This window comes from Sphingomonas ginsengisoli An et al. 2013 (assembly GCF_009363895.1).
GTDB classification, from domain to species: Bacteria; Pseudomonadota; Alphaproteobacteria; order Sphingomonadales; family Sphingomonadaceae; genus Sphingomicrobium; species Sphingomicrobium ginsengisoli.
The window spans coordinates 2,814,822-2,871,934 of the sequence record NZ_CP045434.1 but is presented as its reverse complement, the minus strand read 5'-3'; the positions used below and the strand labels follow the sequence as shown (position 1 = coordinate 2,871,934).

General features: G+C 68.2%; 51 protein-coding genes (2 of these 51 cut by a window edge). 36 read left to right on the top strand and 15 right to left on the bottom strand.

The window, feature by feature from the left end; genetic code table 11:
* From purL to GCU42_RS14005, 3 genes are all read left to right on the top strand, one after another.
* A protein-coding gene (purL, locus tag GCU42_RS14015; protein ID WP_114228446.1) for a phosphoribosylformylglycinamidine synthase subunit PurL crosses the window boundary here: on the top strand, positions 1-691 show its final stretch. Its footprint begins 1,580 nt before the window's first position; 691 of the gene's 2,271 nt are visible here — the last part of the coding sequence; its start codon lies off the left edge, out of view; its stop codon occupies positions 689-691.
* 70 nt (positions 692-761) lie between these two features.
* Positions 762-1,217: a hypothetical protein gene (locus tag GCU42_RS14010; protein WP_114228447.1), complete on the top strand. Its 456-nt coding sequence runs from the start codon at positions 762-764 to the stop codon at positions 1,215-1,217.
* Positions 1,214-2,479, top strand: coding sequence for a DUF418 domain-containing protein (locus tag GCU42_RS14005; protein ID WP_114228448.1), 1,266 nt, complete (start codon positions 1,214-1,216; stop codon positions 2,477-2,479). Before GCU42_RS14010 ends, GCU42_RS14005 begins: the two co-directional genes overlap by 4 nt.
* Here the strand turns inward: GCU42_RS14005 and GCU42_RS14000 are convergent.
* Together GCU42_RS14000 and der are read right to left on the bottom strand one after the other, a co-directional pair.
* A complete protein-coding gene (locus tag GCU42_RS14000) occupies positions 2,476-2,931 on the bottom strand; it encodes an Hpt domain-containing protein (RefSeq protein WP_420496923.1) in 456 nt (151 codons plus the stop codon). The two genes, GCU42_RS14005 and GCU42_RS14000, sit on opposite strands and share 4 nt — an antisense overlap.
* Before the next feature lie 35 nt (positions 2,932-2,966).
* Positions 2,967-4,316: a ribosome biogenesis GTPase Der gene (gene der, locus GCU42_RS13995; protein ID WP_114228449.1), complete on the bottom strand. Its 1,350-nt coding sequence runs from the start codon at positions 4,314-4,316 to the stop codon at positions 2,967-2,969.
* A gap of 116 nt (positions 4,317-4,432) precedes the next feature.
* On the opposite strand from der, the gene GCU42_RS13990 reads away from it, so the two are divergent.
* Positions 4,433-6,583 carry a prolyl oligopeptidase family serine peptidase gene (locus tag GCU42_RS13990; RefSeq protein WP_205215005.1) on the top strand — a complete coding sequence of 717 codons (2,151 nt, stop codon included), beginning with the start codon at positions 4,433-4,435 and terminating at the stop codon, positions 6,581-6,583.
* 67 nt (positions 6,584-6,650) lie between these two features.
* Complete coding sequence (gene mscL, locus GCU42_RS13985; RefSeq protein ID WP_114228647.1) at positions 6,651-7,070, top strand: large conductance mechanosensitive channel protein MscL; 420 nt, start codon at positions 6,651-6,653, stop codon at positions 7,068-7,070.
* Between the two features lies 1 nt (position 7,071).
* Here mscL and GCU42_RS13980 read toward each other — a convergent pair whose 3' ends face one another.
* Entirely contained in the window at positions 7,072-8,187 is a 1,116-nt protein-coding gene (locus GCU42_RS13980; RefSeq protein ID WP_114228450.1) for an alpha/beta fold hydrolase, read from the bottom strand.
* 209 nt (positions 8,188-8,396) lie between these two features.
* Between GCU42_RS13980 and GCU42_RS13975 the strand changes: the two genes are divergently transcribed.
* A complete protein-coding gene (locus GCU42_RS13975) occupies positions 8,397-8,960 on the top strand; it encodes a hypothetical protein (RefSeq protein WP_114228451.1) in 564 nt (187 codons plus the stop codon).
* Positions 8,961-9,040: 80 nt separating this feature from the next.
* Positions 9,041-10,600 carry a glutamine-hydrolyzing GMP synthase gene (gene guaA / locus GCU42_RS13970; RefSeq protein ID WP_114228452.1) on the top strand — a complete coding sequence of 520 codons (1,560 nt, stop codon included), beginning with the start codon at positions 9,041-9,043 and terminating at the stop codon, positions 10,598-10,600.
* A 63-nt stretch (positions 10,601-10,663) separates the two neighbouring features.
* Here the strand turns inward: guaA and arsC are convergent, their stop codons facing one another.
* The gene (gene arsC, locus GCU42_RS13965) at positions 10,664-11,074 is read right to left on the bottom strand and encodes an arsenate reductase (glutaredoxin) (protein WP_114228453.1); all 411 of its coding nucleotides are present in this window, start codon (positions 11,072-11,074) and stop codon (positions 10,664-10,666) included.
* Positions 11,071-11,787 carry an MIP/aquaporin family protein gene (locus tag GCU42_RS13960; RefSeq protein WP_114228454.1) on the bottom strand — a complete coding sequence of 239 codons (717 nt, stop codon included), beginning with the start codon at positions 11,785-11,787 and terminating at the stop codon, positions 11,071-11,073. Before GCU42_RS13960 ends, arsC begins: the two co-directional genes overlap by 4 nt.
* 104 nt (positions 11,788-11,891) lie before the next feature.
* On the opposite strand from GCU42_RS13960, the gene GCU42_RS13955 reads away from it, so the two are divergent.
* The 4 genes from GCU42_RS13955 to GCU42_RS13940 all read left to right on the top strand — a co-directional run bounded on the left by GCU42_RS13955 (position 11,892) and on the right by GCU42_RS13940 (position 16,454).
* On the top strand, positions 11,892-13,490 hold the full coding sequence (locus GCU42_RS13955; RefSeq protein ID WP_114228455.1) for an FAD-dependent oxidoreductase: 1,599 nt from the start codon (positions 11,892-11,894) through the stop codon (positions 13,488-13,490).
* A 67-nt stretch (positions 13,491-13,557) separates the two neighbouring features.
* Positions 13,558-14,133, top strand: a complete 576-nt coding sequence (locus tag GCU42_RS13950; RefSeq protein ID WP_114228456.1) for a L,D-transpeptidase family protein — start codon at positions 13,558-13,560, stop codon at positions 14,131-14,133.
* 260 nt (positions 14,134-14,393) lie between these two features.
* The gene (locus GCU42_RS13945; protein WP_114228457.1) at positions 14,394-15,074 is read left to right on the top strand and encodes a winged helix-turn-helix domain-containing protein; all 681 of its coding nucleotides are present in this window, start codon (positions 14,394-14,396) and stop codon (positions 15,072-15,074) included.
* A 9-nt stretch (positions 15,075-15,083) separates the two neighbouring features.
* Positions 15,084-16,454 carry a sensor histidine kinase gene (locus GCU42_RS13940; RefSeq protein WP_114228458.1) on the top strand — a complete coding sequence of 457 codons (1,371 nt, stop codon included), beginning with the start codon at positions 15,084-15,086 and terminating at the stop codon, positions 16,452-16,454.
* Here GCU42_RS13940 and GCU42_RS13935 read toward each other — a convergent pair.
* A complete protein-coding gene (locus GCU42_RS13935) occupies positions 16,451-16,639 on the bottom strand; it encodes a hypothetical protein (protein WP_114228459.1) in 189 nt (62 codons plus the stop codon). The two genes, GCU42_RS13940 and GCU42_RS13935, sit on opposite strands and share 4 nt — an antisense overlap.
* A gap of 93 nt (positions 16,640-16,732) precedes the next feature.
* Between GCU42_RS13935 and panB the strand changes: the two genes are divergently transcribed.
* The 17 genes from panB to rplL all read left to right on the top strand — a co-directional run bounded on the left by panB (position 16,733) and on the right by rplL (position 30,446).
* On the top strand, positions 16,733-17,602 hold the full coding sequence (gene panB, locus GCU42_RS13930; protein WP_114228460.1) for a 3-methyl-2-oxobutanoate hydroxymethyltransferase: 870 nt from the start codon (positions 16,733-16,735) through the stop codon (positions 17,600-17,602).
* Positions 17,603-17,737: 135 nt separating this feature from the next.
* On the top strand, positions 17,738-18,439 hold the full coding sequence (locus tag GCU42_RS13925) for a tetratricopeptide repeat protein (protein WP_114228461.1): 702 nt from the start codon (positions 17,738-17,740) through the stop codon (positions 18,437-18,439).
* A 23-nt stretch (positions 18,440-18,462) separates the two neighbouring features.
* On the top strand, positions 18,463-19,782 hold the full coding sequence (locus GCU42_RS13920) for an outer membrane protein assembly factor BamB family protein (protein WP_114228462.1): 1,320 nt from the start codon (positions 18,463-18,465) through the stop codon (positions 19,780-19,782).
* Between the two features lie 3 nt (positions 19,783-19,785).
* Positions 19,786-20,769: a sulfotransferase family protein gene (locus GCU42_RS13915; protein WP_114228463.1), complete on the top strand. Its 984-nt coding sequence runs from the start codon at positions 19,786-19,788 to the stop codon at positions 20,767-20,769.
* A 106-nt stretch (positions 20,770-20,875) separates the two neighbouring features.
* The gene (locus GCU42_RS13910) at positions 20,876-21,211 is read left to right on the top strand and encodes a hypothetical protein (RefSeq protein WP_114228464.1); all 336 of its coding nucleotides are present in this window, start codon (positions 20,876-20,878) and stop codon (positions 21,209-21,211) included.
* A gap of 204 nt (positions 21,212-21,415) precedes the next feature.
* Complete coding sequence (rplK, locus tag GCU42_RS13905) at positions 21,416-21,847, top strand: 50S ribosomal protein L11 (RefSeq protein WP_114228465.1); 432 nt, start codon at positions 21,416-21,418, stop codon at positions 21,845-21,847.
* Positions 21,848-21,850: 3 nt separating this feature from the next.
* Positions 21,851-22,549, top strand: a complete 699-nt coding sequence (gene rplA, locus GCU42_RS13900; RefSeq protein WP_114228466.1) for a 50S ribosomal protein L1 — start codon at positions 21,851-21,853, stop codon at positions 22,547-22,549.
* Positions 22,550-22,620: 71 nt separating this feature from the next.
* Complete coding sequence (locus GCU42_RS13895; RefSeq protein WP_205215006.1) at positions 22,621-23,802, top strand: BaiN/RdsA family NAD(P)/FAD-dependent oxidoreductase; 1,182 nt, start codon at positions 22,621-22,623, stop codon at positions 23,800-23,802.
* Positions 23,803-23,839: 37 nt separating this feature from the next.
* On the top strand, positions 23,840-24,106 hold the full coding sequence (locus GCU42_RS13890; protein WP_114228468.1) for a hypothetical protein: 267 nt from the start codon (positions 23,840-23,842) through the stop codon (positions 24,104-24,106).
* 327 nt (positions 24,107-24,433) lie between these two features.
* Positions 24,434-24,841 (top strand): UrcA family protein, encoded by a 408-nt coding sequence (locus GCU42_RS13885; protein WP_114228469.1) that lies wholly within the window; start codon positions 24,434-24,436, stop codon positions 24,839-24,841.
* Positions 24,842-25,125: 284 nt separating this feature from the next.
* Positions 25,126-26,139 carry a 3-deoxy-7-phosphoheptulonate synthase gene (aroF, locus tag GCU42_RS13880; protein WP_114228470.1) on the top strand — a complete coding sequence of 338 codons (1,014 nt, stop codon included), beginning with the start codon at positions 25,126-25,128 and terminating at the stop codon, positions 26,137-26,139.
* Positions 26,136-27,656, top strand: a complete 1,521-nt coding sequence (locus GCU42_RS13875; protein ID WP_114228471.1) for an anthranilate synthase component 1 — start codon at positions 26,136-26,138, stop codon at positions 27,654-27,656. The genes aroF and GCU42_RS13875 overlap by 4 nt, the downstream gene beginning before the upstream one ends.
* The gene (locus GCU42_RS13870; RefSeq protein ID WP_114228472.1) at positions 27,653-28,231 is read left to right on the top strand and encodes an anthranilate synthase component II; all 579 of its coding nucleotides are present in this window, start codon (positions 27,653-27,655) and stop codon (positions 28,229-28,231) included. The genes GCU42_RS13875 and GCU42_RS13870 overlap by 4 nt, the downstream gene beginning before the upstream one ends.
* A 22-nt stretch (positions 28,232-28,253) precedes the next feature.
* Positions 28,254-28,685: a hypothetical protein gene (locus tag GCU42_RS13865; protein ID WP_114228473.1), complete on the top strand. Its 432-nt coding sequence runs from the start codon at positions 28,254-28,256 to the stop codon at positions 28,683-28,685.
* 5 nt (positions 28,686-28,690) lie between these two features.
* A complete protein-coding gene (locus GCU42_RS13860) occupies positions 28,691-29,221 on the top strand; it encodes a GNAT family N-acetyltransferase (protein ID WP_114228474.1) in 531 nt (176 codons plus the stop codon).
* A 280-nt stretch (positions 29,222-29,501) separates the two neighbouring features.
* Complete coding sequence (gene rplJ, locus GCU42_RS13855; protein WP_114228475.1) at positions 29,502-30,014, top strand: 50S ribosomal protein L10; 513 nt, start codon at positions 29,502-29,504, stop codon at positions 30,012-30,014.
* Between the two features lie 54 nt (positions 30,015-30,068).
* Positions 30,069-30,446 (top strand): 50S ribosomal protein L7/L12, encoded by a 378-nt coding sequence (gene rplL, locus GCU42_RS13850; RefSeq protein WP_114228476.1) that lies wholly within the window; start codon positions 30,069-30,071, stop codon positions 30,444-30,446.
* A gap of 82 nt (positions 30,447-30,528) precedes the next feature.
* Here rplL and GCU42_RS13845 read toward each other — a convergent pair whose 3' ends face one another.
* Positions 30,529-31,947 carry a hypothetical protein gene (locus tag GCU42_RS13845; protein ID WP_114228477.1) on the bottom strand — a complete coding sequence of 473 codons (1,419 nt, stop codon included), beginning with the start codon at positions 31,945-31,947 and terminating at the stop codon, positions 30,529-30,531.
* A 298-nt stretch (positions 31,948-32,245) separates the two neighbouring features.
* Between GCU42_RS13845 and rpoB the strand changes: the two genes are divergently transcribed.
* From rpoB to GCU42_RS15580, 3 genes are all read left to right on the top strand, one after another.
* Complete coding sequence (gene rpoB / locus GCU42_RS13840; RefSeq protein ID WP_114228478.1) at positions 32,246-36,415, top strand: DNA-directed RNA polymerase subunit beta; 4,170 nt, start codon at positions 32,246-32,248, stop codon at positions 36,413-36,415.
* A gap of 74 nt (positions 36,416-36,489) precedes the next feature.
* Positions 36,490-40,761, top strand: coding sequence for a DNA-directed RNA polymerase subunit beta' (gene rpoC, locus GCU42_RS13835; RefSeq protein ID WP_114228479.1), 4,272 nt, complete (start codon positions 36,490-36,492; stop codon positions 40,759-40,761).
* Between the two features lie 151 nt (positions 40,762-40,912).
* Positions 40,913-41,224 carry a hypothetical protein gene (locus GCU42_RS15580; protein ID WP_162789296.1) on the top strand — a complete coding sequence of 104 codons (312 nt, stop codon included), beginning with the start codon at positions 40,913-40,915 and terminating at the stop codon, positions 41,222-41,224.
* Between the two features lie 89 nt (positions 41,225-41,313).
* Here GCU42_RS15580 and GCU42_RS13820 read toward each other — a convergent pair whose 3' ends face one another.
* Positions 41,314-42,108 carry a thymidylate synthase gene (locus GCU42_RS13820; protein WP_114228649.1) on the bottom strand — a complete coding sequence of 265 codons (795 nt, stop codon included), beginning with the start codon at positions 42,106-42,108 and terminating at the stop codon, positions 41,314-41,316.
* A gap of 213 nt (positions 42,109-42,321) precedes the next feature.
* Here GCU42_RS13820 and GCU42_RS15160 point away from each other — a divergent pair, with 213 nt between their 5' ends.
* Complete coding sequence (locus GCU42_RS15160) at positions 42,322-42,615, top strand: JAB domain-containing protein (protein WP_162789299.1); 294 nt, start codon at positions 42,322-42,324, stop codon at positions 42,613-42,615.
* Positions 42,616-42,654: 39 nt separating this feature from the next.
* Here the strand turns inward: GCU42_RS15160 and GCU42_RS13810 are convergent, their stop codons facing one another.
* From GCU42_RS13810 to GCU42_RS13785, 6 genes are all read right to left on the bottom strand, one after another.
* A complete protein-coding gene (locus tag GCU42_RS13810) occupies positions 42,655-43,107 on the bottom strand; it encodes a hypothetical protein (protein WP_152569595.1) in 453 nt (150 codons plus the stop codon).
* Positions 43,108-43,172: 65 nt separating this feature from the next.
* Complete coding sequence (locus GCU42_RS13805; RefSeq protein ID WP_152569594.1) at positions 43,173-43,709, bottom strand: hypothetical protein; 537 nt, start codon at positions 43,707-43,709, stop codon at positions 43,173-43,175.
* A gap of 104 nt (positions 43,710-43,813) precedes the next feature.
* The gene (locus tag GCU42_RS13800; RefSeq protein WP_114228483.1) at positions 43,814-44,509 is read right to left on the bottom strand and encodes a methyltransferase domain-containing protein; all 696 of its coding nucleotides are present in this window, start codon (positions 44,507-44,509) and stop codon (positions 43,814-43,816) included.
* The gene (gene prfB / locus GCU42_RS13795; protein ID WP_114228484.1) at positions 44,506-45,633 is read right to left on the bottom strand and encodes a peptide chain release factor 2; all 1,128 of its coding nucleotides are present in this window, start codon (positions 45,631-45,633) and stop codon (positions 44,506-44,508) included. Before prfB ends, GCU42_RS13800 begins: the two co-directional genes overlap by 4 nt.
* Before the next feature lie 63 nt (positions 45,634-45,696).
* On the bottom strand, positions 45,697-48,279 hold the full coding sequence (locus GCU42_RS13790; protein ID WP_114228485.1) for a penicillin-binding protein 1A: 2,583 nt from the start codon (positions 48,277-48,279) through the stop codon (positions 45,697-45,699).
* A gap of 45 nt (positions 48,280-48,324) precedes the next feature.
* Positions 48,325-49,167 (bottom strand): N-acetylmuramoyl-L-alanine amidase family protein, encoded by an 843-nt coding sequence (locus GCU42_RS13785; RefSeq protein WP_114228486.1) that lies wholly within the window; start codon positions 49,165-49,167, stop codon positions 48,325-48,327.
* A gap of 381 nt (positions 49,168-49,548) precedes the next feature.
* On the opposite strand from GCU42_RS13785, the gene GCU42_RS13780 reads away from it, so the two are divergent.
* The 3 genes from GCU42_RS13780 (at position 49,549) to GCU42_RS13770 (ending at position 54,366) form a co-directional block, all read left to right on the top strand.
* Positions 49,549-52,200 (top strand): ribonuclease E/G, encoded by a 2,652-nt coding sequence (locus tag GCU42_RS13780; protein WP_114228487.1) that lies wholly within the window; start codon positions 49,549-49,551, stop codon positions 52,198-52,200.
* Positions 52,201-52,285: 85 nt separating this feature from the next.
* Positions 52,286-53,650: a M48 family metalloprotease gene (locus tag GCU42_RS13775; protein WP_114228488.1), complete on the top strand. Its 1,365-nt coding sequence runs from the start codon at positions 52,286-52,288 to the stop codon at positions 53,648-53,650.
* Positions 53,647-54,366: a DsbA family protein gene (locus GCU42_RS13770; protein WP_240309524.1), complete on the top strand. Its 720-nt coding sequence runs from the start codon at positions 53,647-53,649 to the stop codon at positions 54,364-54,366. The genes GCU42_RS13775 and GCU42_RS13770 overlap by 4 nt, the downstream gene beginning before the upstream one ends.
* Here the strand turns inward: GCU42_RS13770 and GCU42_RS13765 are convergent.
* Entirely contained in the window at positions 54,363-56,114 is a 1,752-nt protein-coding gene (locus tag GCU42_RS13765; RefSeq protein ID WP_114228489.1) for an aspartyl protease family protein, read from the bottom strand. The genes GCU42_RS13770 and GCU42_RS13765 overlap by 4 nt on opposite strands.
* Positions 56,115-56,350: 236 nt before the next feature.
* Here GCU42_RS13765 and GCU42_RS13760 point away from each other — a divergent pair, with 236 nt between their 5' ends.
* Positions 56,351-57,113 carry the start of a histidine kinase dimerization/phosphoacceptor domain -containing protein gene (locus tag GCU42_RS13760; protein WP_205215007.1) on the top strand. 1,850 nt of this gene lie beyond the right edge of the window, so 763 of the gene's 2,613 nt are visible here — the first part of the coding sequence; its start codon is at positions 56,351-56,353; its stop codon lies beyond the right edge, outside the window.

Here is a 57,113-nt window from a genome sequence, read left to right as displayed (position 1 = left end):
CGTGAGCGGCAACGTCAGCCTCTACAACGAGAGCAAGGCGACCGGCGGCGGCAGCGCGATCCTGCCCACCCCGGCGATCGGCGCGGTCGGACTGATGCCCGACTGGCGCAAGTCGGCGACGATTCCCTTCAAGGCCGAGGGCGACACCATCTGCCTGATCGGCGGCCGTCGCAACGACGGCAACGGCCACTTGGGCCAATCGCTCTGGCTGCGCGAGATCGAGGGCCGCCAGGACGGCCAGCCGCCCGAGGTCGACCTCGACCACGAGCTTGCCGCCGGCACCCTCGTCCGCCAACTCATCGCCGACGACATGGTCACCGCGGTCCACGATGTCGCCGACGGCGGCCCTGCGGTGGCGATCGCCGAGATGGCGCTGGCAAGCGGGCTCGGCGCCGAGCTGCTGCTGTGGGCGCCGTTCGCCGCCGATGCGTTCGGCGAGGACCAGGGCGTCTACGTCGTCACCGTCAGCGATGACGAGGAACTGACCGCGCTGAGCGCACTCGAGCAGGCGTGCGACGCAGCGGGCATCCAGTGCGCGATCGTCGGCACGGTGACCGGCGACAAATTGAAGTTCGTCGACGTCGCCGAGTGGGAAGCCGACCGCTTCGACGGCATGGCCGAGGTCAGCCTCGCCGACCTGCGCGCCGCGCACGAGGGCTTCTTCCCCCGCCTGATGGGCGCCGAGCTCTAGGCGGCGGCGCCGCCCCCTACCCCGCCCACGGTCGTCCTGTTAGGATGGCCGCGGGCAACGGGGGACTGGGATGCTGAGGCCGATTGCACTCGCCACCGCGCTTTGCGGGACGCTCGACATCCTTCTCGCGATTTTTCTGACCTTGAGCCGCGGCAAGGAGATCGGGGCGATGCTCCGCTACGTCGCCAGCGGGCCGTTTCCCGCCGCGAGCGGGATGGAGACCGGCGGCGCGCTGCTCGGCCTCGTCGTCCACTACGCGCTGATGGCGATCATGGTCGCGGTGTTCGTCTTCCTCGCCAGCCAGTGGCCGATCCTGCTCCGCCGCCCGCTGCTGAGCGGCCTTGGCTACGGCCTCCTCACCTACATCGTCATGAATCTGGTCGTGGTGCCGCTGCGCTTCCACCCGCCCTTCCCGCCGTCGGGGCTGGCGATCAGCACACAATTGTTCGCCCACCTCATCCTCGTCGGCATTCCGACTGCGCTGATCGCCGCGCGCTTCCTGCCGGCCACGCGGCCGCTCGCATGAGCAGCGTCGCCGCTCCCGCCGACCGCATCGCCACGCTCGACCTCATCCGCGGGGTCGCGGTGATGGGGATCTTCTCGGTCAACGTGGTCGCCTTCGCGATGATCGAGGGGGCGTATTTCAACCCCGGCGCATACGGCGGCCACACCGGCGCCGACCTGTGGCTGTGGGCGGTCAACCTCGTCCTGATCGACGGCAAGATGCGCAGCCTGTTCTCCATGCTGTTCGGGGCGTCGATGCTGCTGGTGATCGACCGCGCCGAAGCGTCGGGTCAGAACGCCGCCGCGGTGCACTTCCGCCGGATGCTGGTGCTGATGGGGTTCGGCCTCGTCCATTTCTACTTCATCTGGTTCGGCGACATCTTGTTCAGCTACGGCGCGATGGGCGTGATCGCCTTCTTCTTCCGCAACCGCAGCGCGCGCCAGCTCGGCTGGATCGGCGGCGGGCTGATTATCGCCAACATGATCCTGTTCGCCGCTTTCACCCTTCATCTGCGCGAGGCCGACCTGCTCGCCCATTCGGCGCGCGCGACCGCCGACCAGATCGCCGACTGGAACCAGATCGGCCGCCTCCTCTATCCGCTGCCGACCGACTTCGTGAAAGACCTCGCCGTCTATCGCGGCGGGTTCGTGGGCCGCCTGACCCAGATGGTCAGCGAGCGCGGCGGCGAGCCGTTCGGCAGCCTGCCCTTCATCGGCCCGGAGACGCTCGGGCTCATGCTGCTCGGCATGGCCTGCTTCAAGAGCGGGCTGTTCACCGGCGTCTGGAGCGACGCGGCCTATCGCAAGATCGCCTGGGTCGGGCTGGTTGTCGGGGCAATCGTCTTCACCGCACTCGCCTGGGCCGATGTGCAGACCCGTTTCTACGTGCCGGTGGTGTTCGGCGGCTTCCTTATGCTCGCGCCGTTCCGCGTACAGATGGCGCTCGGCTACGCCGCGCTGATCATCCTGCTCGGCCGCCGGATGGGTCCGCTCGCCCAGTGGATCGCCGCCGCCGGCCGCTGCGCTTTTTCGAACTATCTGGGTACCAGCATCGTCGCGAGCTTCGTCTTCTACGGCTGGGGGCTCGGTCTCTACGGCAGCGTCTCGCGCTTCGAGGCGTGGCTGTTGGCGCCCGTCCTCTGGCTAGTCATGCTGACCTGGTCGAAGCCATGGCTCGAGCGCTTCCACTACGGCCCGCTCGAGTGGCTGTGGCGGTCCTTGAGCCGCGGGTCGCTGCAGCCGATGCGCAAAGGTAAGCGCGCGCCGGCGGTGGCGGGAGCCTAGATCCGGCCGAAGCCCTGGCCGGCCGACTTCTTGCCGAAGCCGCCGGCGGGGCGGCGGCTCTGGAGGGGGTTGGTGACCCGGTCGAAGAGTTCGACGGTCTTGGCGAAGGTGCGGCGGAGCTCGACCACATGGGGAACGAGTTCGTCGGGGAAGCGGCGGGTCTCGACGCACAGCCGGGCGGTGGTTTCGATCAGCTCGGCGACCTTCGCCAGCGGCTCGGCCCCGAACTGGCGCGCTTCGCCCTTGATGGTGTGGGCCGGACGGACCAGCGCCACCGTGTCCTGGCGGTGCATCGCGTCCTCGATCTCGCGGACCGACTTGACCCCATCCTCACGGAAATAGCCGAGGATTCGGATGAAGCCCGGGCCGAGCTCGGCCCGGCTCTTCTCGAAGTGCACCCAGTCGACGACCTTGAGGTCCTCTTCGCGCAGTTCGTTCGCTTGCTCGTCCACGTCCCCGACCTAGGCCCCAAAGGGTAAAGAGGGCGTTAGCGGTCGAACGGATTCTTGGGGCTGCGAAGGCTCATCCGGAGCGGCACCGGCCCCAGTTTAAGGTCGCGGCGCATCGAGTTGAGCAGGTAGCGGCGATAGCTTTCGGGCAGATTGTCGACCCGGCTGCCGAATACCACGAAGGTCGGCGGGCGGCTCTTGATCTGGGTGATGTAGCGAAGCTTGATCCGCTTGCCGCCCGCGGCCGGCGGCGGATTGTCCTCGACCGCGCGCTCGAACCAGCGGTTGAGCTCGCCGGTGGTGACCCGCCGGTTCCAGTTGGCGCGCAGCTCGAACGCCGCCTTGACGATCTGGTCGATGCCCTTGCCGGTCTTGGCCGAAACGGTGAGGACGGGCACGCCCTTCAGCTGGCTAAGGCCCTCCTCGAGCGCGGCCTTGACCCCGTTGAACAGCGAGGACGCATGTTCGGCGACGTCCCACTTGTTGAGCGCGATCAGCAGGCAGCGACCCTCATCGACCACTTCGTCGGCGATGCGCAGGTCCTGCGCCTCGAGGCCGCGGGTGGCGTCGAGCAGGAGGACGACGACTTCGGCCATGTCGATCGAGCGGCGGGTGTCGGCGGCCGACAGCCGCTCGAGCTTGTCGTCGACCTTGGCGCGCTTGCGCAAGCCGGCGGTGTCGACCAGCCGGATTTCGCGGCCTTCCCACTGCCAGTCCATCGCGATGCTGTCGCGGGTGATGCCGGCCTCGGGTCCGGTGATCATCCGCTCCTCGCCGAGCATCTTGTTGACCAGCGTCGACTTGCCGGCGTTGGGGCGGCCGACGATCGCCATGTGGAGCGGGCGGTCGTTGCTCTCGAGGTCTTCCTCGGGCTCGGGCTCGACGTGCTCGCGCTCGAGGAAGGGGCGCAGGCTCTCGAACAGGTCGACCACCCCTTCGCCATGCTCGGCCGAGATAGCGATCGGCTCGCCCAGGCCGAGCGCATAGGCCTCCATCCGCCCGGCCTCGCCCTGCCGCCCTTCCGCCTTGTTGGCGGCGACGATCACCGGCGCGTCTTCGGCGCGCAGCCAGTTGGCGATTTCCTCGTCGAGCGGAGTGACCCCTTCGCGCGCGTCGATCAGAAACAGGGCGACGTCGGCCTCGCGCACTGCGGCCTCGGTCTGGCGCCGCATCCGGCCGGGCAGGCTGGCGGGATCTTCGTCCTCGAAGCCGGCGGTGTCGAACACCCTAAAGTCCATCCCGAGGAGCGTCGCGTCGCCCTCGCGCCGGTCGCGGGTGACCCCCGGCCGGTCGTCGACCAGCGCGATCCGCTTGCCCACCAGCCGGTTGAACAGGGTGGATTTGCCGACATTGGGTCGGCCGACGATGGCAACGGTGGGCAGGGGCATGGCCGCGGCCCTAGCGCATGGACGGCAATTCGACCACCGCCGCCGGTCGACGGACGCTTGACCGCTCCGCCGGCGCGCCTAGCGTGCGCCGCTTCTCCTTCTCCACGCGGGGTACCATGCGTCACCATCTTTTCTTGCTGTCGTTGCCGATCGCCGCTTTCTCGAGCATCGGAATTGCCGCCCCCATGACTGCCGCCTCGACCGCCGCGCCGAGCGCGCTCGCCTATCCGCAGACCCGCCGCGAGAATGTCAGCGACACCATTTTCGGCACCGTCGTCGCCGACCCGTATCGCTGGCTCGAGACCGACGCCCGCAACTCGCCCGAGGTGCGCAATTGGGTGAATGCCGAGAACGGCGTCACCAACGCCTTCCTCGCCACCCTCCCCGGCCGCGACACGCTCAAGGCGCGGATGACCGAGCTCTACAATTACGAGCGCACCGCGACCCCGGTGAAGAAGGGCGGCCGCTACTTCTACCAGCGCAATACCGGCCTGCAGAACCAGTCGCCGCTCTACGTCCGCGACAGCCTCAACGGGCGTGAGCGGCTGCTCGCCGACCCCAACACGTGGAGCAAGGATGGCGCCACCGCGCTCGCCGAATGGACACCGAGCGAGGACGGCAAATATCTGCTCTACTCGGTCCAGGACGGCGGCACCGACTGGCGCACGGTCAAGGTGATCGACGTCGCCACCGGCCAGCCGACCAGCGACGAGATCAAGTGGGTCAAGACGAGCGCCGGCGACTGGATGAAGGACGGCTCGGGCTTCTTCTACACCCGTTTCCCCGAGCCGCCGGCGGGCGCCACCTTCCAGGCGACCAACGAGAACAGCACCATCTACTTCCACAAGCTCGGGACGCCGCAGAGCGCCGACCGCAAGGTCTATGCGACCCCCGACCTGCCCAAGCGCGGGCATTATGGGATGGTCACCGAGGACGGGCGTTACCTGTTGATCCTCACCACCGAGGGCACCGACAACCGCAACGAAGTACGGGTGGTAGACCTGAAATCACCCAACTGGACCCCGCGCACGCTGATCGGCGGGCTGACCGACGAATGGAGCCCGATCGGAAGCCGCGGCACCACCTTCTATTTCCAGACCAACAAGGGTGCGCCGCGATTGAGCGTCGTCTCGCTCGACATCGCGCAGGCCAATCCGCAGCCGCGCACGGTGATCGCCGAGCAGGCGGCGACGCTCGACGGGGTCAATCTGGTCGGCGGGCGGCTGATCGCCTCCTATCTCGAGGACGCCAAGTCGGCGGTCCACGTCCATGATCTGAACGGCAAGCTGGTCCGCACCGTCGCGCTGCCCGGGCTAGGCACCGCCTCGGGCTTCGGCGGCGAGGACAAGGACAATGAGACCTTCTTCGCTTTCTCGAGCTTCAACCGCCCGACCACCATCTATCGCTATGACGTGGCGAGTGGGCAGGCGACGCCGTGGGCGAGCCCGAAGCTGACCTTCAACCCCGACGACATCACCGTCGAGCAGCGCTTCTACAATTCCAAGGACGGCACCCGCGTGCCGCTGTTCATCGTCCGCAAGAAGGGCACCACCGGCCCGGCGCCGACGCTGCTCTACGGCTATGGCGGGTTCAACATCTCGCTGACGCCGAGCTTCTCGCCGACCCGCCTCGCCTGGGTCGAGCAGGGCGGCGTGTGGGCGCAGGCCAACATCCGCGGCGGCGGCGAGTACGGCAAGGCGTGGCACGACGCCGGCCGCCTCAGCCACAAGCAGAACGTGTTCGACGACTTCATCGCGGCGGGCGAATATCTCAAGGCGCAGGGCATCACCGGGGCCAACCAGCTCGCGGTCGAGGGCGGCTCCAACGGCGGCCTGCTGATCGGCGCGGTGGTCAACCAGCGGCCAGACCTGTTCGCCGCCGCCCACCCCGCGGTCGGCGTCATGGACATGCTGCGGTTCGACCGCTTCACCGCCGGGCGCTACTGGGTCGACGACTATGGCTATCCCAACAAGGAAGCCGACTTCCGCACACTGCTGACCTATTCGCCCTATCACAACATCAAGACGGGGGTGCGCTATCCGGCGGTGCTGGTGACCACCGCCGACACCGACGACCGCGTCGTCCCGGGGCATAGCTTCAAGTACATCTCGGCGCTCCAACACGCCGACCCCAACGGCCAGCCGCACCTCATTCGGATCGAGACCCGCGCCGGCCACGGCTCGGGCAAGCCGACCGACAAGATCATCGAGGAAAGCAGCGACGTGCAGGCGTTCCTGGCGAAATACACCGGCCTCGCCATCCGCTAAGTTCGGGGCTTCGCTCGGGGCGGTTCGCATGACATGATGCGGCCGCCCCAATCGAGGAGTGAAGCCGATGTTTCGTGAATTCCGGGCTTTTATCGCCCGTGGCAATGTCATGGACCTGGCCGTCGCCGTGATCATCGGCGCCGCCTTTGCCGCCATCGTCAGCTCGCTGACCGACGACATCATCATGCCGCTCCTCGGCAAGGTCGCCGGCGGCCTCGACTTCTCGAGCTATTTCGTGCGGCTGGGCGACATTCCCGCCAACTACACCGGCTCGCCGACCGACTATGCCGCGCTCAAGAAAGCGGGCGTCGCGCTGCTCGGCTACGGCGCCTTCATCACCGCGGTGATCAAGTTCGTCATTCTGGCCTTCCTGATCTTCCTGCTGGTCAAGGCCGCCAACCGCGCGATGGGCCGCAAGGTCGAGGACGCCGCCCCGGCGGAAGAGATCCTGCTCCTCCGCGAGATCCGCGACTCGCTCAAGCGCTAGGCTAAAAGCGCCCGCACTGATTGGGTGCGGGCCGCCCCGCGAAGCGGTCGCGGATCCAGGCGATGGTCTGGGTCGCGCTCTGCTTGGCCGACGACGCATGGTCGCCGCCGGGGAGCCCGAGGTAGCTCACCCGCACCCTGCTGGCGCACATCTTCTGGGCGAAGGCGCGGGTGACCGCCGACGAGACGATCGGATCGGTCGCGGTCTGCGCGAACATCACCGGCACCCGGCTGCTCGGCGTCGGGCTGTTCGAGCGGATGTAGTTCGACCAGGGCGACAGGGTGGCGAGGTCGGTTCGCTTCAGATCTTGCCGCATCGCCAGCATCCCGAGGATGGCACCGAGCTTGGGCTTGCTGCCGATCACCACGCAATTGCCGGCAAAGCGCTGGATGATCCCCGGCGTGCGCCGCGCCCCCACTTGCAGCGGGATTCCGTAGACCTTGGACCAGCTGTCGAGGGCCAGGGCCATCAGGAAGGTGCGCGCATTGGCGTCGCTCGCCTGGCGGAGGTTGGCGCCGAGATCGGTCGGCGGCGCCGCCGCCGCCACCCCGACCAGTTCGAGCCCGGCGCCGGCCGAACTCGCCAGCTGGCCGGTCCACAGCGCCGCATGGCCGCCCTGGCTCTCGCCCCACACCGCGAAGCGCTTGCCCGCCGCCGCGCCCGGGATGCCGCCGGCGGCGCGGACCGAATCGAGCACCGCCCGCGCCGTCGCCGGGCCGACCAGGAACGGATGCGGTCCGGGACTGCCGAGCCCGATATAGTCGGGGGCCACCACCACATAGCCCTGGCGCACCGCCACCGTCGCCGCGGTGGCATTGAAGAAATTGGGGCTGAGCGAGGGCGCGCATTTCTCGGCCGAACCCCAGGCGCCGTGGGTCCACGCGATGACGTTGCGCTTTGCCGCCGGCACCGCTTCGCGCGGGGCCATGACGATCCCGGTCGCCTCGCGCGGCCGGCCACGGGTGTCGGTGGTCAGGTAGCGGATCTTCCACGCCTGCACGCCGGCGGGGGTCTCGGCCATCGGCTCGGCGGCGATCAGTTTGCCGGCCTGCGCCAGCGCAGGGCTGGCAGCGGCAATGGTAGCCAATGCGACGGCGACGCGAAACCGGTTACCCATAATGACCTCCGTGGCTGTTACGACCTCACAACAATCGGAACCGAAACGATGTTCGCGGGCTTAGGTGGGTGACCCAGGCTGCGCTGAGCCGGATCGTCGCACGCACCTGAACGGAGGGCAACCAGCCCTTCAGTCCGGGTGCAGAACGATTCGCCGACAAGGCCGACTGTCGGCGGGAGGGCCCGCCTGAGTGCATAAGGAGTGAGGCCATGAAGGCTCTTCGTTCGATTGTAATCGGTGGCGCGGTTGCCGCTGCCGCCACCGTCGGTCTCGCGGCCCCCGCCGCGGCGCAATATTATCCCGGTGGCGGCTATAATTACGGCTACGGCGGCGGCGCGGGCGACGTGATCGTCGGCTCGATCCTCAACAACATTCTGCGCGGCACATGGAACGGCGGCGCCTACCAGTACAACGGCTTCGATTATGGGCCGGAGCGCTATGCGGTGAACCAATGCTCGCGCGCGGCCGAGCAGCGCCTCAACGGCGGCTATGGCGGTTATAACCGCTACGGCAATTGGGGCGGCGGCGGCGCCCGCGTGACGCAGATCGAATCGGTCCAGCGCACCGGCAAGGGTAACATCCGCGTTCACGGCTGGGCCGGGGTTGCCGGCTTCCGCGGCAATTACGGCGGTTATGGCGGTGGCTACGCAGGCGCCTACAACGGCGGCACCCCCGACGTGTGGTTCAACTGCAAGGTCGACGTCCGCAGCGGCGGGATCAGCGACCTCCAGTTCCAGCGTCGCCGCTTCAACGCCTACGGCTATCGCTACTAAGCGCCGCCTCAGGTGACAAAGGAGTGCGCGGGCCCTAGGGGTCCGCGCACTTTTTCGTTGCACGAAAGGCGCCCCCTCACGTGACCCTGCAGCCGGCCGAAACCCTCCTCATCGTCGATTTCGGCAGCCAGGTGACCCAGCTCATCGCCCGCCGCGTGCGCGAGGCCGGGGTCTATTGCGAGATCGCCCCCTTCAAAGCCGCCGAAGAGGCGTTCCACCGGCTCAACCCCAAGGGCATCATCTTCTCGGGCGGCCCGTCCTCGGTCACCTGGGAGGACAGCCCGCGCGCCCCGCAGGTGCTGTTTGACAGCGGGCTGCCCCTGCTCGGCATCTGCTACGGCCAGCAGACGCTCCACCAGCAATTGGGCGGCACCGTCGTCACCTCCGACCAGAAGGAATTCGGCCGCGCCTTCATCGAGGTGGTCGCCCCGTCCGCCCTGTTCGACGGCCTGTGGCAGGTCGGCGAGAAGCACCAGGTGTGGATGAGCCACGGCGACCGGGTCGAGAGCCTCGCCGAGGGCTTCTCGGTGGTCGCTTCCTCCGAAGGCGCCCCCTTCGCCATCGCCACCGACGAGGCTCGCCGCCGTTACAGCCTGATGTTCCACCCCGAGGTGGTCCACACCCCCGACGGCGGCAAGCTGCTCGCCAACTTCGCGCGCCACATCTGCGGCTGCGGCGGCGAGTGGAGCATGGAGGCTTACCGCCAGGCCAAGATCCGCGACATCCGCGAGCAGGTCGGTTCGGGCAAGGTCATCTGCGGCCTGTCGGGCGGGGTCGACAGCGCGGTCGCCGCGGTCCTCATCCACGAGGCGATCGGCGAGCAGCTTACCTGCGTCTTCGTCGACCATGGGCTGATGCGTGCGGCCGAAGCCGAACAGGTCGTCTCGCTGTTCCGCAACAGCTACAATATCCCGCTGGTCCATGTGGAGGCCGAGGAGCTGTTCCTGGGCGGCCTCGCCGGAGTCAGCGATCCCGAGGCCAAGCGCAAGTTCATCGGCAAGACCTTCATCGACGTCTTCGAGCATGAAGCGAAGAAGATCGGCGGCGCCCAGTTCCTTGCGCAGGGCACGCTCTATCCCGACGTGATCGAGAGCGTCAGCTTCACCGGCGGGCCGTCGGTGACGATCAAGAGCCACCACAATGTCGGCGGCCTGCCCGAGCGGATGAACATGCAGCTGGTCGAGCCGCTGCGCGAGCTGTTCAAGGACGAAGTGCGCGAGCTTGGCCGCGAGCTCGGCCTTCCCGAAGCCTTCGTCGGCCGCCACCCCTTCCCCGGCCCCGGCCTCGCCATCCGCATCCCGGGCGAGGTCTCGAAGGAGAAGTGCGACATCCTCCGCCGCGCCGACACCATCTACCTCGAGGAAATTCGCAACGCCGGTCTCTACGACGCCATCTGGCAGGCGTTCGCGGTGCTGCTCCCCGTCCGCACCGTCGGCGTGATGGGCGACGCGCGCACCTACGACTATGTCTGCGCGCTGCGGGCGGTGACGAGCGTCGATGGGATGACCGCCGACGTCTACCCGTTCAGCAGCGAATTCCTCAGCCGCGCCGCCACCCGCATCGTCAACGAGGTCAAGGGCATCAACCGGGTGGTCTACGACTATACGTCGAAGCCCCCCGGCACGATTGAATGGGAGTGAGCCTGGACTCAGAACCGTCCGGGGGACGGTTCTGGCCAGCTCACTCGGCCGGCAGGCCGCCCCTCAGCGCGGCTTCACCACCTCGCCGTCTTCCTTGGTGAAGCCCTCGGGCTGCCGGTCGAGCAACTCGAGCACCTTCTCCGACGGCCGCGCCAGTGCGGTGCCCTTGGGCGTCACCACGATCGGCCGGTTGACCAGGATCGGGTGCGCCACCATCGAGTCGAGGATCGCATCGTCGCTGACGCCGTCGTCGAGCAGGCCAAGCTCCTCGGCGGGCGTGCCCTTGGCGCGCAGGATGTCGCGCGGCCCCGCACCCATGGCAGCCAGGATCTCCTCGATCTGCGGGCGGGTCCAGCCCACTTTCACATAGTCGACGACGGTGGGCTCATACCCCGCCGCCTCGATCATCGCGAGCGCGTTGCGCGAGGTGCCGCACTTGGGGTTGTGATAGATGGTGATGGGAAAGTCGCTCATGGCCGCGTCTCCTGCCCGAACAGCCAGCGACCGAGCAAGCCGCCGAGAACCGCGCCCACCAGCTGCCCGCCAATGAACAACGGCACCGATGCCGGGGCGATGCCGGCGAAGGTGTCGCTGAGACTGCGCGCAAGCGTCACCGCCGGGTTGGCGAAGCTGGTCGAGGCGGTGAACCAGTAGGCGCTGGTGATGGTGAGGCCGACGATCAGCGGGGTGGCGTCGGGCCGGAAGCGCAGCGAACCGAGGATCGCCAGCACCAACGTGAAGGTCGCGACGACCTCCGACCAGCCCTGCCCGCTCGCCGCGCGCAGCTTGGTCGAGACCTGCCAGACGGGCTCACCGAACATCAGATGCGCCGCCCAGACGCCGAGCACCGCGCCGAGGAGCTGCACCGCTGCATAGGCGAGCGCATGGCCGGCACCGATCTCGCGCCGCAGCCAGAAGACCAGGGTCAGCGCCGGGTTGAAGTGCGCGCCCGACAGCGGCCCGAAGATGGTGATCAGCACGACCAGCCCGGCGCCCGTCGCGAGCGTGTTGCCGAGGAGGGCGATCGCGTCGTTGCCGCCGCTCAGCCGCTGCCCCATGATGCCCGAGCCGATCACGATCGCCAGCAACAGCGCGGTGCCGAGCGCCTCGCCGGCCAGCCGCTTGCCCAGCGGAAAGGGTTCGAGCGGCGGCTCGAGGCTGGCGCGATCGGCGGTCTCGTTCGTCATGAGGCCGCGCTAGAGCGCGCTCGTTACGCTGCCAAGACGAACTCTTGCCCTGCCCGGGCATCTCCCTCACCTAAGACCTTCACCAGCCGGCGGAGCGCGAATACATGGAATCGATCGGCGACGACCTGACGGCGATGCGGCCGGTGCCGTTCCGCGAGGAGGAGCTGGCGGCAATGCGCGCGGTCGGGGCGGAGCGCACCTATGAGGCGGGCGAAACCGTCCTCGCGGCCGGCGCCCCGCAGGATCGCTTCGTGCTGGTGCTCGACGGCGAGATCGAGGTCGTCGACCCCGACACCAATTTGCGGATGATGGAATCGGTGCTGCGCGCCGGCCAGTTCATGGGCGAGCTCAGCTTCCTGAGCGGCGCGCCGATGACGATTCCGATGCGCGCCAGCATGGCCACCCGCACGCTCGAGGTGCCGCGTCCGGCAATGCTGACCCTGATGGGGCAGGTCCCCGAAATCTCCGACCATGTGCTGACCGTGTTCGCCGCCCGCCGCCGGATGATCGTCGCCGAGGGACGCAGCAGCGTGGTGCTGTTCGGGGTCGACGAGGACGTCGGGATCAACCGGATCGCGAGCTTCCTCTCGCGCAACCGCATCGCCTTCCGCACCGCCCCGCCCGCCGACGGTCCGGGCGGCCGCCCCGGCGTCACCTTCGCGGGTGAGCCGATCGTGCCCCCGACCACCCGCTGCCTCGCCGAGCGCCTCGGCCTCCACATCGAGCCGGGTCATGGCGAGCAGCTCGACCTGCTGATCGTCGGCGGCGGGCCGGCGGGGGTCGCCGCCGCGGTCTATGCCGGTTCGGAGGGGCTGAGCGCGCTGGTGGTCGAGGACAGCGCGATCGGCGGCCAGGCCGGGACCAGCAGCCGGATCGAGAATTACATGGGCTTCCCGACCGGCATCTCGGGCGCCGACCTCACCTTCCGCGGGCAGATCCAGGCGATGAAGTTCGGCACCCGTTTCGCCATGCCGCGGCGGGTCGAGGGGCTGGAAAAGACCGCCGACGGCTTCTGCGCCACGCTCGATGACCGCACCACTTTGTGCGCCCGCGCGATCCTGGTCGCGACCGGGGTCCAGTACCGCCGCCTGCCGATCGACCGGCTCGAGGAGTTCGAGGGCGCCGGCGTCTATTATGCCGCGACCGAGATGGAGGCGCGCTTCTGCCGCGAGACCGAGGCGGTGGTGATCGGGGGCGGCAACAGCGCGGGCCAGGCGGCGATGTACCTGTCGCGGACCGCGCGCCACGTCCATTTGCTGGTGCGCGGCTCTTCGCTCGCGGCGAGCATGAGCGCCTATCTGCGCGACCGGCTTGAGGCCGACCCGCGGATCACCATCCATTATCACAGCCAGCTCGCCGGGCTCGAGGGCGAGGCGCATCTGTCGGCGGTGCGGATCGACCGCGCGGGCGGCGAAGAGACGCTGCCCGCCTCGGCGCTATTCATCATGATCGGCGCCGCGCCCAACACCGACTGGCTGTCGGGACTGGTCGAACTCGACCCCAAGGGCTTCGTCCGCACCGGGCGCGAGGTCGGCGGCGGCAGCGGGTTCGAGACCTCGCACCCCGGCATCTTCGCGGTCGGCGATGTCCGCGCCGGGTCGGTCAAGCGGGTCGCTTCCTCGGTCGGCGAAGGCTCGGTGGTGGTGAGCAGCATCTGGAGCCACTTGAACCCGCCGCCGGCGCACACCGGCATCGGCGGGTGAGTTAACGGGTAATCGCCCGTTTACCAGTGACTTGACGGACGCTCCCGGCTCGGCTGGATCGGCGGATATGCGCGCTCTTTTCACGACCTCGCGGCTTGCCGCCCTGCTCGTCGCCAGCCTGCTCGCCGGCTGCGCCACCGCTCCGCGCCAGGTCGTCCAGGCCCCGCCGCCGGCGGTCGCCGAACTGCCATACAAATGGACCAACGGCTTCGCCCCCCAGGCGCGCAAGGATGCGCTGGCGACCTTCGGGCCGATGGCGATGCGGCCCGGCGACTATCGCTTCGCCGCGACCATCCCCGACGGCGATGCCCGCGTCGTCATCGACCTGCTCACCCAGACCTTATACGTCTACAAGGGCGAGGCGCTGGTCGGAGTGTCGACCATCTCGAGCGGAAAGAAGGGCCGCGAGACCCCGCTCGGTTTCTGGGCGGTGATGAACAAGAAGGTGAAGGGCTACAGCCGCAAGTACGACAATGCGCCGATGCCGTTCATGCAGATGTACGACAGCAAGGGCATCGCCTTCCACGCCGGCCCGCTGCCCGGCTATCCTGCCAGCCACGGCTGCGTGCGGTTGCCGTACAAGTTCGCCGAGAAGCTCTACGGGCTGACCAAGCTCGGCACCAAGGTCGTCATCGAGGGCTGAGCTCCTGCCCCCGCCATGAACAATGTTTCATGGCGATTCCACCTCGTAAACAAGCCGGTGCGACTACATCTTTGCCCTGACGAGATAGGTTCGTCCGGCGAAGACTCCCTTCGTTCTAAGCCGGTCGAGCCTCGCTGCATCCCGTCGGGCGGGTGTTGGGACACCCCCTGTTTCCAGCTTGCCTGGCGGGATGCAGCATGTTTCCAGTTTGGCCGGGCATTGTTACAGTCATGCACCAGGGTGCGGTTCGAGAGGTGGCAATGGGCCGCAAAATTCTGATCGTTGAGGACGACGCCGAGACGGCGGCCTACCTGACTCGCGGGTTGAGCGAGGAGGGGCATAGCGTCGAGCATGCCGCCAACGGCCAGGACGGCCTCTACCGCGCCACCGACGGCCAATTCGACCTCATCATCCTCGACCGCATGCTGCCGGGCCTCGACGGGATCGCGGTGTTGAAGGCGCTGCGGGCGGCGGGGCTGACGACGCCGGTGCTGGTGCTCTCCGCGCTGGCCTCGGTCGGCGACCGGATCGACGGGCTGGAAAGCGGCTCGGACGATTATCTGGTCAAGCCTTTCTCCTTCGCCGAGCTGCTGGCGCGCGCCAATGCGCTGCTCCGCCGCAGCGAGGCGCGGGTCAACGTCGACCCCAAGCTGACCGTCGCCGATCTCGAAATCGACCCGCTCGCGCGCAGCGTCCGCCGCGCCGGCAAGAAGCTCGACCTGAAGCCCCGTGAGTACCTCCTGCTCGAATATTTCGCCCGCAACGCCGGGCGCGTGGTGACCCGCACCATGCTGCTCGAAAAGGTGTGGGACTATCACTTCGACCCAGGGACGAACGTCATCGACGTTCACGTCAGCCGCTTGCGCCGCAAGCTCGACGACGGGTTCGAGAAGCCCCTGCTGCACACGGTGCGCGGCGCCGGCTACATGCTCGCGGCGTAAGCCAGGCACGTGCCGATCACGCTGCGCATCGCCCTGTTCGCGGGGCTGCTCGCGCTGGCGTCGAACCTGGCCGTCATCGGCTTCGTCAACTTCCGCACGCACGACGAAATGTCGTCGAGCCGCGTCCAGCAGGAACAGGAGCAGGGCGAGGCGCTGGCCGACGTCTACCGCAGTCGCGGCCTCGGCGGTTTGCGCAATGCGGTGGTCGACGCCGACCTGCAGAACGATCCGCAGGCGGTGGTCGCGATCCTCGACCGCGACGGCACGCCGCTGGTGGGGTCGCTGGGCGCCGAGCCCGAATGGAAAGACGGCCCCAAGGAAGGCTATCTCACGGTCAAGGTCCACCTGCGCGGCGACTCGGTTGCCCGTGAGGCATCGGTCCGGCTGGTCCCGATCGACGGCCAGCACTGGCTGCTGACCGGCCGCTTGACCGGCGAGGAGATTGCGGTCCGCGACATCCTTGAACGCTCGCTGCTGATCGGCCTCGCCATCGCGGTGCTGCTTGGGCTGCTGACCGGCGGGCTGCTCGCCCAGTTCGTCGAGCGACGGGTGCGCGACATCGTCGGGGTGACCAGCGCCTTCGGGGCCGGGGACTTCGCCCAGCGGCTGGCCGCGCCGACCACCGGCGGCGACGCCTTCGCCGGCCTGTCGCGTCAGATCAACCACATGCTCGACCGCATCGCCACGCTGATGGAGGAGCTCAGGATGCTCACCGACAGCCTCGCCCACGACCTGCGCTCACCGGTCAGCCGACTGCGCTCGGCCGCCGACGCAGCGGTCAATGCGAGCGACGAGCGCGAGCGCGACTTCCTCCTCGGCAACGTCATCGCCCAGGCCGATTCGCTGATGCGCGTGCTTACCACCGTGCTCGAGATCGGCCGCTCCGAATCGATGACCGCGCGCAGCCAGTTCACCCGCTTCGATCCCGACGAGCTCGGCCGCGAGCTGGTCGAGATGTACGAGCCGGTCGCCGAGGAACAGGGCGTCACCCTGATCTTCGACGGCGCCGCGCGGGTGCCGACCCTCGCCGGTCACCGCCAGTTGCTCGCTCAGGCGCTCAGCAATTTGATCGAGAATTCGCTCGCCTACGGCGCCGCCGGCGGCCAGATCCGCGTCTTCATCGCCGGCGACGGGGACGTGTTGCGGATGGGCGTCGCCGACCGCGGCCCCGGCATTCCGCCTGAGCGCCTTGAAGAAGCCCGTCGCCGGTTCGGCCGCCTCGACCCCAGCCGCTCACGGCAGGGCGCCGGCCTCGGCCTCGCGCTGGTGCAGGCGATCGCCCACCTCCACGACGGCAAATTGGTGCTGAGCGACAATCGCCCCGGGCTCAACGCCGAGCTCGAGCTGCCGCTTGCCCGCAAGAGCGACGCCGCCGCCTAAAGGACGAAGGGCGGCTCCGCGCGGACGGCGGCGTGCTGCGAGCGCAATTCGATCTCGCGCATCTTCTTGAAATGGAGCGAGCTCAGCTGGAGGTGGGCGCGGGCGACGCGGATCGCGCTGCTGGCAAGCCCGAGGTTGAGTTCGCGATTGGCGCGGCTGCGATGATAGTCGAGTTCCTCATCCATGAGCGTCTTATAGACGCGCCAGATGGCACCACGGTGGACCTGGCGTGACCACTCGAAGACTCCGCGCGACGGTTACGCTAGAGACCTTGCGCCATGAGCACCTTCACCCTCGACACCGCCACCAGCAGAGCCACTCCGTCACCGGTCCCCGGCAAAAGAATGACCGTGCCGGGCCTCAAGGGCCGCAAGACCGAAGGCGTCACCGCCGAGCCGATCGTCATGCTGACCGCCTACACGATGCGGATGGCGCAATTGCTCGATCCGCATTGCGACCTGCTGCTGGTCGGCGACAGCCTTGGCCAGGTGATCTACGGGTTGCCTTCGACGGTGCCGGTGACGCTCGAGATGATGTGCGCGCACGGCGCCGCGGTGGTGCGCGGCAGCTGGCACGCGCTGGTCGCGGTCGACATGCCGTTCGGCAGCTACGAGGCCTCACCCGAGCAGGCGTTCGAAAGCGCGGCGCGGGTGATGAAGGAGACCGGCTGCGCGGCGGTCAAGCTCGAGGGCGGCGAGGCGATGGCGCCGACCGTCCGCTTCCTCACCGAGCGCGGCATTCCGGTGATCGGCCATGTCGGCCTGACCCCGCAGGCGGTCAACGCGCTCGGCGGCTACGGCGCGCGCGGCCGCAACCAGGCCGAGGCCGCCAAGATCAAGGCCGACGCCAGCGCGATCGCCCAGGCCGGGGCCTTCACCATCGTGGTCGAAGGCGTGCTCGAGGACATCGCCACCGAGGTCGCGGGAGCGGTCGAGCCGCCGGTGATCGGCATTGGCGCTTCGGCTAGGTGCGACGGCCAGGTGCTGGTGACCGAGGACATGCTCGGCCTGTTCGAGCGCACCCCGCGGTTCGTCAAACGCTACGACGATCTCGCCACCCGTATCACCGAGGCGGTCGCGACCTATGCCGGCGAAGTGCGCGAGCGCCGCTTCCCCACCGCCGACCAGACCTATCGCCCCAAGGCGTGAGGCGGCCGCCGGCGCTCCCCTTTGCCTCGCGCGCAAAAGCCTCTAGACGCGCTTCGCTGCCAAGCTTCTGTTCATCCGCGCTCGGGTGAAGAGGGTGTGGCGACCGTTCTTCTGATCATCTGAAAGTCCGCATCCTTGGCTCTGGCTCCCGGCGAAACCAACGAAAGCTTCATCCGCGAAGTCGACGAGAATCTGCGCCGCGACCAGGCCGAGAATTTCGTCAAGCGCTACGGCAGCTGGCTGATCGGCGCACTCGTGCTGTTCATCATCGCCGCCGGCGCCTTCCTGTGGTGGCAGGAGCATCAGCGCCAGCAGGCGGCCGAGCAGAGCGAGAAATTGCTGGCCGTTCTCAACGACGTCTCGTCGGGGCGTAACGGCAAGCCGGTGCAGGACCAGCTCCAGGCGATCGCCGACAGCGGCAACGACGAATATAGCGGCCTGGCGCAGATGATCCAGGGCGCGCTGGCGCAGAGCAATGGCGACCGTGCCAAGGCGCTCGCCTCCTACAAGGCGGTCGCCGACGACAAGGACCAACCGCAGTCGGTCCGCGATGCCGCGCTCATCCGCCAGACCGCCATCGAATTCGACAGCCTCAAGCCCGACGACGTGATCGCCCGGCTCCAGCCGTTCGCGCAGCCCGGCAATCCGTGGTTCGGCACCGCCGGCGAGATGACCGGCGCCGCGCTGCTCAAGGCCAATCGCAAGGCCGAAGCGGGGCGGATGTTCGCCCGCGTCGCGCAAGACAATCAAGTTCCGGGCGGCATCCGCTCGCGGGCGCTGCAACTCGCCAGTTCGCTGGGCGTGGACGCCGCCAGCGGGCTCGTCGCCGGCCAGTAAGGATCAGCACGGACGTGACCCACATGAAGAAGAGCCTCGTCGGAGTGATGATCGCGGCCGCGCTCTTGAGCGGCTGCAACACCTTCAAGGGCCACCCCAAGAAGACACCGGTGGTCGGCAACCGGACCTCGGTCCTCACGCGCGACGCCGACATCGCGGTCGATCCGGCGACCGCTGCGGAGGCCTTTTCGCTGCCCGACGCGACCGTCAACACCGACTGGCCGCAGCCTGGCGGCACGCCGAGCAAGGCGATCGGCCACGTCGCGCTGCCCGCCAGCCTGCACCTCGCGTGGAGCGCCAGCGTCGGCGGCGGTGACCGCCCCAACGAGCGGCTCGCGGCGGCTCCGGTGGTCGACGGTGGCAAGGTCTTCACCATCGACACCAGCTCGACCGTGCGCGCGTTCGACGCCAACAGCGGCCGCCAGCTGTGGGCGACCCAGTTCGGCACCAGCAAGCGCAACAACGCCTCGCTGTTCGGCGGCGGCGTCGCCGTCTCGAACGGACGCGCCTTCGCCACCAACGGCCTCGGCTATGTCGCCGCGCTCGCCACCGACACCGGCGGGATCGCCTGGACCGTGCGGATGAGCGGCCCCTTGCGCGGCGCACCGTCGGTCGACGGCACCAACGTCTATGTGATGAGCCAGGACAACCAGATCACCTCTTTGAAAGCGGTCGACGGCACCACCAACTGGACCAACCCCGCCAGCCTCGAGATCGCCGGCGTGTTCGGTACCGGCGCCCCGGCGCTCGCCCAGTCGACCGTGGTCGCGGGCTTCAGCTCGGGCGAGCTCAACGCCTACCGCGCCGAGAACGGCCGCACCGTCTGGCAGGACGCGCTCGCGCGGACCTCGATCTCGACCTCGGTCGCGACGCTGTCGGACATCGACGCCTCGCCGGTGATCGACAACGGTCAGGTGTTCGCGGTCGGCCAGGGCGGCCGGATGGTCGCGATCGACCTGCTGTCGGGCCAGCGCATCTGGGAGCTCAACATCGCCGGCATCGCCACCCCCGCGGTGGTCGGCGACTGGGTGTTCGTCGTGACCGATGACGCGCGACTGGTCGCGATCGCCCGAAACACCGGCAAGATCCGCTGGATCACCCAGCTTCCCGGTTTCGTGAAGCCCAAGAACAAATCGGGCGTCATCACTTACGTCGGTCCGGTCGCCGCCGGCGGCCGCCTGCTGCTTGCCAGCTCGACCGGCGCGCTGGTCAGCGTCAATCCCGACAATGGCGCGGTCCAGGGCCAGACCAATGTCGGGGTCGGGGTCCACCTCGCCCCCGTGGTCGCCAACAACGCGCTCTACATCCTCGATGATCGCGCTCGGCTGCACGCCTTCCGCTAAGCGATGAGTGACTCGCCGGGCGAGCGATGGCCTCCGCTGGCGGCGATCGTCGGCGCGCCCCGCTGCGGGACGACCAGTCTCGCCAATTATCTGATGACCCACCCGGCGGTGACCTTCTCGTCGCCGAAGGAGCCGCATTACTTCACCATCTTCGATCTCGACGGGCTGGACGAGGCGACGCTGCGGGAGACCGTCGAGCAGGGCTATTGCGAGCGCTTCTTCGGGCCCGAATGGCGCACGGCCGAGCTGCTGATGGAAGGCTCGGTCTCCTACCTGTTCGGCGCCGATCGCCTCGCCCCGCTGCTCAAGCTGTGGCCCGAGGCCAAATTTATCATCGCGGTGCGCGATCCGATGAAGATGCTCCCCTCGCTTCACCAGCGCTATCTAGTCACCGGGGACGAGACCGCGCCAAGCTTCGCCGCGGCGTGGCGACTGGTGCCCGAGCGCGCCGCCGGCCGCCGCATCCCGTCGAGCACGCTCGACCCGCGGATGCTGCGCTACGACCTCGCCGGAAAGCTCGGCGACGCGGTGGAGCATTTTTTCGCCGTGGTCGGCCGCGAGCATTGCCACGTCGTCGTCCACGACGACCTCGTCGCCCGCCCGGCCGCGGTCTATGCCGACATGCTCGCCTTCCTCGGCCTGCCCGATGACGGCCGCCGCGAGTTTCCGGCGGTGCGCGCGGCGGAGGGCGTCCGCTGGCACTGGCTCCAGCGCCTCCTCCAGCGGCCGCCACTGGTGACGAGCCTGCTCGCCGGCCGCCGGTTCCGGGCGCGCCTCGCCAAGGGGTCGGGCAAGCCGCCCTCTCCCGCCGTCACTGCAGTGATGCGCGCGCGCAAGCGGTTGATCCAGTGGAACGAGGTCCCCGCCCCCAAGGTCGTGCTAGACCGCGCGCTGCGCCAGCAGATTCACGACGCCTTTGCCGCCGACACCGCCAAATTGGGCCGCCTGATCGGCCGCGACCTGTCGCACTGGCTGGCGGTCGACTGACAGGCTTGGCGGGTCGCCGACCCGTATCCCAGATGAACGGCCGCCTCAGTGGGGGTTCAGTGCCGCTCGGCCATTCTCTCCCTTCAGCTTCGGAAGGGAAAAGAAGATGAAGACGTTCAATCGCATGATCGCGGCCACCGCGCTGGCGGCCACCACTGCGACGACGATGGCCGCGCCGGTCGAGGCGCGGACCCATCACAGCCGCCACTACAGCCGCGGCTATCATGGCCGCACGGCCTACGGGTACGCCTACAAGACCTGCCGCCATTCGAATGGCACCGCGGGCCTCATCGCCGGCGGCGTCGGCGGCGCGCTGCTCGGGCGCGGACTGCTCGGCCACGGGCTGCTCGGCACCGCGGCCGGTGCGGTCGGCGGCGCCTTCGCGGGCCGCGCGATCGACCGCAGCATCACCGCCCCGCAGCGCTGCTATTACTACCGCTAAGGGATTGGCGGGCCGGGCGAACCGCCGCGTTCGCCCGGCCCCCGCCTCCCCTTGCCTCCGCGCCCTCTCTTCGCTAGAGGCGCCGCCTCCAGCACATCACTGGAAAACGCCTGCGGGAGGGTGACGCAAGTTGCCCGCCTGAACCGCTAAACTTCGCGTGCCTGGCTGCTATTCGCGGTCCGACACCACAACAACGAGAGTGACATGGCCAAGAAAATTACCGGCTATATCAAGCTGCAGGTGCCGGCCGGCGCCGCCAATCCGTCTCCGCCGATCGGCCCCGCGCTGGGTCAGCGCGGCGTCAACATCATGGAATTCTGCAAGGCGTTCAACGCGTCGACGCAGGAAATGGAAAAGGGCATGCCGATCCCGACGGTGATCACCGTCTATGCGGATCGCTCCTTCTCCTTCGCGACCAAGAGCCCGCCCGCCAGCTTCCTGATCAAGAAGGCCGCGGGTCTCAAGTCGGGCTCGAAGGAGCCGGGCAAGGTCAGCGCGGGCACCATCAAGCGCTCGGCCCTGTCGCAGATCGCCGAGACCAAGATGAAGGACCTCAATGCCAACGACATTGAGGCGGCGACTAAGATCATCGAAGGCTCGGCGCGCGCCATGGGCCTCCAGGTTGTGGAGGGCTAAGCGATGGCCAAGCAGACCAAGAAGCAGAAGAACGCCGTCGGTCAGGTCGACCGTGAGAAGCTCTACGGCGTCGACGAGGCGATCGCGCTGGCCAAGAGCCTCGCCACCTCGAAGTTCGACGAGACCCTCGAGGTCGCGCTGAATCTCGGCGTCGACCCGCGCCACGCCGACCAGATGGTCCGCGGCGTCGTCAACCTGCCCAAGGGCACCGGCAAGACCGTCCGCGTGGCGGTGTTCGCCAAGGGCGCCAAGGCGGAGGAAGCCCAGAAGGCCGGCGCCGACGTGGTCGGGGCCGAGGACCTGATGGAGAGCATCCAGGGCGGCCAGATCGATTTCGATCGCGTCATCGCGACTCCTGACATGATGGGCGTCGTCGGCCGCCTCGGTAAGGTGCTGGGTCCCAAGGGCCTGATGCCGAATCCGAAGCTCGGCACCGTCACCATGGACGTCACCAAGGCGGTCACCGACGCCAAGGCCGGCCAGATCGAGTTCCGCGTCGAGAAGGCGGGGATCATCCACGCCGGCATCGGCAAGTGCTCGTTCGACGCCGCTGACCTGCGCGCGAACTTCGACGCGTTCGTCGACGCGATCGTCAAGGCCAAGCCGGCGGGCGCCAAGGGCAAGTACCTCCAGAAGGCGGCGCTGAGCTCGACCATGGGTCCGGGCGTCAAGCTCGCGCTCGAAGAGATCGCCGGAGCCTAAGCGTCCACGACTGAGCAAGCGAAAGGCCGGGGCGGCGACGCTCCGGCCTTTTTCGTTCATGGGAACGCGTGATGACCGCCACCGACAGCTTTGAAGCGATCGTGCTCGGTGCCGGCGGCGCCGGGTTGATGTGCGCCGGCGTCGCCGGGCAGCGGGGCCGGCGGATCGCAGTCGTCGACCATAATGACGAGCCCGGCCGCAAAATCCTCATTTCGGGCGGCGGCCGCTGCAATTTCACCAACCTCGGCACCGCGCCCGAGCGCTACCTCTCGGCCAACCCGCATTTCGCGCGCTCGGCGCTCAGCCGCTACACCGCGCAGGACTTCCTCGCCCTCGTCGAGGCGCACGGCATCGCCTGGCACGAGAAGACGCTCGGCCAATTGTTCTGCGACGGCAGCGCCCGCCAGATCGTCGCCATGCTGATGGACGAATGCGCCAAAGGTGGCGTCGATTTCCGCTTCGGCCACGCCATCCGCGCGGTCGATCATGCCGACGGCCAGTTCCGCGTGACCATCGGCGAGCGCACTTTGGTCGCGCCCGCGCTGGTGATCGCGACCGGCGGCCCGTCGATCTCAAAGCTTGGCGCCACCGGCTTCGCCTACGATCTCGCCCGGCAGTTCGGGCTCAAGGTGGTCGAGCCGCGCCCGGCGCTGGTCCCGCTGACGCTCGGCGGCGGCGAGACGCTGTTCCGCACCCTCTCCGGCGTCGCCGCGCCGGTCGAGGCGCGCTGCGGCGGCGCCGCCTTCCGCGAGGCGGCGCTGTTCACCCACCGCGGCTTGAGCGGTCCCGCCATCCTCCAGGTGTCGAGCTACTGGCGTCGCGGCCAGGCGGTGGGGATCGACTTCCTCCCGCAGGCCGCCGACGGCTGGCTGCGCGCCGCCAAGCGCGAGCGCCCACGCAGCCGCCTCGGCGCTGTCCTCGCCCACCACCTCCCCGCCCGCCTCGCCGAGACGCTCGCCGAGCGGCTTGCGCTTGGCGGCGAGCTCGCCAACCTGCCCGACCAACGGCTGGCCGAGGCCGAGCAGCGCCTCGCCGACTGGCGGTTCATGCCCAACGGCTCTGAAGGCTATGCCAAGGCCGAGGTCACCGCCGGCGGAGTCAGCACCGCCACGCTCGACCAGAAGACGCTGGCGGCGCGCACGGTGCCGGGACTTCACGTCATCGGCGAGGCGGTCGACGTCACCGGCTGGCTCGGCGGCTATAATTTCCAGTGGGCCTGGGCGAGCGGGCACGCCGCCGCGCAGGCTCTTTAATCTCCCAAGCGCGTTATCTGTCGCGAAGGAGATTACCATGACCGACCGCGACCCGACGCAGGACGAGACCGCCGACCTCACCGACGACAAGGAATTCGGCGACGACCACCCGCTCAGCAGCCCGAGCGAGCTGGCGGGCACCGCCTTCGATTCGATCAATGCCGAACTCGCCGCGCACGAGGTCGAGGCACAGGGCGACGCGGCCGGCGCTGCCGCTGGGGCCGAGCTCGAGAGCGACGACATCGAGGAGCTCGACGCCGACGATCCCGGCCGCCGCGACTCGCTGCCCCTGACCGGACAATAAGGCGCGACCGGCGGAGGCGGCGGCTGTCGCCGCTAAGCCGTTCACCCGCCGCGATATTGCTCCCCCGCGGCCCAACCGCGGGGGAGTTTTCGCATCTTCCTGACCTCGTTCAGCCATCGGTGCGCCCCTCTTGGCCGTTCATCCGGCGGTTCGTCGCCCAACCGCCGCTGGTCGACGCCCTCCGGTCGTCGAGGGGCGCCGGCAGGCCCGTTCGTCGTCCTGCCGATCCCAGCGCGCATTCGCCGATGTCGACGGGAAGTTACATTTGTAGCGCTGTATTACTCCTCTACCCCACTCCTGCCGGGGTATGACAAAGGAGTGCAAGCCATGCTGAAGACCAAATTGCTGTTCGGGATCGCCGCCGCGCTCAGCGCCAGTGGCGCCATGCTGCTCGCCGCCGGCCCCGCCGCCGCCCGCGACGTGACGGTGACCGCATCGATCGAGAATGACGTGCCCGTCGCCCGGGTGAGCTATGCCGACCTCGATCTCGCTCACCGGCCGGGGCAGGTGACGCTGCGCCAGCGTGTCTCGGGCGCGATTCGCACCGTGTGCGAGCCGAGCTACGACAGCACCGAGCCGACCGGGAACACCCAGTGCGTCAACGCCGCCTGGGGCCAGGCCCAGCCGCAGATGGCCGCCGCCGTTGCCCGCGCCGGCCGCCTTGCCAGTGGCACCGCCACCGACGCCGATCGGGCGCTCGCGATGAACGGCACCATCAAGTTCGGGGTGCAGTGAACCTCGCAAAGCGGGAGCGACGCCGCCGTGGCGCCGCTCCCGCCACCGACTCAACCGCGACAGCAACGCCGCGCTTGACGGGTGCCGCGCGCCAGTTAAGAACGGCGGCGATGACGACCGCCCTTCTCCCGACCCGTCGCTGGTGGCGCTGGCAGCTCCTTTGCGGCGTGCCGGCCTAGACTCGTATTTCCACCAGACGAGTAACTCCGACCCGCCCCTCCGGCGGGTTTTTTGTTGACCTGCCGGGTGCCTTTCCCTCCCGTTCCGCAGGACCAGACCCCGCCATGATCATCGTTCTCAAGCCCGACGCCCCCGCCGACAGCGCCGAGCGGCTACTTGCCCGAATCGAAGGCGCCGGCCTCAAGCCGCTCCACATGCCGGGCAGCGAGCGTGTCGTGCTCGGCGCCCTGGGCGACGAGCGCGTACTCGCCGAACTGGCGCTCGACAGCGATCCCGCGGTCGAGAGTGTCAAGGCGATCCTCGCCCCCTACAAGTTGGTCAGCCGTGAACTCCACCCGCATGACACGGTGGTCGAGGTCGGCGGCGTCCCGGTCGGCGGCGACCGGCTGGTGGTGATCGCCGGCCCCTGCGCGGTCGAGGATCGCGACCAGCTTTACGAAAGCGCGCTCGCCGCCAAGAACGCCGGCGCGACCCTGCTCCGCGCCGGCGCCTACAAGCCGCGCACCAGCCCCTACGGCTTCTCGGGCCACGGCCCCGCCGGCCTGTCGATCCTGCGCGAGGTCGGCGACGAGCTTGGCCTGCCGGTGGTCACCGAGGTGATGGACACCGCCGACCTCGAGGTCGTCGCGGCGCAGGCCGACGCGCTCCAGGTCGGCGCGCGCAACATGCAGAATTTCGCCCTGCTCCGCGCGGTCGGCCAGACCCGCCGCCCCGTGGTCCTCAAGCGCGGCCTCTCCGCCACCATCCAGGAATGGTTGCTGGCTGCGGAATATCTGCTCAGCGCCGGCAACGATCAGGTCATCCTGTGCGAGCGCGGCATCCGCACCTTCGAGACTGCGACCCGCAACACGCTCGACCTCAACGCCGTGCCCTACGTCAAGGCGCGCACCCATCTGCCGGTGATCGTCGATCCCAGCCACGGCACCGGGATGCGCGAGCTGGTGCCGGCGATGGCGCTGGCGGGCGTCGCGGCCGGGGCCGACGGGCTGATGATCGAGGTTCACCGCGATCCGGCCAAGGCGCTGTCGGACGGCGCCCAATCGCTCTATCCCGAGCAATTCGCCGACCTGATGGGCCGGTTGCGGCCGCTCGCCGCCGCGGTCGGGCGAAGCTTGTGATCCGGCTCGTCCAGCGGCGGCTCGGCGGCCGGCTCGATCCCCTCGCCTTCTACGCCGCGGCGAGCGCCGGGGGCACGCGGCCCGACACCGGCCTGCTTGAGGCCAATGACGGCCGCACGCTGGTGATGACCGCCGCCGCCGTCCGCGCCTCGGCGCGCGATGGGCAGGTCACCCTCGAAGCGCTGACCGCGAATGGCGCAGCCCTGCTCGCCGAAGTGGCGCGCCGGCAGGGGCTCGCTCTGTCGGGCACACTCACCCTGGACTATCCGGTGCCGACGACCGACGACGCCGAGGAAAGGCTCGCCGCCCCCGCGCCGCTCCACGCGCTGCGGGCGTTGCTCGGGGCATGCGGCGCGCCGGCCGATCCGTTCGGCGCGCTCGTCCTCGGCGTCAGCAGCTTCGACCAGGCGGGATTCGGCGAAGCCATCCCCGCCGCCGCCGCCGACCCGCTCGGCTTCCCCGATTACCTGTTCTGGGTGCCCGAGAGCCTGGCGGTGATCGAGCCCGGCGGCGCGGCGCGGCTGCTGTGCGCGGCGTTCGGCGGCGACGAGCGCCAGGCCAACGATGCAGCGCAGCGGCTGGAGGAGATGCTGACCTTGAGCTCCTCCCTGTCGCGCAGCAATGGGGAGGTGGCCGTCGCGCCAGCGACTGGCGGAGGCGCCAGCGGCGTTCGAGCCGGAACAACCACCGATCTCGATGACTCCGCCTACGCCGCCACCGTCGCCAAGGCGAAGGAAGCGATCGCCGCCGGCGAGGTCTATCAGATCGTCCCATCGCGGACCTTTTCGGCCCCCTGCCCCGACCCGCTCGACGCCTACCGCCGCCTTCGCTCCATCGAGCCGTCGAGCTACCGCTTCTACCTCCGCGGCGCCGATTTCACCCTGCTCGGCGCCAGCCCCGAAACCAGTGTCCGCCTCGCCCGCGATGCCGCCGCCGGCGGCGCGCTCACCGTCGAGGTCAAGCCGATCGCCGGTACTCGCCCGCGCGGAGCGAGCCCCGACGAGGACGACCGGCTCGAGGCCGAGATGCGGCTCGACACCAAGGAACTGGCCGAGCACATGATGCTGGTCGACCTCGCCCGCAACGACGTCGCGCGGGTGTCGCTGCCGGGCACGCGGCGGGTCGCCAGGCTGCTCACCGTCGAACGCTTCTCGCGCGTCATGCACCTCGTCTCCTCGGTCACCGGCAAGCTCAGGATCGGGCTCGACGCCTTCGACGCGCTCGCTGCCTGCCTCAACGTCGGGACCCTGACCGGCGCGCCCAAGATCCGCGCCATGCAATTGCTGCGCGAACTCGAGCTCACCCGCCGCGGACCTTACGGCGGCGCGGTCGGGTGGGTGAACGGCGACGGGGTCATGGACACCGCGGTAGTGATCCGCTCGACACTCGTCATCGACGGCACCGCTCACGTCCGCGCCGGCGCCGGCGTGGTCCACGACAGCGATCCGCAGTCCGAAGCGGCCGAGACCCGCGCCAAGGCCTCGGCCTTGCTCGGGGTGCTGGGACAAGCGGCATGACCCCCGTCCTCCTGATCGACAATCTCGACAGCTTCACCTTCAACCTCGTCGAGAGCCTGCAGCGGTTGGGGTCGAGGGTCCGCGTCCTTCGCAACACCATCGCCGCCGACGAGGCGCTCGCCCAGGCCGAAGACAGCGGCGCGGCGCTCATGCTCTCGCCCGGACCCGGCGCGCCGCCGGACGCCGGCTGCTGCCTCGAGCTCATCGCGCTGGCGAAGGGACGCGTGCCGCTGATCGGCATCTGCCTCGGCCATCAGGCGATCGTCGAGGAAGCCGGCGGCCGGGTCGAGCGTGCCGCCGACCCGGTCCACGGCAAGGCGACCCTGCTGCCGCACGACGGCGCCGGCCCATTCGCCGGCCTGCCCAATCCGCTACGGATCGGGCGCTACCATTCGCTCTGCACCCGCCACCTTCCCGAACGCTTCACCGTCCATGGAAGCATCGACGGGATGGCGATGGCGTTCAGCGATCCTGCGGCGCGTCAGTGGGGGCTGCAGTTCCACCCCGAGTCGATCCTGACGACCCACGGCGACGCGATGCTGGCGAATTTGCTGCGGGCGGCTGCTCCGCAGTGACGGGCGTGCCGGGCGCGGTGGCGTGCACCGCGTCGCTGAGCTCGAGCGCAGGCATTTCGTCCGCCTGGCCCTGCTGGCGTTGCGCGCGCCAGCCGTCGAATTCGCGGTGGAAGTCGTGCTGTCGGTCCTGCCGCCACGCGTCATAGTCGCGATCCATCTCGGCAATGTGGCGTTGGCGGAAACGGCGGTAGGGCTCGTCGTGGTCGTCGGCGTGACCTTCGAACCAGTCGCGCACCCGGTGCTCGGCATTGCCCATCAGATTGCCGTGCACCGCGCCATGCTCGGCCCGGTCGTCGCGGAAAAAGGCGCGGTCGCGCTCGTCAAATCGGTCGTCTCGCTCGCTGCCCATGTGGTCTCCTCCTGTCATCGGGTGGCTACTGGGGCTCAACGCATGAGGCGGGCAGGCGAGCCAGATTTTCACCTTGGCGCGACCACCGGTCGGCGGCATCGCTAGCCGCCATGACCGGGCCTTCGACCGCGCGCATCCGCCCCGCCCGCCTGGCCGACGCGGCGGCGGTGGCCGCCATCTACGCGCACCACGTCCGTCACGGCACCGCCAGCTACGAGCTCGAGCCGCCCGACGCGGCGGCGATGGCCGGGCGGATGCAGGCCGTGCTCGAGCCCGGCTGGCCGTGGCTGGTGATCGAGGATGACGAGCGGCTGCTTGGCTGGGCCAATGCCAGCCAGTTCCGACCCCGCCCGGCTTACGCTCATGCCTGCGAGGACAGCATCTACGTTGCCGCCGATGCCGCCGGGCGCGGGCTCGGCACAGCGCTCCTGGAGGCGCTCATCGCTGCCGCCGAGCAGCGCGGCTTTCGCCAGATGGTCGCGGTGATCGGCGGTGCCGAGCCTGCCTCGATCGCGCTCCACGCCCGCTGCGGCTTCCGCGAGGTCGGGCGGCTGACCGGCCTCGGCTGGAAGCACGAGCGCTGGCTCGACAATGTCTACATGCAGCGCGCGCTCGGGCCCGGCACCGCCACACCCCCTTGAACCCGCGGCACTTTCGCGTATAGGCGCCCCCACGTTCCGGCTTGCCGGAGCGCCGTCCGAGACAGCTGCTGTCCCGAGGTCACTCGAGGGGCTTAATTCGCAGCCGAGACGGGGAAGAGAGATCATCCGGGCACCGGTACGCCGCCTGCCCGCTCGTGCGTTGAAGCGCACCGATCGCCCAACCCCACGGACAGTCGTCGCCCGAGTTCCGGTTCTGCCGGCACGCGGGCCATTGAAGCCGGCCGTGGTGGCGACACCTCGGCCAATGTTTGGAGTTGGCATGGATCGCAATGAAAAAGCGGATCTGGTTGCCGAGCTGAAGCAGGTCTTCGCCGAGACCAGCGTGGTGGTTGTCACCCGCAATCTCGGCCTGTCGGTGGCCCAGTCCACCGATCTGCGCCTGCGGATGCGCGACGCCGGAGCGCAGTTCAAGGTTGCGAAGAACCGCCTGGCTCTCATCGCGCTGGACGGAACGCAGTACCAGCCCATCGGCGACTTGCTGAAGGGCCCCACTGCGATCGCCACTTCGCTCGATCCCGTCGCGGCCGCCAAGGTCGCCGTGGATTTCGCCAAGACCACCGACAAGTTCGAGGTTCTGGGCGGGGCGATGGGCGAGACCGTCCTCGACGTGAATGGGATCAAGGCGCTCGCCGAGCTGCCCTCGCTCGATCAGCTGCGTGCAACCCTCGTGGGCCTCATCCAGGCGCCCGCGAGCAAGATTGCCCGCACGATCAACGAGCCTGGCGCAATGCTCGCCCGGGTCTTTGGAGCTTACGCCGCCGAAGCGGCCTGACCTTTCGTTTTCAACGCATGAACAAGTCGGGCGCTGCCCGCACAGGAGTATCAAATGGCTGACATCAACAACATCGTCGACCAGCTGTCGGCGCTCACCGTCCTCGAGGCCGCCGAGCTGGCCAAGGCCCTCGAAGAGAAGTGGGGCGTTTCGGCCGCCGCTGCCGTCGCCGTTGCCGGCCCCGCCGCTGGCGGCGCCGCTGCCCCGGCCGCCGAAGAGAAGACCGAGTTCGACGTGATCCTCACCGGTGACGGTGGCAAGAAGATCAACGTCATCAAGGAAGTCCGCGCGATCACCGGCCTCGGCCTGGGTGAGGCGAAGGCTCTCGTCGAGGGTGCGCCGAAGGCCGTCAAGGAAGGCGTCAACAAGGACGAGGCCGAGAAGATCAAGAAGCAGATCGAGGAAGCCGGCGGCACCGTCGAGCTCAAGTAAGCTTCTTACCAAGCTTTTGCGGGTGTCTTGAAGCGCCCGTGATCGGGAAGGGCGGCTCCGCAAGGGGTCGCCCTTTTCCGTGTCAGCGCGTCCGCACGTGCACCACGGCATTGGCGTCCCACGCCAGCCGCCGCCAGCCCGGCTCATGGTCGAGCTTCTTCGCCAGCGGCGAGTCGCGGGTGAGGATGGTCCAGCCGACGTTCCAGCGCTGCACGAAGGCGCGGAACTTCGCCATGTCGCCGCGCTGCATGGCGAGGTGGGCGAAGGTGAAGTCGTCGCCGTACATGTCGGCGCGCCCGTCTATCGCCGGCGCGATCCCGCGCATGATCAGTGGGCCACCCATGCTATAGTCGTTGAGTACCGGCTGGGCCTTGAGCGACGCGGGCAGGCGGTCGATCAGCGCCAGCGGAAAGACCGGCGAGTTGGGCAGGCTCCACGGCACCATCATCCGGACGAGCGCGAGCAGGCCAAGCACCGGGACAATCGTCCGCCAAGGCAGGCGCGCGTCATGCTGCCCGGATCCCGCCAGCGGCGCAGCGATCAGCGCGCCGGCGATGGCGAACAAGATCTGGTCGCGGACGTGGAGCAACGTCATCACAAACAGCCCGCCGAGCAGCAGCAGCCGCAGCGGCGACACCTGCCGCCAGCGAGTGGCGAGAAACAGCCAGAACAGCGCGGCGTAGAGCAGGAAGGGCGTGTCGCGCAGGTCGGCGGGCCGCCACTCGTCGATGATAGCCAGCACCTTCATGTCGCGAACCTGGAACGGGTAGAGGAAGCCCTGCAGCCCGTGCGGCGTCAGCGCGGTCGCGGCGATCGCCAGCAGCCCCCAGAGTGCCCAGCGCAACGCCAGCCGCGGCTCGTGCCGATGGTCGATCAGCGCTTCGACCGTGAAGATGCCGGCCACTCCGATCCCGAGGATGTAGCTGGCGTGGAGGTTGGCCCACAGCGTCATCAGCGCGAGCGCAATCCACGGTGGCGCCCGGCGCTGCTCGCGCGCCCGCAGGAGGATGATCAACCAGCCCGCGAACAGCGCCCAGGCGAACAGGTGTGGGCGGGCAACCGTCAGCGGCACGCCGACGAATCCCACCACCAGCACCCCCACCGCCGCCCAGCGCGGGGGCAGCCAGCGCAGCAGCTCGCGCCCGATCAGCAGCAGCGTGCCCGCGGCGGCCAGCGCGAACAGGACCGTGAGCCCGTTCCAGCCGCCCACCCTGAAAGCGCCGCTCATCAGCAGTTCGGACAGCCATTCGTGCGCGGTCCACGGCTGGCCGCGGAAGGTGAAGGAGAAGGGGTCGACCGCCGGAATGGTGCGGGTGCGCCAGATGAAGTCGCCCGCGCCTAGGTGCCAGCCGGTATCCCCGTCGCGCAGCAGCACCGCCGGCCAGATGAGCAGGATCGCCATCGCCGCCAGCGCCAGCACGACCACCGGCCATGCCCGTCCGCCGGGTGCGGTCGCCGCGGCAACCGCGGGTTCGGTCGGATCAATGGGCGCGCTCGCCATGGCTGCTCCTCTAGGCTCCAGCTCTTAAAGAGTGGTTGGCCAGCTTGCCCAGCCACGCGGCGCCATTTTGGTCGGCTTGCCCCTTGCAATCGGCGCGCCGATGCGTAGATGGGGTCAATCCAACAAACATAACGGCTCCGCCGCACCTTGCCGTGCGCCCGGGGCCTTTCCTGTCCCCGCCGGGACACGGGCCGCACCGCGCATCGGTCCGAACGTATGGCGGGGAATTCACGGGAACCGCGCCGGAACCACGAACAGGGCCGCGGCGATGCCGCGCGTCCCGAGCGCAGGAAGAACCATGGCGACCAAGGCGATCGACGCTCCCCTCAACACTTCGGCCAGCCGCAACAGCAAGCAGCGCCGCATCCGCAAGATCTTCGGGAACATCCACGAGATCAGCGAGATGCCGAACCTCATCGAGGTTCAGCGCGAGAGCTATGAGCAGTTCCTCCGCTCGGACCCGGCGACCGGCTATGTCTCGGGGCTCGAGAAGACCCTGCGCTCGGTATTCCCGATCCAGGATTTCGCCGGCACCGCGCACCTCGACTTCGATCATTATGTCCTCGAGGACCCCAAGTTCGACACCGACGAGTGCCGCCAGCGCGGGCTGACCTATGCCGCGCCGATGCGCGTCACCCTGCGCCTGACCTCGTTCGAGATCGATCCGGACACCGAGGCCAAGTCGGTCATCGATATCAAGGAGCAGGACGTCTACATGGGCGACATGCCCCTGATGACGGGCAACGGCACCTTCATCGTCAACGGCACCGAGCGCGTCATCGTCAGCCAGATGCACCGGTCGCCGGGCGTGCTGTTCGACCATGACCGCGGCAAGACCCACGCCTCGGGCAAGTACCTCTTCGCCGCGCGGGTCATCCCCTATCGCGGCTCGTGGCTCGACTTCGAGTTCGACGCCAAGGACATCGTCAACGTCCGCATCGACCGCAAGCGCAAGCTGCCGGTCACCGCGCTGCTCCACGCGCTCGGCCTGACCAGCGAGGAAATCCTCAACGAATTCTACGGCCGCGTGGTCTACGTCCGCGGGCCGAACGGCTGGCAGATCCCCTATGCCGCCGAGCAGTGGCGCGGGCAGAAGCCGCTCTACGACGTGGTCAACGCCGACACCGGCGAAGTCACCTTCAAGGCCGGTGAGAAGATCACCCCGCGCCGCGCCAACCAGGCCGGCAAGGACGGGCTCGCCAACCTGATCATCCCGACCGAGCAGATCTTCGGCCGCTTCTCGGCCTATGACCTCATCAACGAGCAGACCGGCGAGATCTACATCGAGGCAGGCGACGAGGTCACCGCCGAGAATCTCGAGAAGCTCGACAAGGCCGGCGTCGACCGGCTCGAGCTGCTCGACATTGACTACGTCAACACCGGCCCGTGGATCCGCAACACCCTCAAGGCCGACAAGGCCGAGGACGGCGACCATGCGCTCAGCGACATCTATCGCGTCATGCGCCCCGGCGAGCCGCCGACGCGCGAGACCGCCGATGCGCTCTTCTACGGCCTGTTCTTCGATCCGGAGCGCTACGACCTCTCGGCCGTCGGCCGGGTGAAGCTCAACATGCGCCTCGGCTTGGACGCGGAAGACACGGTCACCACGCTGCGCCGCGAGGACATCCTGGCGGTGGTCAAGGAGCTGGTGAACCTCAAGGACGGCAAGGGCGACATCGACGACATCGACAACCTTGCCAACCGCCGCGTGCGCTCGGTCGGTGAGCTGCTCGAGAACCAGTATCGCGTCGGCCTGCTCCGCATGGAGCGCGCGGTGAAGGAGCGGATGAGCTCGGTCGACGTGTCGACGGTGATGCCGAACGACCTCATCAACGCCAAGCCGGCGGTCGCCGCGGTGCGCGAGTTCTTCGGTTCCTCGCAGCTGTCGCAGTTCATGGACCAGACCAACCCGCTGTCCGAAGTGACCCACAAGCGGCGCGTCTCGGCCCTCGGGCCGGGCGGTCTCACCCGTGAGCGCGCGGGCTTCGAGGTCCGCGACGTCCACCCGACGCACTATGGCCGTATCTGCCCGATCGAGACTCCGGAAGGCCCGAACATCGGCCTGATCAACAGTCTCGCCTCGTTCAGCCGCGTCAACAAGTACGGCTTCATCGAGACTCCGTACCGCAAGGTCATCGACGGCAAGGTCACCGACGACGTCGTCTATTTGTCGGCGATGGAAGAGGCCAAGCACACGATCGCGCAGGCCAATGCCGAATTGAACGAGGACGGCAGCTTCGCCGAGGAGATCATCTCCTCGCGGCGCAACGGCGACTTCCTGATCGCCCCGCGCGAGCAGATCACGCTGATGGACGTCAGCCCCAAGCAGCTCGTTTCGGTCGCGGCCTCGCTGATCCCGTTCCTCGAGAACGACGACGCCAACCGCGCGCTGATGGGCTCGAACATGCAGCGCCAGGCGGTGCCGCTGTTGCAGGCCGACGCCCCGCTGGTCGGCACCGGCATGGAAGAGACGGTTGCGCGCGACTCGGGGGCGGCGATCGCTGCCCGCCGCGCCGGCATCATCGACCAGGTCGACGCCACCCGCATCGTCATCCGCGCGACCGGCGAGCTTCGTCCGGGCGAGAGCGGCGTCGACATCTACACGCTGATGAAGTTCCAGCGCTCGAACCAGTCGACCTGCATCAACCAGCGTCCGCTGGTGAAGGTCGGTGACACGGTCGCCGCCGGCGAGATCATCGCCGACGGTCCCTCGACCCAGTTCGGTGAGCTGGCGCTCGGCCGCAACGTCCTCGTCGCGTTCATGCCGTGGAACGGCTACAACTATGAGGACTCGATCCTGATCTCCGAGCGGATTGTGAAGGACGACGTCTTCACCTCGATCCACATCGAGGAGTTCGAGGTCATGGCCCGCGACACCAAGCTCGGGCCGGAGGATATCACCCGCGACATCCCCAACGTCGGCGAGGAAGCCTTACGCAACCTCGACGAGGCGGGCATCGTCTACATCGGTGCCGAGGTCGAGCCGGGCGACATCCTGTGCGGCAAGATCACGCCGAAGGGCGAAAGCCCGATGACGCCGGAAGAGAAGCTGCTCCGCGCCATCTTCGGTGAAAAGGCCAGCGACGTGCGCGACACCTCGCTCCGCCTGCCGCCGGGCGTTGCCGGCACGATCGTCGACGTCCGCGTCTTCAACCGCCACGGCATCGACATCGACGACCGGACCCGCGCCATTCAGGCCGAGGAGAAGGACCGTCTCAAGAAGGACGCCGACGACGAGCGCGCGATCCTCAACCGCGCCACCTTCGCGCGGTTGAAGGAGATGCTGCTCGGCCAGACCGCGACCGCCGCGCCCAAGGGCCTCAAGAAGGGCGCCACGCTCGACGACGAGACTCTCGAGAGCGTCGATCGCTACGACTGGTGGAAGATCGCCGTGAAGGACGACAGCCGCCAGGCCGACCTGGAGGCGCTCAAGGGCCAGTATGACGAGGCGGTCACCGTCATCGTCAAGCGCTACGAGGATCGCGTCCAGAAGATCGAGGCCGGTGACGAGCTCGCTCCGGGCGTGCTCAAGATGGTCAAGGTGTTCGTCGCGGTGAAGCGCAAGCTGCAGCCGGGCGACAAGATGGCCGGCCGTCACGGCAACAAGGGCGTCATCAGCCGCATCCTGCCCAATGAGGACATGCCGTTCCTCGAGGACGGGACCCCGGTCGACATCGTCCTCAATCCGCTGGGCGTGCCGTCGCGCATGAACGTGGGGCAGATCTTCGAGACCCACCTGGGCTGGGCCGCGCGCGGCCTTGGCCAGCAGGTCTCGGCGATGCTCGAGGACATGCACCACCGCGGCAAGGACCTCGCCGGCAAGGACGTCGGCAAGGTCCGCGCAAAGCTCAAGGACATGTACGGTCCGCAGTACGACACCGCGATCGACGATCGCGATGACGATGCGGTGATGGAGTTGGCGCAGATCCTGACCGGCGGCCTGCCGATGGGCACCCCGGTGTTCGACGGCGCCCGCGAGGCCGACGTCGCGGCGATGCTGGAGAAGGCGGGTCTCGACCCGTCGGGCCAGGTCACCCTGTTCGACGGCCGCACCGGCGATCCGTTCGACCGCAAGGTGACCGTGGGCTACATCTACATGCTCAAGCTGCACCACCTGGTGGACGACAAGATCCACGCGCGCTCGATCGGGCCGTACAGCCTGGTCACCCAGCAGCCGCTGGGCGGCAAGGCGCAGTTCGGCGGACAGCGCTTCGGCGAGATGGAGGTCTGGGCGCTCCAGGCCTACGGCGCGGCCTACACGCTGCAGGAAATGCTGACGGTGAAGTCGGACGACGTGATCGGCCGTACCAAGGTCTACGAGGCGATCGTCAAGGGCGACGACACGTTCGAGGCCGGCATTCCCGAGAGCTTCAACGTGCTGGTCAAGGAAATGCGGTCGCTCGGCCTCAACGTCGAGCTGACCAGCATCGACGAGGCCGACGAGCCGCCGGCGCTGGCGGCGGAGTGAGGGGCGCCAAGCCCCTCACCTTCGCCCCTTCAGGAATAGAAACTCGAAGCCCTGACGCAGGGCAGGAGTAAGTGATGAACGAACTGACGAACTTCGCGAACCCGGTGGCCAAGCCGGAGACCTTCGACGAGATCAAGATCGGGATCGCGAGCCCGGAGAAGATCCGCAGCTGGTCGTTCGGCGAAATCAAGAAGCCGGAGACGATCAACTACCGCACGTTCAAGCCCGAGCGTGACGGCCTGTTCTGCGCGCGCATCTTCGGTCCGATCAAGGACTACGAGTGCCTGTGCGGCAAGTACAAGCGGATGAAGTATAAGGGCATCGTCTGCGAAAAGTGCGGCGTCGAGGTGACCGTCTCCAAGGTCCGCCGCGAGCGCATGGGCCACATCGAGCTGGCCGCGCCCGTCGCCCACATCTGGTTCCTGAAGTCGCTGCCGAGCCGCATCGGCCTGCTACTCGACATGCAATTGAAGCAGCTCGAGCGCATCCTCTACTTCGAGAGCTACGTCGTGATCGAGCCGGGCCTGACCCCGCTCGAGAAGTATCAGTTGCTGACCGAGGACGAGCTCCTCAACGCGCAGGACGAGTATGGCGAGGACGCTTTCTCGGCCGGGATCGGCGCCGAAGCGGTCAAGATCATGCTGATGGACCTCGACCTCGAGGGTGAGAAGGAAGCGCTGCTCAAGGAGCTGGCCGAGACCAAGTCGGAGCTTAAGCCCAAGAAGATCATCAAGCGCCTCAAGGTCGTCGAGAGCTTCCTCGAGTCGGGCAACCGTCCCGAATGGATGATCCTCGACGTCGTTCCGGTCATCCCGCCCGAGCTGCGTCCGCTGGTGCCGCTCGACGGCGGCCGCTTCGCGACCTCGGATCTGAACGATCTGTACCGCCGCGTGATCAATCGTAACAACCGCCTCAAGCGGCTGATGGAGCTGCGTGCGCCGGACATCATCGTCCGCAACGAGAAGCGCATGCTGCAGGAGGCCGTCGACGCGCTGTTCGACAACGGCCGCCGTGGCCGCACAATCACCGGTGCCAACAAGCGTCCGCTCAAGTCGCTGTCCGACATGCTCAAGGGCAAGCAGGGCCGCTTCCGCCAGAATCTGCTCGGCAAGCGCGTCGACTATTCGGGCCGTTCGGTCATCGTCACCGGTCCGGAGCTCAAGCTCCACCAGTGCGGTCTGCCCAAGAAGATGGCGCTCGAGCTGTTCAAGCCGTTCATCTACTCGCGCCTCGACGCCAAGGGTCTGTCGATGACCCTGAAGCAGGCGAAGAAGTGGGTCGAGAAGGAGCGCAAGGAAGTCTGGGACATCCTCGACGAGGTGATCCGCGAGCATCCGGTGCTGCTGAACCGCGCCCCGACGCTTCACCGCTTGGGCATCCAGGCGTTCGAGCCAGTGCTGATCGAGGGCAAGGCGATCCAGCTTCACCCGCTGGTCTGCGCCGCGTTCAACGCCGACTTCGACGGCGACCAGATGGCCGTGCACGTTCCGCTGAGCCTCGAGGCCCAGCTCGAAGCGCGCGTCCTGATGATGAGCACCAACAACATCCTGTCGCCGGCCAACGGCAAGCCGATCATCGTGCCCTCGCAGGACATGGTGCTCGGGCTCTACTACCTCTCGATGGAGAAGGACGGTGAGCCGGGCCAGGGCATGATGATCTCGGACATGGCGGAGGTCCACTCGGCGATCGCCGCAGGGGCGGTCACGCTCCACACCAAGATCATCAGCCGCGTTCCGCAGACGGACGAGGCCGGCAACCAGTATATGAAGCGCTTCGAGACGACGCCGGGCCGCATGCTGCTCGGCGAGACGCTCCCGAAGAGCCACAAGGTGCCGTTCGAGACCGTCAACCGCCTGCTGACCAAGAAAGACATCGGCGACGTCATCGACGAGGTCTATCGTCACACCGGCCAGAAGGACACGGTGCTGTTCGCCGACGCCATCATGGCGCTGGGCTTCCGCAACGCGTTCAAGGCCGGCATCAGCTTCGGCAAGGACGACATGGTCATCCCGCAGGCCAAGGATCCCCTCGTCGAGGAGACCCGCGCGCTCGTGAAGGACTATGAGCAGCAGTATCAGGACGGCCTGATCACCCAGCAGGAAAAGTACAACAAGGTGATCGACGCCTGGTCGCGTTGCGGTGACCGCGTCGCGCAGGAGATGATGAAGGAAATCTCGGCCACGCCCAAGGGCGAGGACGGCCGCGAGAAGCCGATCAACTCGATCTACATGATGGCGCACTCGGGCGCTCGTGGTAGCCAGGCGCAGATCAAGCAGCTGGCCGGCATGCGCGGCCTGATGGCCAAGCCGTCGGGCGAGATCATCGAGACCCCGATCATCTCGAACTTCAAGGAAGGCCTGACCGTCCTTGAATACTTCAACTCGACCCACGGCGCCCGCAAGGGCCTGGCCGATACGGCGCTCAAGACGGCGAATTCGGGTTACCTGACCCGCCGTCTGGTCGACGTCAGCCAGGACGCCGTCATCGTCGAGGAAGATTGCGGCACTGACCAGGCGCTCGAGATGCGCGCCATCGTCCAGGGCGGCGCGGTGATCGCCTCGCTCGGCGACCGCGTGCTGGGTCGCACCACGGCCGAGGACGTCGTCGATCCCAAGTCGGGCGAGACGATCGTCGCCGAGGGCATCCTGCTCGACGAGCCGATGGTGGCGAAGCTCGAGGCCGCCGGCCTGCAGGGCATCAAGATCCGCTCGCCGCTGGTCTGCGCCAGCCGCCAGGGCGTCTGCGGCAAGTGCTACGGGCGTGATCTCGCCCGCGGTACGCCGGTCAACATCGGCGAAGCGGTCGGCGTGATCGCCGCCCAGTCGATCGGTGAGCCGGGCACCCAGCTGACGATGCGGACCTTCCACATCGGCGGCGCCGCCCAGCTCAACGAGACGTCGAACCTCGAGGCGCCGGTCGACGGCACCATCGAGCTCAGGGACATGCCGACGATCGCCGATCCGCGCGGCCGCCACGTCTCGCTGTCGCGCTCGGGCGAGATCGCGATCCTCGACATGGACGGGCGCGAGCTCTCGACGCACCGCGTGCCGTACGGCGCGCACCTGCTGTGCGAGAGTGGGCACATCGTCTCGAAGGGCGACCGCATCGCCGAGTGGGATCCGAGCTTCGCGCCGGTGATCACCGAGCGGGCGGGCACGATCAAGTATCAGGACCTGATCGAGCAGCGCACCATGACCGAGGTGACCGACGAGTCGACCGGTATCGCCCAGCGCGTGGTGACCGAGGACATGGGCCGCTCCAAGAAGGACGACCTGCGCCCCCGCCTCACCCTGCTTGGCGCGGACGCCACGGAATCGGGCGTCTACCGCCTGGCGACCAACGCGATCGTCGCGGTCGAGGACGGCCAGAGCGTGGAAGCCGGCGAAGTGCTCGCCCGACTGCCGCGTGAAGCCGCCCGGACCCGCGACATCACCGGCGGTCTGCCGCGCGTCGCCGAGCTGTTCGAGGCGCGCAAGCCCAAGGAGAATGCGATCATCGCCAAGGTGTCCGGCAAGGTCACCTTCATGAAGGACTATAAGGCCAAGCGTAAGATCGCGATCGTGCCCGACGACGGCTCGGATCCGGTCGAATATCTGGTGCCCAAGTCCAAGGTGATCGACGTCCAGGAAGGCGACTTCGTCAAGCGCGGCGACAACCTCGTCGGCGGCTCGCCGGATCCGCATGACATCCTGGAAGTGCTCGGCGTCGTGGCGCTGGCCGAATATCTCGTCGCCGAGATCCAGGAGGTGTATCGACTCCAGGGCGTGAAGATCAACGACAAGCACATCGAGGTGATCGTTCGCCAGATGCTGCAGAAGGTCGAGATCACCGACGGCGGGGACACCACCCTGCTGGCGGGCGAGCAGGTCGATCGCGAGGAAATGGACGAGATCAACGCCAAGCTCGCCAAGAAGGAGCGGCCGGCCGTCGGCAAGCCGGTCCTGCTCGGCATCACCAAGGCGTCGCTCCAGACCCGCAGCTTCATCTCGGCGGCCTCCTTCCAGGAGACCACCCGGGTGCTCACCGAAGCCTCGGTCCAGGGCAAGATCGACACGCTCAACGGCCTCAAGGAGAATGTCATCGTCGGCCGCCTCATCCCGGCGGGTACCGGCGCGGGCATGAACCGCCTGCGCGTGGCGGCCACCAGCCGCGACGCGGCGCTGCGGGCGACCCAGCGCAAGCTGGCCGAGGCTCTCATCGCGCCGAACAGCGCCGAGGAGCTGCGCGCGGCCGAGTTGGCGCAGTCGCCGCGCGACGCCTCGGCATCGGGTCATGATCCGCTCGGCGACGTCGTCCCGAGCGGTCACGGCACCGACGCCGACGCCGGCGACTACCTGCAGGACTAAGCGTGAGGCTCCTCCCCTGCCGGCACCCGCCGGCGGGGGAGGCTCCTGCCCTTCTCGCGACAAAGAAAAACCCCGCCGGAGCTACTGCTCCAGCGGGGTTTTCCTTTAACGCCTGTCTAGGTTTGCGACGCTGACTTAGCAGCGACCGCCGTTGATCGTGTTCTGGGTGCACGTCGCCGCCGAATTGAGATCGGCTGCTGCGCCCCGGACGGTGTTGCAGGCGGCAAGCGCCAGCGAACCCACGATCAAACCCAGTGCAACGACAGTCTTCACCATGATCATCCCCTTACTCAAAAAGCGGAATGACCATGGCCCGGATCACATCGCGTTGTCGACCGCATTCGCTGCCGAATTCACGTCCTTGGCGGCACCGCGAACGGTGTTGCAAGCCGCGATCGCCAGCGAGCTACCGATCAGGGCCAAAGTCACTACCTTGCGAAGCATGGTCAATTCTCCTGTCTGACCGCTGAACAACCGTTGCGCAGCCGGTTAGTTGCAGCCGCAATTTTCACTATCCGGCAACTCGGCGTTCAGAAGTCACGCTTCGCTTGGTTATACCGCCACCGGCGCCGCGATATGCGGGTGCGGATCATAGCCCTCGACCACGAAATCCTCGAGCTCGTAGCCGAACAGGTCCTGCCCACGGTCCTTGATTCTGAGCTGGGGCAGCGCCCGCTGCTCGCGCGACAATTGCAGCCGCGCCTGGTCGAGATGGTTCGAATAAAGATGCACGTCGCCCCCGGTCCACACGAAGGTGCCCGGCTCGAGCCCGCACTCCCGCGCCAGCAAATGGGTAAGCAGCGCATAAGAGGCGATGTTGAACGGCACGCCGAGGAACAGGTCGGCGCTGCGCTGGTAGAGCTGGAGGTTCAATTTGCCCGCCGCCACCTGCGTCTGGAACAGGCAATGGCAGGGTGCCAGCGCCATCTGTCCCAGCTCGCCAGGGTTCCAGGCGGTGACGATCTGGCGCCGGCTGGCGGGATCGCGCCGGATGAGGTCGACCAATTCCTTGATCTGGTCGATGTGGCGGCCGTCCGCCGTCTCCCAGTCGCGCCACTGCTTGCCGTAGACGGGGCCGAGCTCGCCCTCGGCGTCGGCCCATTCGTCCCAGATGCTGACCTTGCGCTCCTGCAGCCAACGGACGTTGGTGTCGCCGTTCAGGAACCATAGCAATTCGACGATGATCGAGCGCAGGTGCAGCTTCTTGGTCGTCACCAGCGGGAAGCCGTCGGCGAGGTTGAAGCGCATCTGCGCGCCGAACAGCGACAGCGTCCCCGTGCCGGTACGGTCCGCCTGCGGCACGCCCTCATCGAGCACCCGCTGCATCAGTTCGTGATAAGCCTGCATGGCCACCATGCTAGCCGCCGCGCCCAAGCAAGGCGAGAGGCGGCGGTTCCCTCCATAACGGATTCGACTTCGCTTCGGGCCGGCGGGGCGCGGGCCTATGACTTGAGTCGTGCTTCAGCGTGCCGAAACGCCAGCCACCCTCGCCGGGGTCGATGCCGCCCGCGCCTTTTTCGCCGGCAGCATCGATCCCTCCGCCCGGGCCGACACCGTTGGGTGGCGCATCTGGATGAGGACGCGCACTGCCTTCATCTCAGCGCCTACTCCGATGGCGCGGGCGCTCACGTCCTTCCCGCCCGTGCCATCCTCACCGACGCCGTCCGGATCGGCAGTACCGGCCTGGTCCTCGCCCACCGCCAGGCCCGCGGCGAACTCGCCCCGCGCACCATCGACCGCACCGCCACCCGCGACCTCGCCCGCGCCGCCGAAGCCTGCGACATCACCCTCCTCGACCACCTCATCCTCGCGGGCGAGGAATGCGCGAGCATGCGGCGGATGGGGTTGCTGTAGAGCGGGAAACTAAGGTCTGCTTTCGACCCATTGCGGACATTAGCTCAAGCGTGGCCAGTCACCGTCCGGAAACTGCTTGATCAGCAGCGTGTGCCCTTTCGCAAGACGCCGCAGCAGGGGCGAGCAGTCCAGATACTTGCTGTTGCAGGTGACCACCTCGACTGCGCTTTCAACCCGTCCAGTGGGATAGATTGGTGATTGCGTGTGACGAGGCTCGAGGGCGTCATAGACGAAGGCAAGCGTGTGGCCGTCGATCCAGCCCGCGTGTACGTTGAGCATGTGCCCAAACGTGAGTTGCGGATCGTTCTTGTCGCCTGGTTCGGCGATCGTAATCGTCAGATAGCCCCCGATGGTGCCTCTCGGCTGGTAGCCAACCAGAGTGGCCACCATCGCCCCTGAGGGCGCGGTCAGCTCGGCCGTAAAATCAGGGGAACGTGGCGCACAGCTAACCAGCGCGAGGGACGTCAGAACGACTTCAAGCCGACCTATCATGCCACAAGCTATCGTAAAGCGGAGCAACTCGGAATGGCCGCTCTCCACCCAAAGCGGACATCCGGTCAACGAGCCCTGCCGACTTCCACTCGCACTTCGTTCGAACGCGCATATGCGCCAGTCATCGCGCCGCCCGCCAAGCTGACGCAGAGGTTCAACCGTTCCCTACCCAAATCGTAATCGGACATATGCTTATTGACGTCCGCTCTAAGGATAAAAGTCCCGGTCTCAGGCACGTAGAGATCATACGTCGTGTCGCCCGCAGTTGATCTGAGGGCATTGAACCCCCGGCCGTAGTACGACACCTTCGTTATACCTTGGTAAGGGCCGGATGCGAACAGTTCGATGTCTGGAGCATCGCAGGGAACCACGACGGCGTAACCGTTCAACTCGTGCCGGCGGATTTGATTTATCCAGTCCGAGCTGCCGGCGAGTGTGACCTTCCAAACCGCCTCACCTCTTTGGACAAGGGTTTCCCGAAGGTCATCTTGGGCCGGCAATGCCGCTGCGGATAACCGTTGAACGTGGACCGCACGAAGATTGGCAAGCGGAACTGGCACGCACGCGTAGAGATAGAGAGATATTCCCGTGAGCAGGCTCAATGGAAGGATTGCCCGTCTGAGCCGGTCAGGCGCCATCGTGCGAACCTAACGATAAAGGTGGCTATGTCGACTTTCCACCAAAAGTGAAAATTTAGAAGATGAGCTCAGCCCGATCGCCCGTCCGAACAGGGCTTGATCGCACTCGGCGCCGGCCGGGCGCTCGTCTGTTTGAAGCTCATCAGATAGCTGTCGCCGCCGTGCAGCGGGGCGAAGCGGACGGCGCTCAAGCCAAGCGCGGCGAACTCGCACTTGAGCTCGGGCGGCGGCATCCCGTGGCGCTTCACCGGGCGCAGCGCGTCGACCACCACCACCTCGCCTCCCTGCTTCAGGCCGCCGACCAGATGCCAAAGAAAGGCGTAGGGGTCGGTCACTTCGTGATACATGTGGACGAGGAAGATGCGGTCGAAGCTGGCCGGCGGCAGCATCGGGTCGGCGGGCTGGCCGAGCCGCACCGCGACATTGTCGAGCTTCTCGCGCTGGACGCGCTGCGCCAGCGAATCGCGGGTGGCGGCGACCACGTCCTGCGCCAGCACGCGGCCGCTCGGTCCGACCAGAGGTGACAGCCGCACCGTATAATAGCCCTCGCCCGCGCCGACGTCGGCGACCGACATGCCCGCGGTGACCCCGCTCTGCGCCATGACCTGGTCAAACTCGCCGATCCGGTCGCGCGCATCCTCGGTCGAATAGGCCCCCGAGACGATCGGCGCGACGTCGCGGCCGGCGGGCGGAAACACCGCCTCGCCCCCCGCCTGCGCCCGGCAGGCGGTCAGCAGCAGGACGAGCGGCAGCGCCTGCCTCAATCAACATCCTCCACGTCGACCTTCTCACCCGTCACCCGCTGGCTCAGCGCCGCCGCCATGAAGCGGTCGAGGTCGCCGTCGAGCACGTCGCCCGGCGCGGTCGAGGTGACGCCCGTGCGCAGGTCCTTCACCAGCTGATAGGGCTGGAGCACGTAGGAGCGGATCTGGTGGCCCCAGCCGATGTCGGTCTTACTGGCAGCACTGGCGTTGGCCTCGGCCTCGCGCTTCTGCAGCTCGAGCTCGTAAAGCCGCGCCTTCAGCTGCTTGAACGCCTCGGCGCGGTTCTTGTGCTGGCTGCGCTGGTTCTGGCACTGGACGACGATGTTGGTCGGCAGGTGGGTGATCCGCACCGCGCTGTCGGTCGTGTTGACGTGCTGCCCGCCCGCGCCCGACGCGCGATAGGTGTCGATCCGAAGCTCGCTCTCGTTGATCTCGATGTCGATGTCGTCGTCGACTTCCGGGTAGACCCATACGCTGGCGAAGCTGGTGTGGCGCCGCGCCGAGCTGTCGTAAGGGCTGATGCGCACCAGCCGGTGGACCCCGCTCTCGACCTTCAAGTTACCGTAGGCGTTCTCGCCCTTGATCAGCAGGGTCGCCGACTTGATCCCGGCCTGCTCGCCGGCGTGGAAGTCGACCAGCTCGACCTTCATCCCGTGCCGCTCGGCCCAGCGCGAATACATCCGCTGGAGCATCCCGGCCCAGTCCTGGCTCTCGGTCCCGCCGGCGCCCGAATTGACCTCGACATAGCTGTTGTTGGCGTCGGCCTCGCCCGCCAGCAGCGCCGCGACCTTGTCCTTTTCGGCCCGCTCGGCGAGCTCGGCGAGGCTCTTGACCCCGTCGTCGACCAGCCCGTCGTCGCCCTCGGCTTCGGCCATCTCGATCAGCTCGACGGTGTCGGTCAGCTCGGTCTCGAGCTTGCGGGTCGCACCGATCGCTTCCTCGAGCCGGCGCCGCTCGCGCATCACCTCCTGCGCCGCCTTGGGATCGTCCCACAGCGTCGGATCCTCGACCTTGCCGTTGAGTTCCTCGAGCCGGCGCTGCGCGCGGTCCCAGTCGAGGAAGCGGCGCAGCAACTGGGTGGCGGCGTTGATCTGGTCGATATGAGCCTGCGCTTCGGCGCGCATGGGAAGTCCTTGGATTCGAGTGCCCGTCACCCTGAGTAGGACGGTGGGTTTGGTCCCGCCGTCCTAGTAGATGGCGCCCCGCCTCTGCAAGAAGTCGTCCTGCGCCGGTTGCGCGGTCGCGGCGGCGTGCGCCGACGGGCGAGGTCGGACTGCCGCCACCCGGCGCGGCGCGGCGGTCGCGCCGTCGGCGGAGGAATCCCCCTGCTCGTCGGTGGCGTCGCCGCGGCGGAACGAGCGCCGCGGCTCGGTCTCGGGCTTGAACGCCTCCCAGATCACCGCCGCCTTGGGATCTTCCTGCGTCGGGAAGGTGCCGAACACCTTGCGCCCGGTCACCCGGTCGATCCGCACCATGCGAATTCCCGGCGGGGCGATGAACGGCACCGGCGGGACGTCCTTGAAGGCCACCTGCGCGAATTGCTTGAAGATCGGCGCCGCGATCCGCCCGCCCTGCGCCCCGCCGCCGAGCGAGCGCGGCTGGTCGTAGCCGAGGTAGGTTCCGGCGACGACGTCGGGCGTCCCGCCGACGAACCACACGTTGGTCGGTCCCGAGGTGGTCCCGGTCTTGCCGAACAGCGGACGATTGAGGTCACGCAGTACCACCGCGGTGCCGCGCTGGATCACGCCGGTCATGATGTGGACCATCTGGAACGCCGCCTGCGCATCGAGGATCTGGCGCGAGCGAACCGGCGGGCGCGGCATGATCCCGCCGTTCCACTCGTCGCAATTGCCCATGACCTCGCAGCGATTGTCGGTCCGGTAGATGACCTTGCCGTTGCGGTCCTGGACATAGTCGATCAGCGTCGGGCTGACCGCGCGACCATGGTTGGCGAGGATTGCGTAGGCGTTGGTGAGCTTGAGCACCGTGGTGTCGCCCGCGCCCAAGGCGATCGAGAGGTAGGGCGACTTGCGATAGTCGCCGACGCCGAGCCTCAGCGCGGTGTCGATGATCTTGGGCATCCCGATCTGGCTGGCGGTGCGCACCGTCATCAGGTTGCGCGACTGCTCGACGCCCCAGCGCATCGTCTTGGGCCCGGCATAGCCGCCGTCGAAGTTGCGGAAGCATTTATTGCCCAGCCCCGCCCCCTGCCACACGCAGAAGGGCGCATCGGGGATGATGCTGGCGGGCGTCATGCCGTTGTTGAGTGCGGTGTAATAGACGATCGGCTTGAAGGTCGAGCCGGGCTGGCGGTTCGCCTGGAGCACCCGGTTATAGGACGAGCCGCGCGAATCGAACCCGCCCTGCATCGCCAGCACCCGCCCGGTGCGCACTTCCTCGGCCATGAACCCGCCGCCGATCTCGGGCACCGAGCGGAGGAAGTAGGCGCCGTTGCCGCCGTCCTTGACCACGATCACCATGCCCGGCTCGAGGAAGCCGAACGCGGTCCCGCCAACCCCGCGTTTGGGCTGGCTCGCGTTGGCTGCGGGGAGGCGCCCGGTGGTGCCGTTCTCGAAGCCGATGTCGGCGGAGTCGCTGCTCTTGCGAATGACGACGGCCTTGCGCCAATCCTTGAACCCCGGACCGAGCGGCGCGGCGGTGAGCGCCCCGCGCCAGTCGCCGCTGACGTCGATCTTGAGGCCGCTGTCGCGCCAGCCGCGACCGCCGTCAAAGTTGGCCATCCCCTCCTGTAGCGCCGCCGCCGCGGCATCCTGCATCTTGGGATCCATCGAGCTGCGCACCCACAGCCCGCCGGCGTAGACGCTGTTCGGCCCGTCGGCGGCATTCTCGCCGAACTTGTCCATCAGTTCGCGCCGCACCGCCTCGGTGAAATAGCCGCCCTGCTCCTGGAATTTCTGGTTCGAGCCATAATCGATCGTGCCGAGCGGGGTCGCCGCCGCCTCGCGCCACTGCGCCTCGGTGATGTAGCCGTTGCGCGACATCTCACGCAGCACATAGTTGCGCCGGTCGAGCGCCTTCTGGGTCGCGCGGACGGGATCGTAATTGCTCGGCGCCTTGGGCAGCACCGCCAGATAGGCCGCCTCGGGCAAGGTCAGCTCATCGACGTCCTTGTCGAAATAGGCCCGCGCCGCCGCCTGCACGCCATAAGCGTTCCGGCCGAGGAAGATCTGGTTGAGGTAAAGCTGCAGGATCTGCGGCTTCGACAGCGTCGACTCGAGCCGGAAGGCGAGGATCGCTTCCTTGATCTTGCGCCCGACATTGTAGCTGTTGTCCTGCAGCAAATTCTTGGCGACCTGCTGGGTGATGGTCGAGCCGCCGCGCGCGCGGCCGCCGCCGGTGACCTTCTTGGTGCCATAGTCGAATACCGCGCCGATCAGGCCGGTGTAGTCGATCCCGCCATGGGAGAAGAAGTTCTTGTCCTCGGCCGAGGTGAAGGCCTCGACCACCAGCTTGGGCATCTCGTCATAATTGAGTTCGACCCGGCGCTCGCGGGCGAAGGTCTGGATCGGCTGCCCGTCATAACCGCGGACGTTGGTCGGCAACGGGTTCTGGTAGGCGAGCAAACTCTCCGAGCTCGGGATCTCGCGCGCGAACACCGCCCACACCAGCAGGAAGCCGAAATAGAAGACCACCACCGCATAGGTCAGCCAGCGCACCCAGCGATGGCCCCACCAGCCGCGAACGCGGTCGGCCGCACGGTGGTGACGCTCGAGCCAGGGATGGGCGGAACGTGTCGCGATGGCGTCCATGGGACGCTGCTCTAGCCACTTGAAAGAGGCGGGGAAAGCGGCTCGTCAGCGGCCCGTCGCCCGGACCGCCAGCTCCGTCTCGATCGCGCGCGCCAGGGTGGCGACGATCCGCGCTCGCTGGGCGGGATCACGCAGCATCGCTTCGTCCGCGCCGTTCGACAGATAGCCGACCTCGACCAGCACCGCCGGCGCCTCGGCCCGGCGCAGCACGCGGAAGGCGGCGAAGCGGTGCGGCTCGGGGCGCAGCGTCAGCGTGCCCTTGGCCTGCCCGACCAGCCGCATCGCGAAATCGGCCGACGCGCTCATCGTGTCGCGCATGGCGAGGTCGGCGAGCAGTGCCCGCGCCCCGCCGCTGGCCGGGCCGATCGCGCCGGCCGCGCCGTCCTGCTGCGCCGCCAGCCGCTCGGCGTCGGCATCCGAGGCGACTTCCGACAGCGAATAGACGGTCGCGCCGCGCGCATTGGGCTCGCTCGAGCTGTCGGCGTGGAGCGAGACGAACAGTGCCGCCCCCAGCCGCCGCGCGATGTCCGAGCGCTGGTCGAGCGCGAGCGTGCGGTCGTCGGCGCGGGTTAGCGCGATCCGGACTCGCCCGTCCTTCGCCAGCCGGTCGCGCAGCTCGCGCGCCACCGCCAGCGTCATTTCCTTTTCCTTGATCCCGCTGGTCACGCCCGACGCCCCGGGATCGCGCCCGCCATGCCCGGCGTCGATCACCACCAGCGGCCGCCCCGGGACCCGCGCCTCGGTCACCGTGACGTCGGTCAGTGGGTCGGGCAGGCTTAGCGTCAGGCTGCCCCCGGCGTCCCCGCCAACGACGTCGCCGCCCGCGTCGTGCCGCGTGCAGCCCGCCAGCAGCGCCAGCGCGATCGTTCCAGCTCTGCGCCCCCACATGGGCCGGGGCTTAACCCGTTATTGACCGATCTTAAAGCGGCGGCGGCCCCCGCCATTGCGGCAGGGGTGCGAGGATGCTAGGCCGATGGTCGGTCCCGCCGGTCCTCGAGTGAGGCAGGCGAGCGGACCAGCGCCGGGGCGGCTTCCCATCCAGGAAACCCAGTCGCCGCGGTATCGTACAGGTTGACGCTGCAATGACCCAATCCAACGCCCGTCGGGAGCTCTTTTCAGAGCTCGACGGCGCGTCTTCGCGGATGGTCGACGCAGCAGCAGCACAATTCATCATCCTTCCCAGCGCTCGCGGCCTCGCCGCGCCGGCGCTGGATTCATCACGCGCGCGCCGGCCTCTCGGTAGCCAGGCGCGCCAGCGGAGACTTTTTCATGACAATGCGCATGCTGATCGACGCGCGCCACCCGGAAGAAACCCGGGTCGCGGTCGCCAAGGGTAACCGGATCGAGGAATTCGACTTCGAATCCGCCGAGCACAAGCAGCTCAAGGGCAATATCTATCTCGCCAAGGTAACCAGGGTCGAACCGTCGCTGCAGGCGGCGTTCGTCGATTACGGCGGCAATCGCCACGGCTTCCTCGCCTTCAGCGAAATTCACCCCGACTATTACCAGATCCCGCGCGAGGACCGCGAGGCGCTGCTCCGCGAGGAGGCCGAACACGCCGCCGAGGAAGAGCGGCTGCGCGCCCAGGCGGACGAGGATTATCCGCACGACGACGACCATCACGACGATGACGGCTTCGAGGCTCGTCCCGACGAGGCCGACGAAGCCGACGACCATCACGACGACGAGGACGGCGAAGAGCCGGCCCCGCGCTCGGAGGAAACCGGTGGCGGTGGCCGCCGCGCCGCGGTCGATGAGGCCGACGACCTGCGTCGCCGCCGCCAGAATCTGCGCCGCCGCTACAAGATCCAGGACGTCATCCATCGCCGCCAGGTGCTGCTGGTCCAGGTCGTCAAGGAAGAGCGTGGCAACAAGGGCGCCGCGCTGACCACCTATTTGAGCCTCGCCGGCCGCTATTGCGTGCTGATGCCCAACACCTCGCACGGTGGCGGGATCAGCCGGAAGATCTCCAACGGCGCCGACCGCAAGCGGTTGAAGTCGATCATGGCCGACCTGGCGCTGCCCAAGACGATGGGCCTCATCGTCCGCACCGCCGGGCTCCAGCGCACCAAGACCGAGATCAAGCGCGACTTCGACTATCTCGCCCGCCTGTGGGACGAGATCCGCGAGGTGACGCTCAAGTCGAGCGCGCCCGCGCTCATCTATCGCGACAGTGACTTGATCAAGCGCGCGATCCGCGACCTCTATCATCGTGAGATCGAGGAAGTGATCGTCGAGGGCGAGGACGGCTATCGCGCCGCCCGCGGCTTCATGAAGCTGCTGATGCCGAGCCACGTCCGCCGCGTCACCGCCCACTCCGAAGCGACCCCCTTGTTCCAGCGCTACGGCGTCGAGGAGCAGTTGGGCGCGATGTACCAGCCACTCGTCCAGCTGAAGAGCGGCGGCTACCTCGTGATCAATCCGACCGAGGCGCTGGTGTCGATCGACATCAACTCGGGCCGCTCGACCCGCGAGCATAATATCGAGCAGACCGCCTTCCAGACCAATCTGGAAGCGGCGAACGAGATCGCTCGCCAGCTGCGCCTGCGCGACATGGCTGGCCTCGTCGTCATCGACTTCATCGACATGGAACAGAACGGCCATGTTCGGAAGGTCGAGAAGGCGATGAAGGAGGCGCTCAAGAACGATCGCGCCCGCATCCAGGTCGGCCGTATCTCGAGCTTCGGCTTGATGGAGATGAGCCGCCAGCGGCTGCGCACCGGCGTGCTCGAAGCCTCGACCAAGCCCTGCCCGCATTGCGACGGCACCGGCCTGATGCGCACCGCTTCCTCGTCGGGTCTCCAAGCGCTCCGCCTGATCGAGGACGAGGCCGCGCGCGGCCGCGGCGAAAAGGTCTGCCTGCGCGCCGGCGCCGAGGCCGCCATCTACGTGCTCAACAAGAAGCGCGCCGAACTGGCCGACATCGAGGCCCGCTACGGCGTCTCGATCGAGGTGCTGGTTGATCCCAGCCTCGAAGGTGCGCGGATGAGCGTCGACAGCTCGGGCCCGCGCCCGGTCGCCCGTCCCGTCTCCCAGCCGCTGCCGACCCCGGTCGACGCGGTCGAGGAGGACGAGTTCGAGGACGAGGAGTTTGAGGAAGAGGCCGAGGACGAGCCCGCGGAGCGGCGCGGCGAGCGCGGCCCGCGCGAGGAGCGTGGCCAGGACGACGAGGGCGGCGACGGCAAGCGTCGGCGTCGGCGTCGGCGCCGCGGCGGACGCAATCGCCGCCGTGACGGCGAGCCGATGGAAGCCGGTGAAATGCTCGCCAACGAGGCCGAGGGCGAAGGTGACGGCGAGACTGCCGCGCCGGCGCTCGACGCCGGCGACACGCCCGCGCACATCGTCGAGGAAGCCGAGGCCGGTGACGGGGAAGCGCCCTCGCGCGGCCGTCGTCGTCGCGGTCGCGGCGGTCGTGGTGGACGGGGCGAGGCGCAGGTCGCCGACGCCGCCGGCACCGACCTCCCCGCGCCCGACGAAGCGCCGATGAAGGAGCCGGTGCCGTCGGAAGACCCCTCGCCCGACGCGGTCGAGGCCTTTGCCGAGGAGAAGCCTGTCTCGAGCGAAGACGAGAGGCCGAAGGCCCGCCGCCGTCCCCGCGCCCGCAAGGCCGAGGCCGCTGCGCCCGAGCCGACGCTCGACGCTCCGGTCGTCGACGCGGCGCCCGAAACGCCGGCCGCGGTCGTCGCCGAGGAAGCCGCCGCGGAAGCCCCGGCCAAGCCCAAGCGCCGCAGCCGCGCCAAGAAGGCGGACGCCCCAGTGGCCGAAGCCGTCGCCGCGCCGGAGACCGTCAGTGCCGAACCCGCGCCCGAGCCGGTGACCGACGAGCCCGCTCCCGCGCCGAGCAACGACGAGGCGGCCGCCGCCGACTCCACCGACACCGGCCCGCGCCGGCAAGGCTGGTGGCAGCGCACCTTCGGCTGATTTCGTGGCCCCTCCCCGTTGCCCGGCAGCGGGGAGGGCGCCCGCTTTCACGCCCCGTTCAGTCCCCCACGCCCAAGCCCGCGCCATGCGACGCGTGACCCTGTTCGCCCGCTGGCTGATGCTGGCGCTCGTCCTGTCGATGGCGGCGGCCCAGCCCGCCGCGGCGCAGGCGATCCTGCGCGACAGCGAAACCGAGCAGCTGTTCGCCGACATGTCGAAGCCGCTGATCCAGGCCGCCGGGCTCGACCCGCGCGCGGTCAAGGTCGTCCTCATCAATGACCCCGAGATCAACGCCTTCGTCGCGACCGGCCAGACGGTCTATATCCAGTCGGGCCTGCTCACCGCCGCCGACAATGCCAACCAGGTCCAGGGCGTCATCGCCCACGAGCTCGGCCACGTCGCCGGCGGCCACTCGATCCGGATCTACCAAGGGGTCAAGAAAGCCACCGCCATCCAGATCCTCAGCCTGGTGCTCGGCGGCCTCGCGATGGCGGCGGGCGCGGGCGACGCGGCGATGGGCGCGCTGGCGCTCGGCCAGCAGGCCGCCCAGGGCAGCTTCCTATCCTTCTCGCGCACCCAGGAAACCAGCGCCGACCTCGCCGGCGCCTCTTACCTCAGCAAAGCCGGGATCAGCGGGCGCGGCAGCCTCGAATTCTTCAAGAAGCTGCAGAACCAGGAGTATCGCCTCGCCCAATATCAGACCGACAGCTACGGCCAGACCCACCCGCTCTCGTCCGAGCGCATCCAGACGCTGCAGAACCTCTACCAGAAGGACGCCGCCTGGAATGTGAAGACCGATCCCAAGCTCGAGGAACGCTTCCAGCGGGTGCGCGCCAAGCTCATCGGCTTCATCTCCGAGCCGCAGGCGGTCCTCGCCACCTACCCGGTCAGCGACCAGTCGATCCCGGCCCACTACGCCCGCGCCTACGCCTACCATCGCCAGGCCTATAAGGATCAGGCGCTGGCCGAGAGCGATGCGCTGCTCAAGCTGCGCCCGGGCGACCCCTATTTCCTCGAGTTGAAGGGCCAGGTGCTGCTCGAATCGGGCAAGCCCAAGGAAGCGCTCGAGCCGCTCCGCCAATCGGTCGCCGCCGCCCCCGACAAGCCGATGATCGCCGCCATGCTCGGCCACGCGCTGATCGCGACCGAGCAGGACAGCAACTATCCCGAAGCCGAGCGGGTGCTCAAATCCGCGGTCAACCGCGACAACGACAATCCCTTCGCCTGGTACCAGCTCGGCATGGTCTACGAGCATAAGGGCGACATCGCCCGCGCCGCGCTCGCCACCGCCGAGCGTTTCAACCTCGAGGGCGACGCCAAGCTCGCGCTCGCCAGCGCCGAGACCGCGATGCGCGGAATCCCGCCCGGCACCCCCGACTATCTTCGCGCGCAGGATATCGCCATGGTGTCGCGCGCCGAGGTCGACAAGAAGGGCAAGCACAACAAGTGAGCGAACCGACCCGGGCCCCCTCGCCCCTCCCCGCCGCGCTACTGGGCGCGGTCGGCGGCACGTTGCTGACCCTGCTGGTCCTGGTGCTCGGCGCCAACGCCGGCTGGTTCGACCGCTACGTCCGCCAGTCGATGGTTCGCGATCCTGACATGCTGATCGCCGCCTCCGAGAGCCTCAAGGAGCGCCAATATGCGCCGACGCTCGCCGCCAACCGCGCCGCGCTTGAAACCCCGTTCGGCTCGTCCTGGCAGGGCGCCGCCAAGCCCGAAGTGACGCTGGTCGAATTCTACGATTACGCCTGCGGCTTCTGCAAAGCCTCGCTGCCGGTGCTCGACCGCCTGCTCAAGGAAGACCCCGGCCTCAGGATCGTCTATCGCGACTTCCCGATCCTCGGCGAAGGCAGCATCGCCGCCGCGCGGATGGCGCTGGGGGCAAGCAAGGCGGGCAAGTTCACCGTGTTCCACGACGCGCTCTACGCCGCCGGCCGCCCCGACCAGCAGACGCTAGCGCAGGCCGCGCAGGCCGCCGGCATTCCGGCCGCCATCCCGCAGAGCCCGGAATATGAGAGCGAGCTCAAGCGTAACTACCAGCTCGCGACCGAGCTGGGCGCGACCGGCACGCCCCTGTTCGTGGTCGGCGACCGGGTGCTCAACGGCGCGGTCGGCTATGACACGCTCAAGGCCGCCATCGCCGCCGCCCGCGCCCGCAAGGGCTAGCTCGTCAGCCCCAGCTTGGCCGCCCGCTCGGCGGCCAGCGGGGCGATACGCAGCGCCGCTGTGCGGTCGGCATCGGCCCCTGCGGCGTCGCCCATCCGCCGCTTGACCACGCTCCGCATCAGCAGGCTCCAGCCATTCTGCGGATTGAGCCGGATCGCCGCATCATAATCCGCCAGCGCCAGCGGCAGCTCGCCGCGCCGCAGCCGCACCAGCCCTCGGCTGTCGAGATAGGCCGCCACATTGGGCCGCGCCTTCAGCGCCGCGTTGCAGTCGCTCAGCGCCCGGTCGAGGTCGCGGCCGAGCTGCCCGAGCGCCCAGCAGCGCCCGTTGAGCGCGGTCGGCCGGTTGGCATCGGCCGTATGCGCCTTGAGCCAGGCGTCGTAATTGGCGAGCGCCAGCTCGGGCAGCCCGGCGGCATCGGCCATCCCGCCAATCCTCATCCGCTCGCTTGCCGCCGGCGGGAGCAACCGGTCGAGCGCGCGGAGATCCTCGGCGGCCCCCGCCGGGTCGCGCGCCGACAGCTTGAGTTGCGCCCTCAGCCCATGCGCCTCAATGTCATTCGGGTTGAGCGTCACCGCTTTGTCGAGATCGGCGGCGGCGAGCAGCGGCTGGCGATTGGCCAGCCGCGCCACCGCGCGCTGCCGCAGGTAATCGCCATTGGTCGGGGCCAGCGTGACCGCCTGGTCGAACGCCGCCAAAGCGTCGCTCACCTGATGCGTGCTGAGCAGCGCCGCTCCCCGCCGGGCGAAACCGTCGGCATCGGTCGGCGCCGCGCTCCGATCGGTCAGATCGAGCCGTTGGCCACTGGTCAGCCGCGCGCCGCTCGGCTTGATCCCGAACAGCGGCCCGCCGTCGTAGGTCATCACCATCCGCTTGGCGCTGTTGGCGACGTAGATGTGATGGGTGAGGAAAAAGTCGGCGCCGATCAACATGTCCGCGTCGGCGAACTCGGCCTCGCTGAAGCGGATCTGCGGGTGCGGGATCATCTCGCCCCCGATCTCGAGCTTGTCGAACTGACCGAGCCAGGTGCGCAACGTCCGCGTCCCCAGCCCCGAGGTGAAGCCGGCCGCCTTCACCCCCGGGCTGGTCGGCGTGACCCCCGCCCGCCGCGCCGCCGCCATGGTGATGGCGGACAGCGGCGCCCCGGTATCGAACACCGCCTTCAGCCGCACCCCGTTGAGCGTCACCGTGGCGACAATGTGAGGCTGGGTCGCCGTCCGCTCCTCGATCGGTAGGATCGTCAGCGGCTGCTCGCTCGGCCAATAGCCAAGCTCCTCAACCTTGCACCCGCTCGGCTTGATCACCCGCACCACCCCGTGGCCGAGGTCGTATTCGGCATCGGCCAACCCGAGTAGGTTCTGGCCGAGAAAACCTACCTGGCCGAAGTCGGTCCCGCCAACGAGGAACTTGACGTCGGGAATGTCGACCCCGCCGACCGAGAACCGCCGCACCGTGGTCAGCGACGCGCTGGTCGCGCCATTGATCCCGCGCATGTAGAACTCGGGCGGCAGGTTGGAGAGCTTGAGGTTGTAGGTTTGCGCAGTTGCCGGCGAGAGCGTGCTGAAAAAGGCTCCGCTGTCGAGGATGAAGCGCGCTTCGCGTCCGTCGATCTTGGCGCTGACCAATGCGCGCGATCCGGACATGGTCACCGGCAGCTCGAAATATTGGGTAAGGTGGCAGGCCGCACTGGCGCCCGATGCCCAGCCCAGCGCAACCGCGCCGATCGACCAGAGACGTGACGAACGCATGGCAACTCCCGCACTTAGACGCAGCCACGCCAGCTTAAGCGCAAAGCCGGAAGCAGCAACAGTTACAACGTCTTGCCTTGCCTGCACCGCCGTTGGACAGTTTCTCGCGCGGTGCTTGCCTCACCGCCGCAGCCGACTATGGGTCGGCGTGACAGGGAATTCCTCCGGGTCACGCCTGTGCGGCGTTCATCGACCAACGGTCGCCGCACAGCCCCGAAGGTCGCAAGGAAGTGTGGTTGGCCGAGCAAGAAGAGCAGGCGTTGACGCCCGACGGCCTGAGCGACGAGCAGCTCGACGCGCTGCCGTTCGGCGTCATCCAGGTCGACGCGCACGGCATCGTCCACAAGTATAACGCCGCCGAAAGCCGCTTTTCGGGCCGCCAGCGCGAACGCGTGCTCGGTCGCGATTTCTTCCGCGACGTCGCGCCCTGCACCAACCTGCCCTCCTTCCGCGGTCGCTTCCTCGACGGGGTCCGCCGCGGCAATCTCGACTCGGTGTTCGGATTCGTCTTCGGGTTCGACGAGCCGGCGCGGGTTGAGGTGACCATGCGCGCTGCCGCCGAGGCCGGGCGCTACTGGCTGCTCGTCCGCCAGCTCGGTTTCATGGCGGCCAGCCCGCAGCGACGCGCCGCGCTCGCTGCGGCCGATGCCGTCGACCGCCGGGTTCGTGCCGAGCCGGTCGACGCCGACGTCTGCGCGCTCGAGCCGATCCACATCCCCGGCGCGGTCCAGCCGCACACCGCCGCCGTCGTCATCGATCCCGCCACCGACGAGATCGTTGCCTGCAGCGACAATATCGCCGACGCACTCGGCCGCGCCTCCGGCGACGTCGTCGGTCAGTCAGCGGCGACCCTCTTCCCGCCTTTCATAATCGCTGGCATCGCCAATGTCCGCGCGCACGGCGCCGACGCTTCCCCTGGACGGCCGTGGCGAACCACCTCCCCGCTTGGGCCCGAGAAGCGCCCCTTCGCGGTCGCCGTCCATTTCAAGGCCGACCGCC

What these genes read in the sequence shown, in the direction of transcription:
- GCU42_RS13870 (WP_114228472.1), top strand. Translation starts at nt 27,653, where the DNA reads ATGACCCCCGTCCTCCTGATCGACAATCTCGACAGCTTCACCTTCAAC.
- GCU42_RS13960 (WP_114228454.1), bottom strand. Translation starts at nt 11,787, where the DNA reads ATGACGAACGAGACCGCCGATCGCGCCAGCCTCGAGCCGCCGCTCGAA.
- rplA (WP_114228466.1), top strand. Translation starts at nt 21,851, where the DNA reads ATGGCCAAGCAGACCAAGAAGCAGAAGAACGCCGTCGGTCAGGTCGAC.
- GCU42_RS13935 (WP_114228459.1), bottom strand. Translation starts at nt 16,639, where the DNA reads ATGGATGAGGAACTCGACTATCATCGCAGCCGCGCCAATCGCGAACTC.
- GCU42_RS13790 (WP_114228485.1), bottom strand. Translation starts at nt 48,279, where the DNA reads ATGGACGCCATCGCGACACGTTCCGCCCATCCCTGGCTCGAGCGTCAC.
- GCU42_RS14010 (WP_114228447.1), top strand. Translation starts at nt 762, where the DNA reads ATGCTGAGGCCGATTGCACTCGCCACCGCGCTTTGCGGGACGCTCGAC.
- rpoB (WP_114228478.1), top strand. Translation starts at nt 32,246, where the DNA reads ATGGCGACCAAGGCGATCGACGCTCCCCTCAACACTTCGGCCAGCCGC.
- GCU42_RS13915 (WP_114228463.1), top strand. Translation starts at nt 19,786, where the DNA reads ATGAGTGACTCGCCGGGCGAGCGATGGCCTCCGCTGGCGGCGATCGTC.
- GCU42_RS13950 (WP_114228456.1), top strand. Translation starts at nt 13,558, where the DNA reads ATGCGCGCTCTTTTCACGACCTCGCGGCTTGCCGCCCTGCTCGTCGCC.
- GCU42_RS13785 (WP_114228486.1), bottom strand. Translation starts at nt 49,167, where the DNA reads ATGTGGGGGCGCAGAGCTGGAACGATCGCGCTGGCGCTGCTGGCGGGC.
- rplK (WP_114228465.1), top strand. Translation starts at nt 21,416, where the DNA reads ATGGCCAAGAAAATTACCGGCTATATCAAGCTGCAGGTGCCGGCCGGC.
- GCU42_RS13765 (WP_114228489.1), bottom strand. Translation starts at nt 56,114, where the DNA reads ATGCGTTCGTCACGTCTCTGGTCGATCGGCGCGGTTGCGCTGGGCTGG.
- panB (WP_114228460.1), top strand. Translation starts at nt 16,733, where the DNA reads ATGAGCACCTTCACCCTCGACACCGCCACCAGCAGAGCCACTCCGTCA.
- GCU42_RS14005 (WP_114228448.1), top strand. Translation starts at nt 1,214, where the DNA reads ATGAGCAGCGTCGCCGCTCCCGCCGACCGCATCGCCACGCTCGACCTC.
- GCU42_RS13945 (WP_114228457.1), top strand. Translation starts at nt 14,394, where the DNA reads ATGGGCCGCAAAATTCTGATCGTTGAGGACGACGCCGAGACGGCGGCC.
- GCU42_RS13975 (WP_114228451.1), top strand. Translation starts at nt 8,397, where the DNA reads ATGAAGGCTCTTCGTTCGATTGTAATCGGTGGCGCGGTTGCCGCTGCC.
- aroF (WP_114228470.1), top strand. Translation starts at nt 25,126, where the DNA reads ATGATCATCGTTCTCAAGCCCGACGCCCCCGCCGACAGCGCCGAGCGG.
- arsC (WP_114228453.1), bottom strand. Translation starts at nt 11,074, where the DNA reads ATGAGCGACTTTCCCATCACCATCTATCACAACCCCAAGTGCGGCACC.
- GCU42_RS13780 (WP_114228487.1), top strand. Translation starts at nt 49,549, where the DNA reads ATGACAATGCGCATGCTGATCGACGCGCGCCACCCGGAAGAAACCCGG.
- GCU42_RS13810 (WP_152569595.1), bottom strand. Translation starts at nt 43,107, where the DNA reads ATGATAGGTCGGCTTGAAGTCGTTCTGACGTCCCTCGCGCTGGTTAGC.
- GCU42_RS13895 (WP_205215006.1), top strand. Translation starts at nt 22,621, where the DNA reads ATGACCGCCACCGACAGCTTTGAAGCGATCGTGCTCGGTGCCGGCGGC.
- rpoC (WP_114228479.1), top strand. Translation starts at nt 36,490, where the DNA reads ATGAACGAACTGACGAACTTCGCGAACCCGGTGGCCAAGCCGGAGACC.
- der (WP_114228449.1), bottom strand. Translation starts at nt 4,316, where the DNA reads ATGCCCCTGCCCACCGTTGCCATCGTCGGCCGACCCAATGTCGGCAAA.
- rplJ (WP_114228475.1), top strand. Translation starts at nt 29,502, where the DNA reads ATGGATCGCAATGAAAAAGCGGATCTGGTTGCCGAGCTGAAGCAGGTC.
- mscL (WP_114228647.1), top strand. Translation starts at nt 6,651, where the DNA reads ATGTTTCGTGAATTCCGGGCTTTTATCGCCCGTGGCAATGTCATGGAC.
- GCU42_RS13845 (WP_114228477.1), bottom strand. Translation starts at nt 31,947, where the DNA reads ATGGCGAGCGCGCCCATTGATCCGACCGAACCCGCGGTTGCCGCGGCG.
- GCU42_RS13920 (WP_114228462.1), top strand. Translation starts at nt 18,463, where the DNA reads ATGAAGAAGAGCCTCGTCGGAGTGATGATCGCGGCCGCGCTCTTGAGC.
- GCU42_RS13980 (WP_114228450.1), bottom strand. Translation starts at nt 8,187, where the DNA reads ATGGGTAACCGGTTTCGCGTCGCCGTCGCATTGGCTACCATTGCCGCT.
- GCU42_RS13955 (WP_114228455.1), top strand. Translation starts at nt 11,892, where the DNA reads ATGGAATCGATCGGCGACGACCTGACGGCGATGCGGCCGGTGCCGTTC.
- rplL (WP_114228476.1), top strand. Translation starts at nt 30,069, where the DNA reads ATGGCTGACATCAACAACATCGTCGACCAGCTGTCGGCGCTCACCGTC.
- GCU42_RS13820 (WP_114228649.1), bottom strand. Translation starts at nt 42,108, where the DNA reads ATGCAGGCTTATCACGAACTGATGCAGCGGGTGCTCGATGAGGGCGTG.
- prfB (WP_114228484.1), bottom strand. Translation starts at nt 45,633, where the DNA reads ATGCGCGCCGAAGCGCAGGCTCATATCGACCAGATCAACGCCGCCACC.
- GCU42_RS13990 (WP_205215005.1), top strand. Translation starts at nt 4,433, where the DNA reads ATGCGTCACCATCTTTTCTTGCTGTCGTTGCCGATCGCCGCTTTCTCG.
- GCU42_RS13890 (WP_114228468.1), top strand. Translation starts at nt 23,840, where the DNA reads ATGACCGACCGCGACCCGACGCAGGACGAGACCGCCGACCTCACCGAC.
- GCU42_RS13775 (WP_114228488.1), top strand. Translation starts at nt 52,286, where the DNA reads ATGCGACGCGTGACCCTGTTCGCCCGCTGGCTGATGCTGGCGCTCGTC.
- GCU42_RS13860 (WP_114228474.1), top strand. Translation starts at nt 28,691, where the DNA reads ATGACCGGGCCTTCGACCGCGCGCATCCGCCCCGCCCGCCTGGCCGAC.
- GCU42_RS13885 (WP_114228469.1), top strand. Translation starts at nt 24,434, where the DNA reads ATGCTGAAGACCAAATTGCTGTTCGGGATCGCCGCCGCGCTCAGCGCC.
- GCU42_RS13910 (WP_114228464.1), top strand. Translation starts at nt 20,876, where the DNA reads ATGAAGACGTTCAATCGCATGATCGCGGCCACCGCGCTGGCGGCCACC.